Annotated in this window: 52 protein-coding genes and 2 pseudogenes (1 of these 54 running past the window's edge); 21 read left to right on the top strand and 33 right to left on the bottom strand. The window is 73.8% G+C overall.

The window, feature by feature from the left end; all coding sequences use genetic code 11:
• Positions 1-34: 34 nt before the first annotated feature.
• Together IGA62_RS19370 and IGA62_RS30215 are read right to left on the bottom strand one after the other, a co-directional pair.
• Complete coding sequence (locus IGA62_RS19370; RefSeq protein WP_145819446.1) at positions 35-2,494, bottom strand: glycoside hydrolase family 2 protein; 2,460 nt, start codon at positions 2,492-2,494, stop codon at positions 35-37.
• Positions 2,491-2,790, bottom strand: coding sequence for a hypothetical protein (locus tag IGA62_RS30215; RefSeq protein ID WP_232624710.1), 300 nt, complete (start codon positions 2,788-2,790; stop codon positions 2,491-2,493). The genes IGA62_RS19370 and IGA62_RS30215 overlap by 4 nt, the downstream gene beginning before the upstream one ends.
• Before the next feature lie 257 nt (positions 2,791-3,047).
• On the opposite strand from IGA62_RS30215, the gene IGA62_RS19360 reads away from it, so the two are divergent.
• On the top strand, positions 3,048-4,067 hold the full coding sequence (locus tag IGA62_RS19360) for a LacI family DNA-binding transcriptional regulator (RefSeq protein WP_145819447.1): 1,020 nt from the start codon (positions 3,048-3,050) through the stop codon (positions 4,065-4,067).
• A 61-nt stretch (positions 4,068-4,128) separates the two neighbouring features.
• Here IGA62_RS19360 and IGA62_RS19355 read toward each other — a convergent pair whose 3' ends face one another.
• Positions 4,129-6,231 (bottom strand): putative bifunctional diguanylate cyclase/phosphodiesterase, encoded by a 2,103-nt coding sequence (locus tag IGA62_RS19355; protein WP_232624709.1) that lies wholly within the window; start codon positions 6,229-6,231, stop codon positions 4,129-4,131.
• A gap of 179 nt (positions 6,232-6,410) precedes the next feature.
• Here IGA62_RS19355 and IGA62_RS19350 point away from each other — a divergent pair, with 179 nt between their 5' ends.
• Positions 6,411-6,791: a PH domain-containing protein gene (locus tag IGA62_RS19350; RefSeq protein ID WP_091458169.1), complete on the top strand. Its 381-nt coding sequence runs from the start codon at positions 6,411-6,413 to the stop codon at positions 6,789-6,791.
• Positions 6,792-6,866: 75 nt separating this feature from the next.
• Here IGA62_RS19350 and IGA62_RS19345 read toward each other — a convergent pair whose 3' ends face one another.
• Positions 6,867-7,790, bottom strand: coding sequence for a 2-hydroxyacid dehydrogenase (locus IGA62_RS19345; protein WP_145819448.1), 924 nt, complete (start codon positions 7,788-7,790; stop codon positions 6,867-6,869).
• 18 nt (positions 7,791-7,808) lie between these two features.
• Positions 7,809-9,449: a hypothetical protein gene (locus IGA62_RS19340; RefSeq protein ID WP_232624708.1), complete on the bottom strand. Its 1,641-nt coding sequence runs from the start codon at positions 9,447-9,449 to the stop codon at positions 7,809-7,811.
• 124 nt (positions 9,450-9,573) lie between these two features.
• On the opposite strand from IGA62_RS19340, the gene IGA62_RS19335 reads away from it, so the two are divergent.
• On the top strand, positions 9,574-10,746 hold the full coding sequence (locus IGA62_RS19335) for a PQQ-dependent sugar dehydrogenase (protein ID WP_145819449.1): 1,173 nt from the start codon (positions 9,574-9,576) through the stop codon (positions 10,744-10,746).
• An 82-nt stretch (positions 10,747-10,828) separates the two neighbouring features.
• Positions 10,829-12,361 (top strand): metallophosphoesterase, encoded by a 1,533-nt coding sequence (locus IGA62_RS19330; RefSeq protein ID WP_145819450.1) that lies wholly within the window; start codon positions 10,829-10,831, stop codon positions 12,359-12,361.
• A 76-nt stretch (positions 12,362-12,437) separates the two neighbouring features.
• Here the strand turns inward: IGA62_RS19330 and IGA62_RS19325 are convergent, their stop codons facing one another.
• The 6 genes from IGA62_RS19325 to ligA all read right to left on the bottom strand — a co-directional run bounded on the left by IGA62_RS19325 (position 12,438) and on the right by ligA (position 23,288).
• Complete coding sequence (locus IGA62_RS19325) at positions 12,438-14,813, bottom strand: transketolase-like TK C-terminal-containing protein (RefSeq protein WP_232624707.1); 2,376 nt, start codon at positions 14,811-14,813, stop codon at positions 12,438-12,440.
• Positions 14,814-14,931: 118 nt separating this feature from the next.
• Entirely contained in the window at positions 14,932-16,425 is a 1,494-nt protein-coding gene (gatB, locus tag IGA62_RS19320) for an Asp-tRNA(Asn)/Glu-tRNA(Gln) amidotransferase subunit GatB (RefSeq protein ID WP_145819451.1), read from the bottom strand.
• 14 nt (positions 16,426-16,439) lie between these two features.
• Positions 16,440-17,915 carry an Asp-tRNA(Asn)/Glu-tRNA(Gln) amidotransferase subunit GatA gene (gatA, locus tag IGA62_RS19315; protein ID WP_145819452.1) on the bottom strand — a complete coding sequence of 492 codons (1,476 nt, stop codon included), beginning with the start codon at positions 17,913-17,915 and terminating at the stop codon, positions 16,440-16,442.
• Positions 17,916-17,982: 67 nt separating this feature from the next.
• Complete coding sequence (gatC, locus tag IGA62_RS19310) at positions 17,983-18,288, bottom strand: Asp-tRNA(Asn)/Glu-tRNA(Gln) amidotransferase subunit GatC (RefSeq protein WP_088980289.1); 306 nt, start codon at positions 18,286-18,288, stop codon at positions 17,983-17,985.
• A 159-nt stretch (positions 18,289-18,447) separates the two neighbouring features.
• Positions 18,448-20,976, bottom strand: coding sequence for a putative bifunctional diguanylate cyclase/phosphodiesterase (locus IGA62_RS19305; RefSeq protein WP_145819453.1), 2,529 nt, complete (start codon positions 20,974-20,976; stop codon positions 18,448-18,450).
• Between the two features lie 176 nt (positions 20,977-21,152).
• Positions 21,153-23,288 carry an NAD-dependent DNA ligase LigA gene (gene ligA / locus IGA62_RS19300; protein ID WP_145819454.1) on the bottom strand — a complete coding sequence of 712 codons (2,136 nt, stop codon included), beginning with the start codon at positions 23,286-23,288 and terminating at the stop codon, positions 21,153-21,155.
• A gap of 138 nt (positions 23,289-23,426) precedes the next feature.
• On the opposite strand from ligA, the gene IGA62_RS19295 reads away from it, so the two are divergent.
• Complete coding sequence (locus IGA62_RS19295; RefSeq protein ID WP_091458150.1) at positions 23,427-23,915, top strand: type II toxin-antitoxin system PemK/MazF family toxin; 489 nt, start codon at positions 23,427-23,429, stop codon at positions 23,913-23,915.
• A gap of 121 nt (positions 23,916-24,036) precedes the next feature.
• Positions 24,037-24,849 (top strand): hypothetical protein, encoded by an 813-nt coding sequence (locus IGA62_RS19290; protein WP_145819455.1) that lies wholly within the window; start codon positions 24,037-24,039, stop codon positions 24,847-24,849.
• A gap of 166 nt (positions 24,850-25,015) precedes the next feature.
• Here IGA62_RS19290 and IGA62_RS19285 read toward each other — a convergent pair whose 3' ends face one another.
• The 5 genes from IGA62_RS19285 to IGA62_RS19265 all read right to left on the bottom strand — a co-directional run bounded on the left by IGA62_RS19285 (position 25,016) and on the right by IGA62_RS19265 (position 30,243).
• Positions 25,016-26,017 carry an ADP-ribosylglycohydrolase family protein gene (locus IGA62_RS19285; protein WP_145819456.1) on the bottom strand — a complete coding sequence of 334 codons (1,002 nt, stop codon included), beginning with the start codon at positions 26,015-26,017 and terminating at the stop codon, positions 25,016-25,018.
• Between the two features lie 158 nt (positions 26,018-26,175).
• A complete protein-coding gene (locus IGA62_RS19280) occupies positions 26,176-26,541 on the bottom strand; it encodes a VOC family protein (protein ID WP_145819457.1) in 366 nt (121 codons plus the stop codon).
• 144 nt (positions 26,542-26,685) lie between these two features.
• Positions 26,686-27,690 carry a uroporphyrinogen decarboxylase/cobalamine-independent methonine synthase family protein gene (locus IGA62_RS19275; RefSeq protein WP_145819458.1) on the bottom strand — a complete coding sequence of 335 codons (1,005 nt, stop codon included), beginning with the start codon at positions 27,688-27,690 and terminating at the stop codon, positions 26,686-26,688.
• A 245-nt stretch (positions 27,691-27,935) separates the two neighbouring features.
• On the bottom strand, positions 27,936-29,009 hold the full coding sequence (mnmA, locus tag IGA62_RS19270; protein WP_145819459.1) for a tRNA 2-thiouridine(34) synthase MnmA: 1,074 nt from the start codon (positions 29,007-29,009) through the stop codon (positions 27,936-27,938).
• Positions 29,010-29,070: 61 nt separating this feature from the next.
• Entirely contained in the window at positions 29,071-30,243 is a 1,173-nt protein-coding gene (locus IGA62_RS19265) for a cysteine desulfurase family protein (RefSeq protein ID WP_145819460.1), read from the bottom strand.
• 95 nt (positions 30,244-30,338) lie between these two features.
• Here IGA62_RS19265 and IGA62_RS19260 point away from each other — a divergent pair.
• Positions 30,339-30,494 (top strand): annotated as a pseudogene (locus IGA62_RS19260) (anti-sigma factor); the annotation flags it as partial.
• Between the two features lie 101 nt (positions 30,495-30,595).
• On the opposite strand, the gene IGA62_RS19255 reads toward IGA62_RS19260, so the two are convergent.
• Positions 30,596-31,555: an electron transfer flavoprotein subunit alpha/FixB family protein gene (locus IGA62_RS19255; RefSeq protein ID WP_145819461.1), complete on the bottom strand. Its 960-nt coding sequence runs from the start codon at positions 31,553-31,555 to the stop codon at positions 30,596-30,598.
• 9 nt (positions 31,556-31,564) lie between these two features.
• Positions 31,565-32,344, bottom strand: coding sequence for an electron transfer flavoprotein subunit beta/FixA family protein (locus IGA62_RS19250; protein WP_145819462.1), 780 nt, complete (start codon positions 32,342-32,344; stop codon positions 31,565-31,567).
• Positions 32,345-32,562: 218 nt separating this feature from the next.
• Between IGA62_RS19250 and IGA62_RS19245 the strand changes: the two genes are divergently transcribed.
• The gene (locus tag IGA62_RS19245) at positions 32,563-32,754 is read left to right on the top strand and encodes a hypothetical protein (RefSeq protein WP_145819463.1); all 192 of its coding nucleotides are present in this window, start codon (positions 32,563-32,565) and stop codon (positions 32,752-32,754) included.
• Between the two features lie 37 nt (positions 32,755-32,791).
• Here the strand turns inward: IGA62_RS19245 and IGA62_RS19240 are convergent, their stop codons facing one another.
• Both IGA62_RS19240 and IGA62_RS19235 read right to left on the bottom strand, forming a co-directional pair.
• Entirely contained in the window at positions 32,792-33,205 is a 414-nt protein-coding gene (locus tag IGA62_RS19240; RefSeq protein ID WP_145819464.1) for a hypothetical protein, read from the bottom strand.
• Complete coding sequence (locus tag IGA62_RS19235) at positions 33,202-33,999, bottom strand: GNAT family N-acetyltransferase (RefSeq protein ID WP_091458129.1); 798 nt, start codon at positions 33,997-33,999, stop codon at positions 33,202-33,204. Before IGA62_RS19235 ends, IGA62_RS19240 begins: the two co-directional genes overlap by 4 nt.
• Before the next feature lie 79 nt (positions 34,000-34,078).
• Between IGA62_RS19235 and IGA62_RS19230 the strand changes: the two genes are divergently transcribed.
• The 3 genes and pseudogenes from IGA62_RS19230 to IGA62_RS19220 form a co-directional block, all read left to right on the top strand.
• Positions 34,079-34,432 (top strand): YidH family protein, encoded by a 354-nt coding sequence (locus tag IGA62_RS19230; protein WP_377464269.1) that lies wholly within the window; start codon positions 34,079-34,081, stop codon positions 34,430-34,432.
• Positions 34,429-34,728 (top strand): DUF202 domain-containing protein, encoded by a 300-nt coding sequence (locus IGA62_RS19225; RefSeq protein WP_091458125.1) that lies wholly within the window; start codon positions 34,429-34,431, stop codon positions 34,726-34,728. The genes IGA62_RS19230 and IGA62_RS19225 overlap by 4 nt, the downstream gene beginning before the upstream one ends.
• Positions 34,729-34,756: 28 nt before the next feature.
• Positions 34,757-35,104 (top strand): annotated as a pseudogene (locus IGA62_RS19220) (PLDc N-terminal domain-containing protein); the annotation flags it as partial.
• 227 nt (positions 35,105-35,331) lie between these two features.
• Here the strand turns inward: IGA62_RS19220 and IGA62_RS19215 are convergent.
• From IGA62_RS19215 to IGA62_RS19200, 4 genes are all read right to left on the bottom strand, one after another.
• Positions 35,332-36,132, bottom strand: coding sequence for an ABC transporter permease (locus IGA62_RS19215; RefSeq protein ID WP_145819467.1), 801 nt, complete (start codon positions 36,130-36,132; stop codon positions 35,332-35,334).
• On the bottom strand, positions 36,129-37,103 hold the full coding sequence (locus IGA62_RS19210; protein ID WP_145819468.1) for an ATP-binding cassette domain-containing protein: 975 nt from the start codon (positions 37,101-37,103) through the stop codon (positions 36,129-36,131). The genes IGA62_RS19215 and IGA62_RS19210 overlap by 4 nt, the downstream gene beginning before the upstream one ends.
• A 123-nt stretch (positions 37,104-37,226) precedes the next feature.
• Positions 37,227-38,849 carry an acetolactate synthase gene (locus tag IGA62_RS19205; RefSeq protein ID WP_145819469.1) on the bottom strand — a complete coding sequence of 541 codons (1,623 nt, stop codon included), beginning with the start codon at positions 38,847-38,849 and terminating at the stop codon, positions 37,227-37,229.
• Between the two features lie 78 nt (positions 38,850-38,927).
• The gene (locus tag IGA62_RS19200; protein ID WP_145819470.1) at positions 38,928-39,701 is read right to left on the bottom strand and encodes an enoyl-CoA hydratase/isomerase family protein; all 774 of its coding nucleotides are present in this window, start codon (positions 39,699-39,701) and stop codon (positions 38,928-38,930) included.
• A 97-nt stretch (positions 39,702-39,798) separates the two neighbouring features.
• Here IGA62_RS19200 and IGA62_RS19195 point away from each other — a divergent pair, with 97 nt between their 5' ends.
• From IGA62_RS19195 to IGA62_RS19185, 3 genes are all read left to right on the top strand, one after another.
• Entirely contained in the window at positions 39,799-40,269 is a 471-nt protein-coding gene (locus IGA62_RS19195; protein WP_145819471.1) for a DUF6232 family protein, read from the top strand.
• 85 nt (positions 40,270-40,354) lie between these two features.
• Positions 40,355-40,834 (top strand): DUF6232 family protein, encoded by a 480-nt coding sequence (locus IGA62_RS19190; RefSeq protein ID WP_145819472.1) that lies wholly within the window; start codon positions 40,355-40,357, stop codon positions 40,832-40,834.
• A gap of 73 nt (positions 40,835-40,907) precedes the next feature.
• Positions 40,908-41,753, top strand: a complete 846-nt coding sequence (locus IGA62_RS19185; RefSeq protein ID WP_145819473.1) for a hypothetical protein — start codon at positions 40,908-40,910, stop codon at positions 41,751-41,753.
• A gap of 125 nt (positions 41,754-41,878) precedes the next feature.
• Here the strand turns inward: IGA62_RS19185 and IGA62_RS19180 are convergent, their stop codons facing one another.
• From IGA62_RS19180 to IGA62_RS19165, 4 genes are all read right to left on the bottom strand, one after another.
• The gene (locus tag IGA62_RS19180; protein ID WP_145819474.1) at positions 41,879-42,370 is read right to left on the bottom strand and encodes a GNAT family N-acetyltransferase; all 492 of its coding nucleotides are present in this window, start codon (positions 42,368-42,370) and stop codon (positions 41,879-41,881) included.
• Between the two features lie 89 nt (positions 42,371-42,459).
• Positions 42,460-43,353 carry a ribokinase gene (locus IGA62_RS19175; protein WP_145819475.1) on the bottom strand — a complete coding sequence of 298 codons (894 nt, stop codon included), beginning with the start codon at positions 43,351-43,353 and terminating at the stop codon, positions 42,460-42,462.
• Positions 43,354-43,369: 16 nt separating this feature from the next.
• The gene (locus tag IGA62_RS19170) at positions 43,370-44,212 is read right to left on the bottom strand and encodes an ABC transporter ATP-binding protein (RefSeq protein ID WP_145819476.1); all 843 of its coding nucleotides are present in this window, start codon (positions 44,210-44,212) and stop codon (positions 43,370-43,372) included.
• A gap of 130 nt (positions 44,213-44,342) precedes the next feature.
• Positions 44,343-45,521 carry an ROK family transcriptional regulator gene (locus tag IGA62_RS19165; RefSeq protein ID WP_145819477.1) on the bottom strand — a complete coding sequence of 393 codons (1,179 nt, stop codon included), beginning with the start codon at positions 45,519-45,521 and terminating at the stop codon, positions 44,343-44,345.
• Between the two features lie 158 nt (positions 45,522-45,679).
• Here IGA62_RS19165 and IGA62_RS19160 point away from each other — a divergent pair, with 158 nt between their 5' ends.
• On the top strand, positions 45,680-47,131 hold the full coding sequence (locus IGA62_RS19160; RefSeq protein ID WP_145819478.1) for a glycoside hydrolase family 3 N-terminal domain-containing protein: 1,452 nt from the start codon (positions 45,680-45,682) through the stop codon (positions 47,129-47,131).
• Between the two features lie 36 nt (positions 47,132-47,167).
• Here the strand turns inward: IGA62_RS19160 and IGA62_RS19155 are convergent, their stop codons facing one another.
• Positions 47,168-47,518, bottom strand: a complete 351-nt coding sequence (locus tag IGA62_RS19155; RefSeq protein ID WP_145819479.1) for an STAS domain-containing protein — start codon at positions 47,516-47,518, stop codon at positions 47,168-47,170.
• 367 nt (positions 47,519-47,885) lie between these two features.
• Positions 47,886-48,551 carry a GNAT family N-acetyltransferase gene (locus IGA62_RS19150; RefSeq protein ID WP_145819480.1) on the bottom strand — a complete coding sequence of 222 codons (666 nt, stop codon included), beginning with the start codon at positions 48,549-48,551 and terminating at the stop codon, positions 47,886-47,888.
• A 236-nt stretch (positions 48,552-48,787) separates the two neighbouring features.
• Here IGA62_RS19150 and IGA62_RS19145 point away from each other — a divergent pair, with 236 nt between their 5' ends.
• The 6 genes from IGA62_RS19145 to IGA62_RS19120 all read left to right on the top strand — a co-directional run bounded on the left by IGA62_RS19145 (position 48,788) and on the right by IGA62_RS19120 (position 52,938).
• Positions 48,788-48,982: a hypothetical protein gene (locus tag IGA62_RS19145; RefSeq protein WP_145819481.1), complete on the top strand. Its 195-nt coding sequence runs from the start codon at positions 48,788-48,790 to the stop codon at positions 48,980-48,982.
• A gap of 160 nt (positions 48,983-49,142) precedes the next feature.
• Positions 49,143-49,661, top strand: coding sequence for a hypothetical protein (locus IGA62_RS19140; RefSeq protein ID WP_145819482.1), 519 nt, complete (start codon positions 49,143-49,145; stop codon positions 49,659-49,661).
• Between the two features lie 43 nt (positions 49,662-49,704).
• Positions 49,705-50,214 carry an NUDIX domain-containing protein gene (locus IGA62_RS19135; RefSeq protein ID WP_145819483.1) on the top strand — a complete coding sequence of 170 codons (510 nt, stop codon included), beginning with the start codon at positions 49,705-49,707 and terminating at the stop codon, positions 50,212-50,214.
• 131 nt (positions 50,215-50,345) lie between these two features.
• A complete protein-coding gene (locus IGA62_RS19130; RefSeq protein WP_145819484.1) occupies positions 50,346-51,326 on the top strand; it encodes a dipeptide epimerase in 981 nt (326 codons plus the stop codon).
• Between the two features lie 93 nt (positions 51,327-51,419).
• On the top strand, positions 51,420-51,995 hold the full coding sequence (locus IGA62_RS19125) for an NADAR family protein (RefSeq protein WP_145819485.1): 576 nt from the start codon (positions 51,420-51,422) through the stop codon (positions 51,993-51,995).
• 115 nt (positions 51,996-52,110) lie between these two features.
• Positions 52,111-52,938: a DUF72 domain-containing protein gene (locus tag IGA62_RS19120; RefSeq protein WP_198501084.1), complete on the top strand. Its 828-nt coding sequence runs from the start codon at positions 52,111-52,113 to the stop codon at positions 52,936-52,938.
• An 87-nt stretch (positions 52,939-53,025) separates the two neighbouring features.
• On the opposite strand, the gene IGA62_RS19115 is transcribed toward IGA62_RS19120, so the two are convergent.
• The 3 genes from IGA62_RS19115 to IGA62_RS19105 form a co-directional block, all read right to left on the bottom strand.
• Positions 53,026-53,778, bottom strand: coding sequence for an SH3 domain-containing protein (locus IGA62_RS19115; RefSeq protein WP_145822130.1), 753 nt, complete (start codon positions 53,776-53,778; stop codon positions 53,026-53,028).
• 143 nt (positions 53,779-53,921) lie between these two features.
• The gene (locus tag IGA62_RS19110; protein WP_145819487.1) at positions 53,922-54,560 is read right to left on the bottom strand and encodes a hypothetical protein; all 639 of its coding nucleotides are present in this window, start codon (positions 54,558-54,560) and stop codon (positions 53,922-53,924) included.
• A 23-nt stretch (positions 54,561-54,583) separates the two neighbouring features.
• On the bottom strand, positions 54,584-55,157 hold the 3' portion of the coding sequence (locus tag IGA62_RS19105) for a hypothetical protein (protein WP_145819488.1). 152 nt of this gene lie beyond the right edge of the window; the window shows 574 of its 726 coding nt (coding positions 153-726); its start codon lies off the right edge, out of view — the gene reads right to left on this strand; it ends in the stop codon at positions 54,584-54,586.

Raw genomic sequence — 55,157 nt, 5'->3', positions numbered from 1 at the left:
AACGCCGCCCGCCCCCTCGCGGGGGCGGGCGGCGTCAGTTCACCGTGCGCAGGACCGGGCGGGTGGTCAGGGCGCGCGGGTCCAGCGGCGCGGGGGCGCGCACCGTGAGCGTGGCCGTCTCCCCCGGCAGAAGGGTGACCAGGGCCTGGTCCACCTCGGCGGAGGGGTCGAGGCGGTCCGCCGCCAGCACCAGGTCGCGCAGGACGGTGCGGGCGGTGACCTGGACGCGTACGCCGCCGTCGGTCGGGGTGACGGTGGCGGCGTAGGTCGCGGCCGGCCAGGGGATGTCCCTGTCCTCGGCGAAGAACCACAGGGCCCGCTCGGCGGTCGCGCCGGCCTCGGCCACCAGCAACTCCCGGGTGGCCTCCTCGGGTCGGGCCAGGTCCGCCGGCAGGGGCAGCGTGACCGCCGCGCCGGCTGGCACGTCCAGGTCGTACGACGTCCTGGCCCGTGGCTCGCCGGTCAGGGTGAGCCGGGTGACGGTGGCCGTGGCCCGCCAGGGCGTACCGCTGTCGTTGACCGCGACCAGGGCCAGCCCGCCCTCGCGGGGCTGGACGGTGAGCAGTCGGTCGGCGTACGCGTGGCGCAGCGCGTACCACAGCGGCTTGCGGCGGCCGTCGCCGTCCACCGCCGACCAGGAGGTGACCGGCCAGCAGTCGTTGAGCTGCCAGAGGATGGTGCCCATGCAGACGCCCCGGTGCGACCGGAAGTGCTCCACCCCGAGCGCGATGGCCCGGGCCTGGTTGACCTGGGTCAGGTAGTGCCACTCGTCGAAGTCGGCCGGGGCGGGCAGGTGGGCGTCCAGCCCGCGCTGGAGCTTCCGGTCGCCATCGATGGCCTTCTGGTGGTGGGCCATGCCGGGTGAGTCCGCCGCGAGCGGGTCGTCGGTCAGGGCCCGGCGCAGCGTCGCGTACGCGGGCGGGGCCTGGTAGCCGAACTCGGCCACGAACCGTGGCACGTACTCGCGGTACTTCGTGTAGTCGTCGGTGTTCCAGACGTCCCAGATATGCATGGTGCCGTGTGCCGGATCGTTCGGGTGGACGTCGTCCGAGCCCGACCACGGGCTACCCGGCCAGTACGGCCGGGTCGGGTCCAACTCGGCAACGACCCGGGGCAGCAGGTCGAGGTAGAAGCCCCGTCCCCAGGTGCGCCCGGCGAGCGGCTCCTGCCAGTCCCAGTCGTACCAGCCCCAGATGTTCTCGTTGTTGCCGGTCCACAGCACCAGGGACGGGTGACCGGCCAGCCGGGTGACCTGCTCGCGCGCCTCGGCCTCGACCTCGGTGGCGAACGGTTCCTCCTCTGGGTATGCCGCGCAGGCGAAGAGGAAGTCCTGCTGGACCAGGAATCCCCGCTCGTCGGCGAGGTCGTAGAAGTCGTCCGACTCGTACCGGCCGCCGCCCCAGACGCGCAGCAGGTTGACGTTGGCGTCGGCGGCCTGGTCGAAGCGGTGCGCCAGCCGGCTCCGGGTGACCCGGTGGGGGAAGACGTCGTCGGGGATCCAGTTGACGCCCCGGACGAAGACCGGCACGTCGTTGACGACCAGGGCGAAGGCGCTGCCGTGCCGGTCCGGGGTGGTGTCGAGGCGGACCGAGCGGAAGCCGATCCGCCGGGTCCAGGTGTCGAGTGCCCGGTCGTCGGGGCCGTGCAGGGTCACCGTCAGGTCGTAGCGGTGCTGGTCGCCGTACCCCCGGGGCCACCACAGCTCGGGGTCGCGGACGGTGAGGTCGAGCACGGCCGTGCGCTCACCCACCGGGACCACCGTCTCGACGGCCGCCCCGGCGACCGTGGCGCGGACGACGAGCGGGACAGCGGCGGCGCGTTCGACCACGACGTGCACCGCGACGGTGCCCACGCCGTCGGCGACGGTCACCACCGGACGGACCTCCGCGAGCCGGGCAACCGACCAGGTGTGCAGGCCGATGTCCTGCCAGATCCCGGCGGTGACCAGGGTCGGCCCCCAGTCCCAGCCGAAGTTGCAGGCCATCTTCCGGATGAAGGGGAACGGCTCGGGGTAGGCGTTCGGCCGGTCACCGAGCCGGTCCCGGTGCGCCTCGGCGTACCGGTACGCGGAGTCGAACCGGACGGCGAGGGTGTTGTCCCGGTCGCGCAGCAGAGAGGCCACGTCGAACCGGTGGCTGCGGTGCATGTTCTCGGTCCGGCCGATCCCGACGCCGTTGAGGGTGAGCGTGGCGACGGTGTCGAGGCCGGCGCAGACCAGGTCGATCCGGTCCGCGTCGCCCGCCGGCCGGTCGAAGGTCGTCTCGTACACCCAGTCGGTCCGGCCGATCCAGCCGACCGCCTTCTCGTTGTCGTCGAGGTAGGGGTCGGGGATCAGCCCGGCGGCGAGCAGGTCGGTGTGCACGCAGCCGGGCACGGTCGCGGGCACCGTCGTCCCGGCGATCCCGGCGGGGACGTGTGGGCCGGGCACCGCCCGCAGGGTCCAACCGTCGTGCAGGGCGTGCCGCGCCGAACCGCCCCCGCGCGCCTCGTTCAAGACTTCACCGCACCTTCCATGATTCCGCGGACGATCTGCCGGCCGCCGACGACCAGCATCACCAGCAGTGGCAGGGTGGCGACCAGGGCACCGGCCAGCACCCGCCGGTACCGGACGTAGTTGCCGCTGGCCAGGTCGGAGAGGGCGACCACGCCGAGATGGTTCGGCACGGTCATGGTGAGGATCACCATCACCATCAACGCGAGGAAGCTGTTGCCGCTGCACGCCGCGACCAGGACCAGGCTGACCACACCCGCCGAGGCCAGCCGAGCCCATCGGGACCAGGACCGTGCCATGTCACCCCTCCGCGGGGGAACGCTCCCGAGATCGAGAGACGTCGACTGAACCGGATAAGTTACGTCACCGTACGAGCCGGTTGCCGGCATGTCAACGGGGCAACTTAACCGGGCAAGTTCAGTCGTCGACGTCTCCGGAGTCGCCGGGGCGGTAGCGTGGGTGCTCCGGGGGCTCCGGCGTCGATCCGGCATGATCAGCCCGAGGGCCTGACGGGAAACCGCCCGTGCGGGCGCCCGGGAAGTGGAGGGACGCGCCGGTGAAGCGGCCGACCATCGCCGACGTCGCCCGACGGGCCGGGGTCTCCAAGGGAGCGGTGTCGTACGCGCTCAACGGGCAGCCCGGCGTCTCCGAGGCCACCCGGCGACGCATCCTCGCCATCGCCGAGGAGATCGGCTTCAGCCCGAGCAGCGCCGCCCGGGCCCTCTCCGGGGCCACCGCCGCGGCGGTCGGGCTGGCCCTGTGCCGTCCGGCCCGGATCCTCGGCATCGAACCGTTCTTCATGGAACTGATCAGCGGCGTCGAGGCCGAGCTCTCCGCCCGGTCGTACGCGCTGACCCTCCAGGTCGTCGCCGACCAGGACGCGGAGATCGCGGTCTACCGGCGCTGGTGGGGGGAACGACGGGTCGACGGGGTGCTCATCTGCGACCTGCGGGTGGACGACCGCCGGGTGCCGGTGCTGGAGGAACTGCGCCTGCCGGCGGTGGTGATCGGCGGCCCGGGACACACCGGCACGCTGCCCAGCGTCTGGTGCGACGACGCCGCCGCGCTGGTCGAGGCGGTGGAGTACCTGGTCGCCCTCGGACACCGGCGGATCGCCCGGGTCGGTGGTCTGCCCGACCTGCTGCACACCCGGACCCGCACCGAGGCGTTCGAGCGGGTCTGCCGGGAACTCGGCCTGGTCGACGCGGTGACCGTCCCCTCCGACTACACCGGGGAGGAGGGCTCCCGGGCGACCCGGCGTCTGCTCAGCTCCCCGGGCCGGCCGACCGCGGTCATCTACGACAACGACGTGATGGCCGTCGCCGGGCTCGCGGTCGCCCAGGAGATGGGACTCGCCGTCCCCGGCGACCTCTCCATCGTGGCGTGGGACGACTCCCCGCTCTGCCGGCTGGTCCACCCGCCGCTGACCGCGCTCGGCCGGGACATCCCCGCCTACGGCGCGCACGCCACCCGGCACCTGCTGGCGGCGATCGCCGGGGAGACGGTCGGCGCGTTCCAGGACGAGACGGCGCACCTGAGCCCGCGCGGCAGCACCGCACCACCCCGGGTGCGGTGAGCGCCCGGTCGACGCGGTGCGGCGGAGTGCCCGCGCGATCCGTCCCGGGGGACCGCCCCGGTCAGGCGAACGCGCCGGGTGACGGGTGCTCCTCCAGGAACGCCTCCACCCGCTCCGCGGTCGCCGGGCGGGAGAGCGCGAAGCCCTGCCCGTACCGGCAGCCGGCCCGGTACGCCCGGTCGACCTGACCGGTCGACTCCAGTTCCTCCACCACGACCTCCAGCCCGAGCCGCCGGGCCAGGTTCGCCACCACGTCGACCAGGGGCTGCTCCGGCTCCCCGCCATCGACCGCGCGCGGATCGACCTTGACCAGGTCGATCGGCAGCTCCCGCAGCCGCCGCAGCGAGGCACGGCCGGCGTGGAAGTCGTCCAGCGCGGTCCGGACGCCGAGGGAGCGCAGCCCGGCCAGCCGGGCCACCACGGTCGGCAGGTCGACGTCGAGCCCGGCCTCGCCGACCTCGACCACCAGCCGGTCGGCCGGCACCCCGTACCGGGCGAGGGTGTCCGCCACCCGGGTGACGAAGTCCGCGGCGGTCAGCTCCTCCGGCGTCACGTTGACCGCCATCCAGAGCAACGGGTGCACCGCCGACCAGGCGGCGAGCTGCCGGCAGGCCCGGTCCAGCACCCACTGCCCCACCTCGCCGAGCAGGCCGAGGTCGGCCGCGACCGGGATCAGCTCGGCCGGAAGCACGGTGCCGAGCAGAGGGCTGCGCCAGCGCAGCAGCGCCTCGGTGCCCACCGGCACCCGGTCGGCCAGCCCGTGCACCGGCTGGTAGACCAGGTCCAGCTCACCCCGGGCCACCGCACCGGCCAGTTCCCGCTCCAGGTCCAGCCGGCGGACCAGCTGCTCCTCGAGGAAGACGTCGTACCACTCGATCCGGTCCCGGCCGAGCTGGCTGGCCCGCCGCCGGGCGAGGTCCGCCTGCCGCAGCACGTCGTCGGTGCTGCCGGCGGCGGTGTCGGCCAGCCCGATGCTCACCTCCAGGCGCACCTGCACGCCGGGCAGCCGGTACGGCTCGGTGAGCGCGTCGAGCAGCCGGAGGGCGAGCCCGTACGCGGGCACCGACCCGCTCTCGACGACCACCGCGAACTGGTCCCCGGCCAGGCGGGCGACCAGGTCGTCCGGACCGGCGGTGGCGCGCAGTCGCCGGGCCGCCTCGACGCGCACCCGGTCGCCCACGGTCGGCCCGCTGCCGTCGTCGACGTCGCAGAGGCCGTGCAGGTCCAGCACGAGCAGCGTGGCGGGTTCCCCCGTCCCGGCCCACCGACCGGTCAGCGCCCGACGCAGCTCCCGCCGGTCGACCAGTCCGGTGCGGTGATCGGTGCCGGCGAGATCCGGCACCGTCTCCGACCCGCGTCGCTCGTCGGCCCCCCGGGCCTCCCGCTGGCGTCGCTCGTCGACGTCCCGGGTCTCCCGCCCACCGAGGCGACGGGTGTCCGCGACGGTCAGCAGCTCGCGGACGACCATCGGCGGGATCACCGCCAGGCCGAGCACGACCTCGGTGCGGTCGAACTCCCCGGCCCGGACGAGGTGGTAGCCGGCGGCCAGGGCCGCGATCGCGGCCGGGGCGGTGATCCGGGGCCAGAGCCGTGCCGGACCGGCGCGGTGCGGCGGGGCCGCGCGGGCCAGTCGGCGGGCACCGGCCACGGTCAGCAGCGCCCCCGCTGCCGTCAGGAGCGCCACCGGCAGCGTCGCCTCCTGCGGGGCCCGGTAGGCGTGGAGCAGCACCAGCCCGGCCAGGCCGAGTTGGCCCGTCACGGCACCCGCCCGCCAGACGACCGCCCCGACCGGGGACGGGCCACCGGTCGGGGCGGTGACCAGGACCGCCGAGATGCCGACGGCGGCGACCAGCAGGGCCGCCCGGACGGGCACCGGCGCGGCCCCGGCGGGCAGCAGCATCCAACTGGCGAAGGCCAGGCCGAGACCGAGGCCGACCGCCTCCGTCGCCTCCCGCAGGCGGACGCCGGCCGGTCGGGGCGCGCGTCCCGGCAGCGGAAGCAGCCCGAGGGTGTGCAGCAGGGCGACGGCGGACAGCCCACCGGCGGCGATCACGGCCCGGCAGGCGGGGGTGCCCAGGCCGGCGACGACGAACAGCAGCACGACCGCGACGACGGCGAGCTCCGGCACCGGTACGGGGGCACGGGGTGGCGGTGCGAGGGACACGTCGGTCACCTCCAGGGGCAGGGTCGGGTGAGGTGGATGTGAAACGGATACACCTCTGCTCCCGAAACGACCCCGACCGCGTGCCGGTTACGCGTCCCCGACCGTGACCCCGGTCACCGTCGTCCGGTGCGGCACCGCCCGACGCCGGGGCGCGTCCCGGGAGGTGGGATCATCGAGGGGTGAGTCGCACCGACACTCTCCGTTTCCGGCACAGCCAGGCCCTCCTGGTCGCGGCGGTGGTCGCCGTCATCGGCGCGCTGCCGATCGCCGACGCCCGGTGGTATTTCCTCCCGGTGCTGCTCGTCCCGCTGGTGATCGCCATCTGGGCGTGGCGGGCCGGCACCGACGCCGACCCCCGGGAGGTCCGGGTCCGCGCACTGTTCGGGCAGCGTCGGCTGCCCTGGGCACGGATCGTCGAGCTGGCCGCCGACCCGAGGGGACGGGCGGTCGCCCGGCTCGACGACGGCGAACGGGTGGCCCTGCCGGCGGTACGCGGTGCCGACCTGCCCCGGCTCGTCGCGGTCACCGGTCAGACCCTCCCGGACCGCGCGGACGACTGACCCGCCGGCCCCGGCCGCCAGCGGGGAACCGACCCGCCACCGACCGTCGAGCCCGGATCCGGTCGCGACTCGGGCTCAGTAGCCGTCGGTGACCACGTTCGCCAGCGGCCGACCCGCCGCCAGCCGGCGCAGCTGCTCGGCCACCAGCCGGTAGGCCCGGGGCAGCAGGCCCCGCACCGAGCCGGCGACGTGCGGGGTGATCAGCACGTTGGGCAGCCCCCAGAGCGGGTGGTCGGCCGGCAGCGGCTCCGGGTCGGTGACGTCGAGGGCGGCGGCGATCCGGCCGGTGGTCAGCTCGGCCACCAGTGCCGGGGTGTGGACGACCGGCCCCCGGGCCGCGTTGACCAGCATGGCCCCGTCGGCCATCGCGGCGAGGAAGGCCGCGTCGACCAGGCCCCGGGTCGCGTCGGTCAACGGCACCAGCAGCACCACCACGTCCGCCTCCGGCAGCAGCGCGGGCAGTTCGTCGACGCCGTGCACGCCCTCGTCGGGACGGGCGGTCCGGGCGACCAGGGTGAAGCTCACCTCGAAGGGCGCCAGCCGGGCCCGGAGCGCCGCGCCGATCGACCCCGCGCCGACGATCAGCACCCGCTTGCCGGCCAGTTCGTCGGTCGGGGCCACGTCACCGTAGGCCCACTCGCGCCGGCCCTGCGACCGGGCGAGGGTGTCGAAGCGGCGCAGCCGGGACAGGATCGCGGTGACCACCCACTCGGCGGTGCCGGAGTCGTGCACGCCCCGGGCGTCGCACAGGGTCACCCCGGCGGGCAGCCGACCGACCCAGGCGTCCGCCCCGGCGCTGAGCAGCTGCACCACCTCCAGGTCGGGCAGGCTGCCGGCCAGCTCGACCACCTTCCCGGTGGAGAGGAACGGCGGCACCCAGAACCGCACCCCGGCCGGGTCGCCGGGGAGCCGGTCCGGGCTCTCGGCCACCTCGACGGTGACGCCGGGCAGCTGGTCGACCAGGGCCCGGCCCTGCTCGTGCGGGATCCATACCTTCACGCCCGCCGACCCTAGCCGTCAGCGCAGCGGCAGGCCCACCGGGGCGGCGGGCAGGTGGATGTCGTACCCGGGCACGGTCGTCCGGGCCACCGGCGTGCCGGAGACGGCCAGCCAGTCGGCGACCGCCCGGCTCAGTGCCGTGCCGGCGGGCAGCACGTACGCCGCCCGGTCGGCCCGGGCCACCCGGGCCGGGTACGCCGGATGGCGGTCCCAGCCGGCGCGCAGGTCGTCCCGGATCACCCCGCAGGCCAGCCGTTCCCGGGTGGCGAAGACGACCGGGTAGCAGGTCCAGTAGTCGGTGTAGAAGTGCCGGATGCCGAGCCGGTCGAGGACGGCGACCAGGTCATGCCGCCGGTCGTCGGCCCGGGTGAGGCCGCCCGCCTCGGTGACCAGCGTCCCGGTGGCCAGCAGCGCGCTCCCGGCCACCGCGGCCAGCCCGGCCCGCCCGAGGCGCCGCAGCCCGGCGGGGAGCCGGCCGGGGTGCGCACGGGCCGCCGACCAGAGCGGCCAGAGCAACGCCGGCAGGGAGACGAGCAGGCAGGACAGGTAGCGGGAGCTTTCCACCGGGGTGGTGCCGGCGGCGGCGCTGCCGGCGTACGCGGCGAGACTCACCGCCGCCGCCCCGACCAGGGCCAGCCGCCCGCCCTGCCGGATCCGCGCCGTCCGGATCGCGTCGTCGCCGGGTGGGGCCGGGCGCAGTCCCCACAGTGCCCGGAGGGCGAGCAGTCCGGCCAGGACCAGCAGCAGCGGGGCGACCGCTCCCCACCAGAGCTGCCAGTCCGCGCACCGGCTCGGCGCGCAGAACCCGGTGCCCATCGGCAGCCCGAACAGCACACCGCCGTGCAGCCGGTCGGCCCAGTCGCCGGGCGTACCGCCGCCGAGCTGTCGGTAGGCGGCGAGCGAGCGGTGTTCCGGCGCGGCGGTGAGGTTGTGCGCCACGATCGGCAGCAGCCCGACGGCGAGCCCGGCGGCCAGCGCGGCGCCACCGCGTCCGGCCAGGTCCCGACCGGCTCCGGCGAGCAGGAGCAGCCCGGCGGCGGCCACGTACGGCAGGACCAGCCAGTCGTCCCAGAGGGTGAGGCCGGCGACCAGGCCGAAGGCGGCGAGGGCCGGCGCGCGGCGGCGTACCGCGCCGAGGCCGAGCAGCACCGCGAGCAGGACGAGCAGCGCTCCGGCCGGGTTCATCTCCGGGTAGCCGCCCCCGGCGATGAGCTGGTTCTTGAGGATCCGGTCGGAGCCGAGCGCGAGCAGGCCGACCACGGCGGTGGCGAACCACGGGTGGTAGAGCCGGCGGGTGAGCTGCCACATCAGGACGAGGAAGAGGGCGTAGAGCACCAGGTTCGGCAGCCGCAGCGCGACCAGGCCCGGACCGGCGAGCGCGAACAGCGGAGCGGCGAGGTACGCCTCCAGCGCCCCCATGTAGTGCTGGCCGTAGAAGAAGAGCGGGAACTCCCGGGCCTGCGCGACGTGCGTGGCGACCAGGCCGGTGACCGCCTCGTCGCTGTTGGTCGGGGGCACACCGGCCAGGAGAGCCACCGCCCGGTAGGCGACGCCGAGCGCCCCGAGCACCAGGGCCGTCCGGCCGGCGGACACCATCCGCCGCCGGTCCGGCACCCCGGCCGGTACGGGGTCCCGCGCCGGCTGGTCGGTGATCACCACGGCTGCCAGTGTCGCAAGATGCACGGTCGCCAGCTGACATATCCGTCTTTGTCAGCGTGTTTCCGGGTGGAGCCCCCGGATCGCGTACCGGAGCCCCGTCCGGTGAGCGGCTAGTCTGGTCCGGGTGAGCGCCCGTCTCCCGTACCCCCGCATCGGCCGCCTGCGCGCGACGGCGGCGGCGTCCTGCGCGGCGCTGCTGATGGTCACCGCCGGGTGCAGTCTCGGCGAACCGGAACCGGACCCGGCCGGCGAGCCGCCGAACCTCCCCACCCCCTCCGCGACCGCCAACGAGCAGGGCGGGCAGGAGGTGGTGGCCACGGTGTTGGCCAAGGGACTGCGCGTCCCGTGGGCCATCGCCTTCCTACCGGACGGCGGGGCCCTGGTCACCGAGCGCGACAACGGACGGATCCTCCAGGTCGGACCGGAGTCCGGGCCGGACGGCCTGAAGGTCACCCCGGTGCAGACCATCGCCGACGTCGAGGCGTCCGGTGAGGGTGGCCTGCTGGGCATCGCCGTCTCCCCCGGCTACGCCACCGACAGGACGGTCTTCGCCTACCACTCCACCGCGCGGGACAACCGGATCGTCAAGTTCACCCTCGGCGGGACACCGACGCCGATCCTCACCGGCATCCCGGTCGCCGGTATCCACAACGGCGGCGGCCTGGCCTTCGGACCGGACGGCTTCCTCTACGCCAGCACCGGCGACGGCGGCGACCGTCCGCTCTCGCAGGACGTCAAGAGCCTCGGCGGCAAGATCCTCCGGATCACCCCGGACGGGAAGCCGGCCCCCGGCAACCCGTACCCGAACTCGCCGGTCTGGTCACTCGGGCACCGCAACGTCCAGGGCATCACCTGGGACGCCGGCAAGCGGATGTACGCCGTGGAGTTCGGGCAGAACACCTGGGACGAGGTCAACCTGGTCACCAAGGGTGGCAACTACGGCTGGCCCCAGGTCGAGGGGAAGGCCGGCGACCGCCGCTACCGCGACCCGCTCGTGCAGTGGCGCACGGCGGACGCGTCCTGCTCCGGCGCGGCGGTGGTGGAGCGCCTGCTGGCCGCCGCCTGCCTGCGCGGGGAACGGCTCTGGCTCGTCGAGCTGACCGACACCGGCACCGTGCTCGGCCAGCCCCGGGAACTGCTCACCGGCCGGTACGGCCGGCTGCGGGCGGTCGCCGCCGCTCCCGACGGCTCGCTCTGGGTGAGCACCTCCAACCACGACGGCCGGGGCGACCCGGAACCGGAGGACGACCGCCTGCTCCGGCTGGTCTTCGCCGGTGGCGGAGCCGGTCGCAGCTGAGCTGGGCAGACGTCGACGAGCCACGGCGGCTCGGCAACCGGGGTTTGCCAAGATCCCCCTTTGGGCAGGTCAGAATCTCATCATGGACGGGCAGGACGAAGACACGCGGCAGCGCCCCGGGGGCGGTCGTCCCCCCGGGCGGAGGTGGGTCGGCACGCTGCGTCGGCTCGGGGTGGGGCTGGCGGTCCTGGCGATCAGCCTGACCGGTGCCCTGCTCGGCGTCCTCGCCGGCGGTCAGGTCGACACCGACATCGGGCCGTTCCGGGCCCGGATGGCGCTCACCCCGAACCTCGACGGGGGCACCACGATCGACATCCCGCCGCTGGGCGCCCTCCTGCTGGACAGCCACGACGGTCCAGCCCACCTCGACGTCGAGCTGGGGGCGCTCGACCAGGGGCGGGTCGAGGCGCTGATCGACGACCCGGCGAGCATCAACCGGGCCAGCCAGTCCGCCGTGGCGGACGTCCGGCACGGCGTGCTCCGCCTCGGCCTGCGTACCGTCGGTGCCGCCGTCGGAGTCACGCTGATCCTGGCCGGGCTGGCCTTCCGGGACACCCGCCGCACGGCCTGGGCCGGTGGGCTGGCACTGGTGGTCACCGCGGGCAGTCTCGGCATCGCCGCGTCCACCCTCCGTCCGCAGTCGATCGAGGAACCCCGGTACGAGGGGCTGCTCGTCAACGCCCCCGCCATCGTCGGTGACGCCCGACGGATCGCCGACGACTACACCAAGTACGCCGAGCAGCTCCAGCGGCTGGTCGGCAACGTCAGCCAGCTCTACACCACCGTCTCGGCGCTTCCGGTGTACGAGCCGGCCCCGAACACCACGCGGGTGCTGCACGTCTCCGACATGCACCTGAACCCGACCGGTTGGCAGCTCATCCGGACCGTGGTGGAGCAGTTCGACATCGACGTGGTGATCGACACCGGCGACATCACCGACTGGGGCAGCGAGCCGGAGGCGAACTACGTCGCCTCGATCGGGCTGCTCAAGAAGCCGTACGTCTACATCCGGGGCAACCACGACTCCGGCCGGACGGCCGCCGCCGTGGCCCGCCAGCCGAACGCGATCGTGCTGGACAACGCGACGACGACGGTCGCCGGGCTGACCATCGCCGGCATCGGCGACCCGCGCTTCACCCCGGACAAGAGCACCGCCCCCGCCGCCGGCGGCCTCGACCGGCCCACCGCCGACCAGGTGATCACCGTGGGCGAGAAGCTGGCCACGACCGTGCGGGAATCACCGACGCCGGTGAACATCGCCCTGGTGCACGACCCGGCCTCGGCCGGGCCGCTCTCCGGCACCTGCCCGCTGGTGCTCTCCGGGCACACCCACGACCGGCAGGTCTCCAAGCTCCCCCCGCAGGAGGGGAAGACGCCCACCCAGCTCATGGTGCAGGGCTCCACCGGCGGGGCCGGGCTGCGCGGGCTGGAGAGCGACGAGCCGACGCCGCTGTCGATGAGCGTGCTCTACTTCGACGAGAACAAGCTGCTCCAGGCGTACGACGACATCACCGTCGGCGGCACCGGCCAGGCGCAGGTCAACCTGGAACGGCGGGTGGTCCGGGACCCGAAGGCCGGCGCGGACGTGCCGGTCACCCCCACCCCGACCCGCTGATCCCGGTCGGCCCCCGCCCAGTCGCGCCCGCTGGTCCCGCTGGTCCCGGCTCCCCCGGTCGGCACCCGGGCCGTGGTCAGCGCAGGGAGAGCGCGGCCAGGGCGGCGTTGACGATGCTGCCGGGCAGCAGGTCGTGCAGCTCGTACAGCTCGTGAACGGTGCCGGACTGGCCGAACTCGTCCACCCCGAGCGGCACCGCCGGCACCCCGAGCGCCGAGCCGATCCAGGCCATCGCGTGCGAGGCCGCGTCGTGCACGGTCACCACCGGGGCCCGCTCGCCGAACGCCGCCCGCAACACGCCGGGCACGCTCGGCACGGTAGCCGTCCGTACCCCCTGCCGCAGGGTGCGCTGCCAGGCCCGGTAGAGCCGGTCCAGCGAGGTCACGTCGACCACGTGCGCGGCCACGCCCTCCTCGGCCAGCTCCGCCGCCGCGGCGAGCACCTCCGGCAGCACCGCCCCGGAGGCGGCCAGGTGCACCACCGGCGCGTCCGCCAGCTCCGGGTGCGCCTGGTGCGCGTCGACCAGCCGGTACGCCCCGGCGACCGCCTGCCGGCGCAGCACCGCGTCGCCGATCCGGGCCCGGGCCGCCTCGAAGGGGGCCTGGTCGATCGGGCGGGTGCTCAGCCGGAAGTAGTACGCGCCGTCCTCGGTGGGCGCGGCGGTGGTGGTCGGCGCGCCACCCCGGGCGATCTGGCCGAACGCGTCGCAGAGCAGCCAGTCCAGCGTGGTGGCGTACGCCGGCTCGACGAAGGTGACCCCGGGCAGTTCCAGCCCGACCGAGGCGGTGATGGTCGACTGGTGCGCCCCGCCCTCCGGGGCGAGGGTGATCCCGGACGGGGTGCCGGCCACCACGAACCGGGAGCCGGAGTAGGTGCCGTAGAGGAAGGCGTCCAGCCCGCGCAGCACGAACGGGTCGTAGACCGTGCCGACCGGCAGCAGCGGCTGGCCGGAGAGGTCCCAGGCCAGCCCGAGCTGGCCGAGCAGCAGGAACAGGTTCATCTCGGAGATGCCCAGCTCGATGTGCTGCCCGTCGGGGTGCTGCTCCCAGCGCAGCATCCGGTCCTCCGACCAGGAACGCTGCTTCGTCGGGGCGAACACCCCGGTCTTGTTGATGAAGCCGGCGAGGTTGGTCGAGGTGGCCACGTCCGGAGCGGTGGTGACCAGGTAGCGGCCCACCTCCTCGTGCCGGGCCAGGTCGACCAGGACGCGACCGAAGACCTCCTGGGTGGAGATCGGCTTGTTCGCGCGTACCCGGGTGGTCTCCGGGACGGTGACCGGCAGCGCCCGCTCGCGGGGCGCGCGGGACAGCGCCTCCCGGCGGGCGTTGGCCCAGATCCCGGCCGGTGACGTCGGGTCGAGGCGATCCCACTCGGTGGCGGCGTCCAGCCCGTGCGCGGTGCGCAGGGCGTCGACCTGCTCGGTGCTGAGCAGCGCGGAGTGGTTGCGCGGGTTGCCGGCGATCGGCAGGCCCCAGCCCTTCACCGTGTACGCGAAGACCACGCTGGGCCGGTCGGTCACCGCGTCGCACTGGGCGTACGCGTCGAGCATGGCGGCGAGGTCGTGCCCGCCGAGGTCGGTGACGAGCGGCCCGAGGTCGTCGTCGGACACGTCGGCGATGAACGCCTCGATGCCGTCGGGAGCGCCGTCGAGGAAGCGGGTGCGCAGGGCGTCCCCGGTCAGCCCGAACAGCGACTGGTACTGCTCGTTCGGCATCGCGTCGATCCAGTCGCGCAGCGCCCCGCCGCCGGGCCGGGCGTACGCCTCGGCGAGCCGCCGGCCGTACTTGACCTCGACGACGTGCCACCCGGCCGCCTCGAACTGGCCCCGCCACTGGTTGATCCGCACCCCGGGGACCACCCGGTCCAGCGACTGCCGGTTGAAGTCCACCAGCCACATCACGTTGCCCAGGCCGGTGGTGGCCGGGTCGGCGACCGCCTCCCAGATGTTCCCCTCGTCCAGCTCGGCGTCGCCGATCAGCGCGACGAACCGGGAGCGGGGCCGCTCGCCGAAGTGCGCGTCGACGTACCGCCGGGTGACCGCGGCGAACAGCGGGGCCGCCGCGCCGAGACCGACCGAGCCGGTGGAGAAGTCCACCTCGTCCGGGTCCTTGGTACGCGACGGGTACGACTGGAGCCCGCCCCGGGCCCGCAGCTTCGGCAGGTACGACCGGTCCAGGTTGCCCAGCAGGTACTGGACGGCGTGGAACACCGGCGAGGCGTGCGGCTTCACCGCGACCCGGTCGGCGGCGTCCAGGTGGGCGAACCAGAGCGCGGTCATCGCGGTGACCAGGGAGGCGCTGGACGCCTGGTGCCCGCCCACCTTCACCCCGTCCCCGGTGCGGCGGTCGTGGTTGGCCGCGTCGACGATCCGGGTGGCGAGCCAGAGCACCCGCCGCTGGATCTCGTCGAGCACGTCGAGGTCGACGTCGGGACGCAAGGGGTGGACGTTCACCGCTGAACTCCTACCGAGGGGGTGGTGGTGGGGGTGCGTGTGAGCAGGGGCCCCCTGTTACCGCTTTTTGTCGAACAAGGGGCCCCTGCAGGCACGAAACGAGGGCGACCAGCGCCGGCTAGGAGACGCCGAGGCGGGCCAGGACCAGTTCGCGGACGGTCTTGGCGTCGGCCTGGCCGCGGGTGGTCTTCATGACCGCACCGACCAGTGCGCCCGCCGCGGCGACCTTGCCGCTGCGGACCTTCTCCGCGATGTCCGGGTTGGCGGCGATGGCCTCGTCGACGGCCGTGGTGAGCGCGCCGGTGTCGGAGACGACCTCCAGGTTGCGGTTGGTCATGATCTCGGTCGGGGTGCCCTCGCCGGCCACCACGCCCTCCAGGACCACCCGGGCCAGCTTGTCGTTGAGCTTGCCCGCGTCGACCAGCCCCTGGAGTTCGGCGACCTGGGTCGGGGTGACCCCGACGTCGGCCAGTTCCCCACCGGACTCGTTGGCCCGCCGGGACAGCTCGCCCAGCCACCACTTCCGCGCGGCGGCCGGGGTGGCCCCGGCAGCCACCGTGGCCTCGATCAGCTCGACCGCGCCCGCGTTGAGCACCGACTGCATGTCGTGGTCGGAGAGCCCCCACTCCTGCTGGAGCCGGCGGCGGTGCAGGCGGGGCAGCTCCGGCAGGGCGGCCTTCAGCTCGGCCACCCACGCCGCGTCCGGGGCGAGCGGGACGAGGTCCGGCTCCGGGAAGTAGCGGTAGTCGGTCGCGGTCTCCTTCGACCGGCCCGGGGTGGTGTCACCGGTGTCCTCGTGGAAGTGCCGGGTCTCCTGGACGATCCGGCCACCCGAGTCGAGCACCATCGCCTGGCGCAGCATCTCGGAGCGGACCGCCCGCTCCACCGAGCGCAGCGAGTTGACGTTCTTGGTCTCGGTGCGGGTGCCCCACTCTGCACCGGGCAGGTTGAGCGAGGTGTTGACGTCGCAGCGCAGCGAGCCCTCCTCCATCCGGACGTCGGAGACGCCGAGGGAGCGGATCACGTCGCGCAGCTCGGTGACGTACGCCCGGGCCACCTCCGGGGCGAGCGCCCCGATGCCGGCGACCGGCTTGGTGACGATCTCCACCAGCGGGATGCCGGCCCGGTTGTAGTCGACCAGCGACTCGGTGGCGCCGTGGATCCGGCCGGAGCCACCCACGTGCAGCGTCTTGCCGGTGTCCTCCTCCAGGTGCACCCGCTCGATGCCGATCCGGACCAGTTCGCCGTTCACCTCGACGTCCAGGTAACCGTCGACGCAGAGCGGCTCGTCGTACTGGCTGATCTGGAAGTTCTTCGGCATGTCCGGGTAGAAGTAGTTCTTCCGGGCGAACCGGCACCAGGAGGCGATGGAGCAGTTCAACGCGAGGCCGATCCGGATGGTCGCCTCGATCGCCGCGGAGTTGGCGACCGGCAACGAGCCGGGCAGGCCCAGGCAGACCGGGCAGACCCGGGTGTTCGGGTCACCGCCGAAGTCGGTCGGGCAGGCGCAGAACATCTTGGTGTTCGTGCCCAGCTCGACGTGGGTCTCCAGGCCGATCACCGGTTCGTAACGCGCGACGACGTCGTCGTACGCGGGCAGGGTCGTGGTCATCTGACGCTCCTGACTCACAGTGCCGGTGGGGTGAACGTGCCGACGGTCGACTCCAGCGCGGCGGCGACCCGGTACATCCGGTCGTCGGCCATGGTCGGGGCCATCACCTGGAGCCCCACCGGCAGCCCCTCCGAGAGCCCGCAGGGCACCGAGATGCCCGGGCCGCCGTAGAGGTTGGACGGGATGGTGAACAGGTCCGCCAGGTACATCTGGTACGGGTCCGAGGTCCGCGAGCCCATCGGGAACGCCACGAACGGCGTGGTCGGCGAGATCAGCGCGTCGACCTGCTCGAAGGCGGCGGTGAAGTCCCGGGTGATCAGCGTCCGGACCTTCTGCGCCTGCCCGTAGTAGGCGTCGTAGTAGCCGGACGAGAGGGCGTACGTGCCGAGCATGATCCGACGCTTGACCTCGGGACCGAAGCCGGCGTCCCGGGTCAGCGACATGACCTCCTCCAGCGACCGGTTGCCGTCGTCGCCGACCCGCAGGCCGAACCGGACCCCGTCGAAGCGGGCCAGGTTGGACGAGCACTCACTCGGCGCGATCAGGTAGTACGCCGGCAGCGCGTACTGGAAGTGCGGGCACGAGACCTCGACGATCTCCGCGCCGAGCTTGGTCAGCGCCTCGACCGAGTCACGGAACGCGGCGAGCACACCCGGCTCGGCCCCGTCGCCGGAGAACTCGGTGACCACGCCCAGCTTCACGCCGGTCAGGTCTCCGGTCGCGCCGCGCTTCGCGGCGGCCACCACGTCCGGCACCGGCTGCGGGATGGAGGTGGAGTCGCGCGGGTCGTGCCCGCCGATCACCGCGTGCAGCAGCGCCGCGTCGAGCACGGTACGGGCACACGGGCCGGGGGTGTCCAGCGAGGAGGAGAAGGCGACCAGGCCGTACCGGGAGGTGCCGCCGTAGGTGGGCTTCGCGCCGACGGTGCCGGTGACCGCACCCGGCTGGCGGATCGAGCCGCCGGTGTCCGAGCCGATGGACAGCGGAGCCTCGTACGCGGCGAGCGCGGCGGCGCTGCCGCCACCGGAGCCGCCCGGGATCCGCTCCAGATCCCACGGGTTGCGGGTCGGGCCGTACGCGGAGTATTCGGTGGAGGAGCCCATCGCGAACTCGTCCATGTTGGTCTTGCCGAGCATCACCGTCCCGGCGGCGCGGAGCCGCTCGACGATGGTCGAGTCGTACGGCGGACGCCAGCCCTCGAGGATCTTCGAGCCGACGGTGGTCGGCACACCCTTCGTGGTGAGCACGTCCTTGACCGCGACCGGCACGCCGGCCAGCGGGCCGAGTTCCTCGCCGGCGGCGCGGCGCTCGTCGACGGCGCGGGCGGCGGCCAGCGCGCCCTCGGTGTCGACGTGCAGGAAGGCGTGGACCCGGTCGTCGACGGCGGCGATCCGGTCCAGGTGCGCCCGGGTCACCTCGACGGCGGAGGTCTCCCCCGAGGCCACCAGCGCGGCCAGCTCGGCGGCGGTGAGCCTGGTCAAGTCACTCATGCCGCCGCCTCGCTCCGCTCGCCGGCGCCCTGAGCGCCCCGCACACCAGTGCTGCTGATTCGCTCGCTCATGAAGCCACATCCTCGTCCAGGATCCGCGGAACGCGGAACCGCTGTTCCTCGGCGTCGGGCGCACCCGACAGCGCCTCGTCGGGGGTCAGGCCGGGCCGGACGACGTCCTCGCGCAGGACGTTCGTCAGTGGCACCGAGTGGGAGGTCGGCGGGATGTCCGCGGCGGCGACCTCGCCGACCTGGGCGACGGCCTGGAGGATCACGTCGAGCTGGCCGGCGAAGGTGTCCAGCTCCTCCTCCGTGACGGCGAGCCGCGACAGGCGCGCGAGGTGCGCGACCTCCTCGCGGGAGATGGCGGCCATCGGTGCCCCCTTCGTGATGGTGCTGCTGATTCGGGCGGTACGCCGACCGCGGGGTCGACTGCCCGCGCGGTGACCGGAGCGAGTCTATTGGCTGGCACGTCAGCCGCGCCCCCGACTCCCCCGCGTGCCGGTCGGCGGCACCGACGGCGGCGGGGCCGGTCAGCCGGTCGGCCGGGAGCGACCGCCGGCGACCCCGGCCGGCCGGACCGGTCGGTACCGGGCCAGCCACGCGGTCAACTTGTCGGCCGGCATCGGGCGGGCGAAGAACCAGCCCTGCGCCAGGTCGCAGCCGGCCGCGTGGAGCAACCGCCAGGTCCGCTCGTCCTCCACGCCCTCCGCGACCACCCGCAGGTTGAGCGCCCCGGCCAGTTCGATCATCGAGCGGACGATCGCGGCATCGTCGGGGTCGTCGGCCATGCCGAGGACGAACGAGCGGTCCACCTTCACCTCGGACAGCGGCAGCCGCCGCAGGTGCTGGAGGGAGGAGTAGCCGGTGCCGAAGTCGTCCAGCGCGATGGCCACCCCGATCCGGTGCAGCCGGGAGACCGTGTCGAGCACCCGCCGGGGGTCGGCCATCAACGCGCCCTCGGTGATCTCCAGTTGCAGCCGGTCCGGGCGGATCGCGTAGCGGGCGAGCAGGTCACCGATCTGGTCGGCGATCTCGCCGGTGTGCAGGTCCCGGACACTGACGTTGAGCGCGGCCCGCAGGGTGCTGCCCGCCGCCGACCAGCGGGCCAACTGTCCCACCACGTCGTCGACGACCCGGCGGGTCAGCAGCCGCATCACCGCGCTCTGCTCGGCGACCCGGATCAGCTCCCCCGGGTCGACCATGCCCCGCACGGGGTGCCGCCAGCGCAGCAGCGCCTCCACGCCGACCACCTCGCCGGTGGCGATCCGGACCTGGGGCTGGTAGTACATCGTGATCCCGGCCGGTTCGTCCACCTCGACGCGGGGCTCGGCACCGGCCGGGCCCGCCCCGACCAGTTCGGCAGCGACCCCGGGCAGGCCCGCCGACGGCGCGGTCGTCGCGGCCGAGCTCCCGGCGGGCAGCGGTCGCGTCCCGGCCGGTCCGTCCTCGGCGGTGGCGTTTCCGACCGGTCCCGACGGCGGTGGCGCCCACTCCCCACCGGAGCGGACCGGCTCCGACGGCCGGGGGGCCGGACCGTCGCCGGTCCGCCCGGCACGGCGACGGACCGGGTCGGCGCCGGTGATGATCTGGTTGATCAGTTCGTCGGGGTGCGCGGTGGCCCGGTCGCGCCGCCGACCACCCCACCGCCGGGAGCCCTGGCGGACGTGCGTGCCGTCGTCCCCGGTGGGCAGGGCGGCCCCGTCGCCGCCCCGGGCAGCGGCCTCCGGCGCGGTGGACGCCGCCGGATCGGTCGGCCCGGACTCCAACACCCGGCGCAGGTCGGCCAGGAGTCCGAGCCGCTCGGCGGAGTTGTGGTCCGACTCGGCGGCGTACACGGCGACGGTGTCGTTGCGGTGCTTGGCGTCGTACATCGCCACGTCGGCGTGGCGCATCAGGGTGGCGAAGTCCTCACCGTGTTCGGGGAAGAGCGCGATGCCGATCGACCCTCCGACGTCCAGCGGCAGCCCGTCCAGCGGAACCGGCTCGGCGAGGGCGCGGACCACCCGGTCGGCGACCCGGCGGGCGTCGTCCACCCCGGCCAGCCCGCCCGTGACGACGGCGAATTCGTCGCCGCCGAGCCGGGCCACCATGTCCCGGGAGCCGAGGGCCGAGGTGAGCCGGTCGCTCACCGCCACCAGCAGCCGGTCGCCGACCGCGTGGCCGAGCGCGTCGTTGACGCCTCTGAAGCGGTCCAGGTCGATCAGGAGCAGCGCGAGGTGCGCGTCGGGCATCCCCTGGGCACCCCGTTCGGCGTGCCGGCGGATCTGCTCGGCGACCTCGGTGAGCAGCGCCTTGCGGTTGGGCAGCCCGGTCAGCGGGTCGAGCGCGGCGAGATGCTCCTGGTCGGCGGAGAGGCGGGCCATCCGGTAGACGGCGTAGAGCGGCACCAGCACCAGCGGGATCAGTGCCGCGCTGGCCCGGGCCGCGGCCACCAGCACCGGGGCGAGCAGCAGCAACGAACCGGTGGCGAGCAGCTCGAAGCCGAGCCCACGGCGGACGGTCGGCCACCACGGGTCGCCGAAGCGCAGCCGTACCGCCGTGCTGACCAGGCCGTAGCTCACCACGAACCAGGCCACCGCCGCTCCGGCCAGCGCCACCGCCCCGGTCCAGTGCAGGCGGTCGTCGGCGAAGGCCGCGTCGGGGCCGAGCCGGATCACCTCGTCCGCGGCGGCCAGCGCGCAGGCGTACTGGGCGGCGTTGAACGCGGTCCGCCAGGCGACGTGCCGCAACCGCCAGCCGGAGACGACCACGGCGGCGGTCTGCACCGCCACCGCCGCGCCCGGTCCCCAGGCGACCAGGATCGCGAAGGTGAAGCAGATCGACGGGAAGACCGCCGAGGTGTGCCGCTGGCCGGGCGGTACGAAGGGCCGGGCGTCGCAGACGACGGCGAGCGCTGCCATGATCCAGAAGGCGCCGGGCAGCGTGGCGAGGTCGGCGGGAAGCGCGACCAGCGGACCGGCGGTGAGCCCGACGGCCAGCACGACGGTCGCGCCGACGAACCCGAAGAACGGCCCCACCCGGGCAGGCGGTACGGCGTTCCGCAGGTCGGCGGCTTCCATCGCACCTCCCGAGGCGTGCGGTCCGGATCGCACGGCGTGACCTTGTGCCACGCCGTGCTCCCCATCAAACGCCCCCGGCGGGATATTTCACGGTAGGACAGCCGCGAATCGGTCGTAGTCGTAATTAAGTTGGTATACGCGGCCAGTTGCCCGTAAGCCGCATCGCCCGCCCCGGCTCACTCCTCGCGGCGCGCGACCTCCCGCGCGGCGTCCGGGCCGGATTCGAGCAGCACGCGGAAGCCATCCTCGTCGAGGATCGGCAGCTTGAGTGCGGTGGCCTTCTCCGCCTTGGAGCCGGGGTTCTCCCCCACCACCACGAAGCCGGTCTTCTTGGAGACCGATCCGCTGACCTTGCCGCCCCGGGACTGGATCGCCTCGGCGGCCTGGTCCCGGGAGAACCCGGCGAGGGTGCCGGTGACCACGACGGTGAGCCCTTCCAGCGGGCGCGGCCCCTCGTCGACGGCCTCCTCCGCCATGCGGACCCCGGCGGCGGCCCACTTGTCGACCACCGCGCGGTGCCAGTCGACGGTGAACCACTCGGTCAGGCTCGCCGCGATGGTCGGCCCCACCCCCTCCACCGAGGACAGTTCCTCCTCGGTGGCCGCCCGGATCTTCTCCACCGAGCCGAAGTGGCGGGCCAGGGCCTGGGCCGCGGTCGGACCGACGTGCCGGATCGACAGCGCCACCAGCATCCGCCAGAGCGGACGCTGTCGCGCCTCGTCCAGGCTGGCCAGGAAGCGGGTCGCGTTGCTGCCCAGGCTGCCGTCCTTGTTGACGAAGAACGGCACCCCGGTCAGCCGGTCCGGGTCGAGGGAGAACAGGTCGCCCTCGTCGGTCAGCACGCCCGAGTCGAGCAGCGCCGCCGCCGCCTTCTCGCCGAGCACCTCGATGTCGAGCGCGCCCCGGCCGGCGAGGTGGGTCAGCCGTTCCCGCAGCTGCGCGGGGCAGGTGCGGGAGTTGGGGCAGCGGATGTCGACGTCGCTCTCCTTGGCGGGAGCGAGCGGGGAGCCGCAGGCCGGGCAGTGGGTGGGCATCACGAAGGCGTGGGCGTCCGGCGGCCGGAGGTCGACCACCGGGCCGAGCACCTCGGGGATCACGTCACCGGCCTTGCGCAGCACCACCGTGTCGCCGATCAGCACCCCCTTGCGTTCCACCTCGCGCGCGTTGTGCAGGGTGGCCAGCGCCACCGTCGAGCCGGCCACCCGGACCGGTTCGAGCACCGCGAACGGGGTGACCCGGCCGGTCCGCCCGACGTTGACCTGGATGTCGAGGAGCTTGGTGTTGACCTCCTCCGGCGGGTACTTGAAGGCGATCGCCCAGCGGGGCGCCCGGCTGGTCGATCCCAGGCGGCCCTGGATGGAGACCGGGTCGACCTTCACCACCACACCGTCGATCTCGTGCTCGACGTCGTGCCGGTGGGCGGCGTAGTGGGCGACGTACTCGGCGACACCGGCCAGGTCGGGCACCACCCGCCAGCGGTCGCTGGTCGGCAGCCCCCACGCCTTCAGCGCCGCGTACGCCTCGGACTGGGCGGTGGGCTGGAAGCCGCGCCGGGCGCCGATGCCGTGCACCACCAGCCGCAGCGGCCGGGACGCGGTGATCCGCGGATCCTTCTGCCGCAGGCTGCCGGCGGCGGCGTTGCGCGGGTTGGCGAAGGGCGGCTTGCCCTGCTCGACCAGGCCGGCGTTCAGGTCGGCGAAGGCGGCGACCGGGAAGTAGACCTCGCCCCGCACCTCCAGCAGCTCCGGCGGCGGGCCGAACTCCGCGGAGCTGGTCAACTCGGCCGGCACGCCCCGGATGCTGCGGACGTTGGCGGTGACGTCCTCACCGGTGCGGCCGTCGCCCCGGGTGGCGGCCCGGACCAGCCGGCCGCGCTCGTACGTGAGGTTGATCGCCAGCCCGTCGACCTTCAGCTCGCAGAGGTACGGCACCTCGCCGCCCGCGTCGCGGACCACCCGTTCGGCCCAGGCGGCGAGTTCCTCGTCGGCGAAGGCGTTGTCCAGCGAGAGCATCCGCTCGGCGTGGGTCACCGGGGCGAAGTCGGTGGAGAACGTGCCGCCGACCCGCTGGGTGGGCGAGTCCGGGGTGCGCAGCGCCGGGTACTCCGCCTCCAACGCCTCCAGCTCGCGCAGCAGCGTGTCGAATTCGGCGTCGCTGACGACCGGGGCGTCCAGCACGTAGTAGCGGTACTGGTGGTCGGTCAGCTCCTGACTCAGGGTGGCGTGCCGGTCCTTGACCCCGGGCGGTGGCTCCGCCCCGGCTGCCGCTGCCTGTGCCGGGCTGACCTGCTGGGGGATGGCTTCCTCGGACACGTGCGACCCTCCACGCCCTGAGATCCCGGACACCCCGCGACCTCGCTGATCACGCTACCTGAGGCACCGTATCGGGCGGGTGGGACAATCGGCTGTTCGCCCGGCACGGGTCCGGGCCGACAGAGAAGCGGGGTACGCATGCCGGAGTGGCTGCCCTGGACGGTGGCGGTCCTGCTGGCGGTCGCCGCCGGCTGGGCGTGGAGCAGTTGGCGGCACCGGCCCGCCCCACCGTCGCGCCCGGCGGGTCGGACCCGGCCGCCGCGCCGTACCGGCCGGTCGACCGCGCCGCCGCGTCCGCGCGACCGGCGGACCACCACGCGTACGCCCCGACCAGGTGAGATCTGGTGGGCGGACGTGCCGTACGCCGACGGCACCGGCTCGAAGGTACGGCCCTGCCTGGTGCTGCGCGCCGACCGCCGGGGCGCGGACGTGCTCAAGATCACCAGCCAGGACAAGAGCGACCGCGACGACCACGTACGCATCCCCACCCGCAGCTGGGACGCCGACGCCGACCACGACAGCTTCCTCGACCTCGGTACGACGCTCCGGGTCGACGCCGGTGCCTTCCGCGACCGCGCCGGCACCTGCGACCCCGCGCTCTGGCGCCGCCTCCAACCCCACCTCTGAGGGGTCCCGACCGGTCCCCAGCTTCCTGGATCACCCCTGGCGTCCTGGGACATCCTCCCCGTGCCGCCATTTCTGTTATGCCAATTGACACAACACTATCCACGCCCCTACGGTTCCCGGCATGGACGAGGTGCGACGCCCCGGACGGCCCCGCAAGACGCCCGGTCAGCTGGCTCGGTGGACTCCACCGGAGGGCTGGTCGCGGCTGGTCGCCTGGATCTCGCCGGAGGAGAAGAAGGCGCTCAAGCACGTCGCCGTCGAGGCCGATGTGGCCGTGGCCGATCTGGTGCGGGCGTTGGCCAGTGGCCTGGCCGGCGGGCTCATCACCGCCGAAGAGCTGATCGGGCACGTCAGGAAGGGAATGCAGGTCATGGAGAAGATCCCCACCCTGTTCGAACGCGACGACCACTTCCAGGTCGTCGACCGCCCGCGGCCTGAGTGCGCCTGGGTGTTCAACGGCGAGGGAACTCCCACCGAGAAGCTCGACGGCACCAACGTGCGGCTCACCGTCCGCTCCGGACATCTCGTGCGGGTGGAGAAGCGTCGCAACCCCAGCAGGGCGCAGAAGCAGCAGGGCATCGTCGACGGGTGGTACGTCGACACCGACGACCACAGCCCGGAGGACAAGTGGATCCTGGTCGCCGCCCGCAACACCGACGTGTCGGACTGGCCCGACGGCGAGCACCCCTGCGAGACGCTCGGCCCCCGCGTTCAGGGCAACCCGCTGGGGCTGGCGGAGCACACCTGCGTGCCGTTCAACCTGCACGCGCCCGCCCTGCCGGACGCGCCGCGCAGCTACACCGGGCTGCGGGAGTACCTGGCCGGGTTGGAGAGCCGGTTCGCCCCCGGTCACCTCGCTGAGGGCATCGTGTTCCACCACCCGGACGGCCGCCGCGCCAAGATCAAGCGTAAGGACTTCCCGCGCAGCGCGTGATCCCCTCCCGCCCTTCCGTGTGGCGCCCTGCGCGCCGACGCTGAGGCGGACCTCTCGATCAACGCGCTGGGCGGGCCGTGGGAGGAGAGCTGGGCGGGCCGTGGGATGAGGGCTGGGCGGGCCGTGGGATGAGGGCTCGGCGGGCCGTGGGGATGAGGTGGGAGGGTCAGTCGAGCGGGGCGGAGAGGGCGCGGAGCTGGTCGGCGTACTCGATGCGGAAGGCCCAGTCGGCGGGCCAGGCGGCCATGCCGTGGGCGGCACCGACGAACGCGCCGGCCAGCGCGGCGATCGAGTCCGAGTCACCGGCGGTGGTCGCGCCACGGGCCAGCGCACCGACCGGGTCGTCGGCGTGCCGGACGGCGCAGAGCAGGGCGGTGGCCAGGGCCTCCTCGGCCACCCAACCCTCCCCGGTCTCCCGGCACGGGTCGCCGCCGTCGTCGGGGCGGGCCAGCGCCGCGGTCAGCCGCGCGAGCACGGCCAGGCACTCGTCCCAGCCCCGGGCGATGAAGTCGACCGGGTCGCTGACGCCGGGCTGCTGCCAGAGGTCGCCCAGCCACCCGTGCCGGTAGACCCGGCGTTGCCGCCGGGCGTGCCCGACGAGCAGGCCGGGTAGTTCGGGCAGGGTCACCCCGTCACGCAGCACCCGGACGGCGTACGCGGTCAGCTCGCTGGCGGCCAGACCGGTCGGGTGGCCGTGGGTCAGGCCGGCCTGGAGCTGGGCCAGTCCGGCGAGGGTGTCCAGGTCGACGTCGAGCAGACCGACCGGGGTGACCCGCATGTTCGCCCCGCACCCCTTCGAGCCGGCCTGGGTCGCCGCCTGCCAGCGCACTCCCCGGGCCAGTTCCCCACAGGCGCGCAGGCAGGTCATGCCGGGGGCGCGGTTGTTCTCCGGGCTCACCGACCAGGCGACGAAGCGCTGCCGGAGCAGCGGCTCGACCGCCTCCGGCGTCAGCGCCGGGGCCTCCCGCAGCGCCCAGGCGACCGCCAGGGCCATCTGGGTGTCGTCGGTGACCGGGGCGGGGTCACCGACGAGTTCCCGGGGACCGCCCTGGCCGTACCGGCGGACGATCTCGTCGACGGTCAGGAACTCGGTCGGTGCGCCCAGGGCGTCCCCGTACGCGAGGCCGAAGAACGAACCGGAGGAACGCCGTACCGAAGACTGGATCATGGCTCCTATCCTGCCCGCCTCCCGCAACCACGCCCAGCCGCCCGCCCACGGCGCCCTCTCGGGCGGGCGGCTGGGCGCTCGCGCCTGGTTGCGCCGGGTGGTTGCAGGGGTCCCCTGCTACACAAAAAGCGGTAACAGGGGACCCCTGCTACCACGCATCACTCGAAGACGAGACAGAACGGGTGGCCGGCCGGATCGGCGTAGACCCGGAAACCGTCGCCCTCCCCGGGCAGCCGTCGCGCCCCGAGTGCGAGCACCCGCTGCTCGGCCGCGTCCACATCGTCCACCTGCACGTCCAGATGGAACTGCTGGGGGCGCTCCGGGTCGGGCCAGTTCGGCGGACGCAGGTCGGGGGCCATCTGGAAGGCGATCCGAGGATGCTGCCCGGGTGGGCCGCCGAGCACCACCCAGTCGTCGTCGGTCTCCTCCTCGGCGATCGACAGGCCCAGCAGTTCGCCGTAGAAGGCCGCCAGGGCACGCGGGTCGGGGCAGTCGATCACCACGGAACGTAGCTGTCCAATCATGGCCTCTTGCTGCCCACCGGGTACGACGGGAAACCTGTCATCCGGCGATCCGCCGCCCGGCACCGCGACCCGGAGGCCGGTCACCTGCTCCGTCCACGAGCCGGCACCGGTCACCTGCCCGTCCGCGACTCCGGCGACCGGCGCTCACTCCTCGGCGAGTCGCCGGCCGGCGTCGCGGCAGGCGGTGAGCACCTCCCGCACGTACCGGGGAGTTGCCCCGGCCAGGCCGCAGGCCGGGGTGACCACCACCTGCTCGGGCAGCCGGGCACGGGGGAAGCCGAGCCGGTCCCAGAGCTGGCGTACCTGGTCGGCCACCTGGGCGGAGGTCGGCGCGCGACCGGCCGGCGGCGGCAGCGCCGGGGCGGCCCCGGCCAGCAGCCCCAACCCGGCGTCGATCGCCTCGCCCAGCGGGTCGAGGTCGATGACCTGGGCGAGATCCAACGCCACGGCGACCGCGCCGGTGGAGCGGAGCAGTTCCAGCGGCACGTCCGGTGCGCAGCAGTGCACGATGGTGGGCACCCCGGCCGCTTCGACCACGGTACGCAGCGCGGTCCGGGCGACCTCGGTCTCCATGGCGCGGTACGCGCCGAGCCCGCTCTCGGTGGGGATCCGACCGGCCAGTACGGCTGGTAGCGACGGCTCGTCGACCTGGAGCAGCACCGTCGCCCGGGGCACCCGGCGGGCGACCGCCTCGACGTGCCCGCGCAGCCCCTCGGCGAGCGAGCCGGTGAGGTCCCGGACCGCGCCCGGGTCACGCAGCATGCGACCGCCGATCGGCAGTTCCAGCCCGGCGGCCAGGGTGAGCGGGCCGGCCACCTGCACCTTGACCGGGCCGGTGTACTCCTCGGCCTGCTCGGCGAGCTGGTCGAGGTCGCGTTCCATCAGGTCGCGGGCGCGACGCACGTCCCGACCGGGGCGTGGGGCGATCCGCCAGCGGGCCGCGTACAGCTCGACCGGCAGTTCGACCAGGAGTCCGGCGCTACGGCCGATCAGGTCGGCGCCGGGGCCACGGGCGGGCAACTCGGGCAGGTGGGGCAGGGCCGGCAGCTCGCCGAGGACGATGCGCTGCGCCTCGGCCACGTCCGTTCCCGGTAGGGAACCGACGCCGGTCGCCGCGCCACGGGGCCAGGGCCACACCTGATCAGTCACGGTCGACAGGTTAACCGGCCGGCACGCCGGCTGCCCCGCCGACGGGCGGGAAGCGGCGCGGCGGTGGTTGCCCGCCGACGGGCGGGAAGCGGCGCGGCGGTGGTTGCAGGGGGCCCTTGCTCGACAAAAAGCGGTAACAGGGGACCCCTGCTACCACCTCACCCGGGCGGCGACGCCCTTCCGCCGCCGCAGCGGGAGGTGGTCGCGCTTGTCGGCTCAGCCGGAGGTGGTCGTGCTGGCCGGGCTCAGCTGGTGATGGTCGCGGAGCCGAGCACCACGTCGCCGGCCGGGTCGGGCCGGTACGCCACGATCGCCTGACCGGCGGCGACCCCGCGTACCGGGCGGCGCAGCGCGGCACGCAGGCCGTGGGCGTCGACGGTGACGGTGGCCGGCACCACGTCACCGTGGGCGCGCAGCTGCACCTCGCACTCGACCGGGTGGTCGGGGCGGGGTCCACCGGTCCAGACCGGACGCTCGGCGCGGACGTCGGTGACCTCCAGGGCCTCGCCCGGCCCGACGGTGACGGTGTTGGTCTTCGGGGTGATGGAGAGCACGTACCGGGGGCGGCCGTCCGGGGCGGGGCGGTCCAGGTGCAGCCCCCGCCGCTGCCCCACGGTGTACGCGTACGCGCCGGTGTGGCTGCCCACGACCGCGCCGGTGAGCGCGTCGACCACGTCGCCGGGGGTCTCGCCCAGCCGCTCGGCCAGGAACCCCCGGGTGTCACCGTCGGCGATGAAGCAGATGTCGTGCGAGTCCGGCTTGTCGGCCACGGCCAGCCCGCGTCGGGCGGCCTCCGCCCGCACCTGCGCCTTGGTCGAGTCGCCGAGCGGGAACAGCGACCGGTCGAGCTGCTCGCGGGTGAGCACGGCCAGCACGTACGACTGGTCCTTGGCGACGTCGACGCTGCGGCGCAGCAGGCCGTCCGGGCCGAGCCGGGCGTGGTGGCCGGTGACCACGGCCTCGAAGCCGAGGGCGACGGCCCGGTCCAGCACCGCGGCGAACTTGATCTTCTCGTTGCAGCGCAGGCACGGATTCGGGGTACGCCCCGCCGCGTACTCGGCGACGAAGTCGTCGACGACGTCGGCGTGGAACCGGTCGGCCATGTCCCAGACGTAGAACGGGATGCCGAGCACGTCGGCGGCACGCCGGGCGTCGCGGGAGTCCTCCAGGGTGCAGCAGCCACGCGCCCCGGTCCGATAGGTCTGCGGGTTGCGGGCCAGCGCCAGGTGCACGCCGGTGACGTCGTGTCCCGCCTCCACCGCCCGCGCGGCGGCGACCGCCGAGTCGACCCCGCCGGACATCGCTGCCAAGACCCTCACCGGCACACTCCCTTCATCCCGTCGAGGGTAGCCCCCGCCCGGGGTCGACCCGCACCGCGATTCAGGAGCGGGCGGAGCGGATGGCCCCGGCCCGGCGGGCCCGTTCCACGGCGGCGGGGAGCGCGGCGATCAGGGCGTCCACGTCGGCACTGGTGGAGGTGTGGCCGAGCGAGAAACGCAACGAGGAGCGGGCCCGGTCGTTGTCGGCGCCCATGGCCAGCAGCACGTGCGAGGGCTGGGCCACCCCCGCCGAGCACGCCGACCCGGTGGAGCAGGCGATGCCCTGGGCGTCCAGGAGCAGCAGCAGCGCGTCCCCCTCGCAGCCGGGGAAGGAGAAGTGCGCGTTGCCCGGGAGCCGGTCGGTCGGGTCGCCGTTGTAGACCACCTCGGGCACCGCGTGTCGGACCCGCTCGACCAGGTCGTCGCGGAGCGCGGCAACCCGCGCGGCGTACGCCTGCTGGTTCTTCACCGCGCTCTCGACCGCGACGGCGAAGGCGGCGATCCCGGCGGTGTCCAGCGTGCCGGAGCGGACGTCGCGCTCCTGGCCGCCGCCGTGCAGCAGCGGGGTGGCCACGACGTCCCGGCCGAGCAGCAGCGCGCCCACCCCGGTCGGGCCGCCGAGCTTGTGCCCGGTGACGGTCAGCGCGGCGACGCCGCTGGCGGCGAAGTCGACCGGGACCTGCCCGACGGCCTGGACGGCGTCGGTGTGGAACGGCACCCCGTGCTCGGCGGCGACCGCGGCCAGTTCGGCGATCGGTTGGACGGTGCCGACCTCGTTGTTGGCCCACATCGCCGTCACCAGGGCCACCCGGTCGCCGTGCGCGGCCAGTTCGGTGCCCAGGCCGTCCGGGCTGAGCCGACCGGCCTCGTCCACCGCCAGCCAGCCCACCCCGGCGCCCTCGTGTGCGCAGAGCCAGTCCACCGCGTCGAGCACGGCGTGGTGCTCGACCGCGCTGGAGACGACCCGGTCCCGTCCGGCGCCCCGCCGGGACCAGAAGATCCCCTTGACCGCGAGGTTGTCGCTCTCGGTGCCCCCACCGGTGAAGATCACTTCGGACGGACGGGCGCCCAGGGCGGCGGCCACCCGCTCCCGGGACTCCTCCACCCGGCGACGGGCACGTCGCCCGGCCGCGTGCAGTGACGACGCGTTGCCGACGTCGCGAGCGGTCGCGACGTACGCCTCCAGTGCCTCGTCGAGCATCGGGGTCGTCGCCGCGTGATCCAGGTATGTCATCGCGGTTCAGCCTATCCGCCGCCCCGCCCCCACCCCGGCGCGGAGGGATGTCACCGGCTCCGGCCGATCGATCCGGGAATCGTGGGACCCTCCCGGTCGGCGTGCTCGGCGAGGGCACCGACGCGCTGCTACCGTTGCCCCCTGACGTCGACCTTGACCGGTACTCCGTGGTCGACGTCTCCGCCGAGCGGTACGACAACAACACCGCCCACTCCGGCGACAGCCTGTTGAGGGGCTCCTTGACGAGCTGATCGGCGGGCCGGCTCAGCTCCCCGGCCCGCCGATCAGCTCCCGTACGACAGCCGGCCGCGGAACCTGTCAGGTTCCGCGGCCGGGGTGCGTGACGGTCGGGTCACTTGCGCTTGCGGATCTCCTCGGCGGCCTGCGGGACGATCTTGAACAGGTCGCCCACCACACCGAAGTCGGCCAGCTCGAAGATCGGCGCCTCGGCGTCCTTGTTCACCGCGACGATGGTCTTCGAGGTCTGCATGCCGGCCCGGTGCTGGATCGCGCCGGAGATGCCGAGCGCGACGTAGAGCTGCGGGGAGACGGTCTTGCCGGTCTGCCCGACCTGGAACTGGTGCGGGTAGTAGCCGGAGTCGACCGCTGCCCGGGACGCGCCGACCGCGCCGCCCAGCAGGTCGGCCAGCTCCTCGACCAGCTTGAAGTTGTCGGCGTTGCCGACCCCGCGACCGCCGGAGACGACGACCGAGGCCTCGGTCAGCTCGGGGCGGGAGCCCTTCTGCTCGGCGACCCGGTCGACCACCTTCGCCAGTCGGTCGGTGTCGCCCACGGTGACGGTGAGCTGCTCGACCGTCGGGGTGGCCGGGGCCGGGGCGGGGTTGACCGAGTTCGGCCGGAGGGTGACCAGCGGCAGGCCCTTGGTGACCTTGGACTTGACGATGGTGGAGCCGGCGAAGGCGACCTGGGTGGCGGTGCCGTCGGCGGCGAGGCCCACCACGTCGGTCAGGATGCCGTTGTCCAGCTTGACCGCGAGGCGGGCGGCGATCTCCTTGCCCTCCTGGGCCGAGGCGAGCAGCACGGCCGCGGGCTGGACCCGGGTGACCAGCTCGGCCAGGACAGTGGCCTTCGGAGCCACCAGGTAGCCGTCGATCTCCTCGCTCTCGGCGGCGTAGATCTTCTCCGCGCCGTACTCGCCCAGCTTGGCGCCGAGCGCCTCGGCCGCGCCGGGGCCACCGAGCACCACCGCGGCGGGGGTACCGAGCTCGCGGGCGAGGGTGAGCATCTCGAGGGTGACCTTCTTGACGCCGAACTCACGGGTGGCTTCGACGACGACGAGAACCTCAGACATCCTGACCCCTCACACGAACTTCTCGGTGGCGAGGAACTCGACCAGCTGCACGCCGCCGGAGCCCTCGTCGATGACCTTCTCACCGCCGGAGCGCGGCGGGCGCTTGCTGTGCTCCAGCACGGCGCTGGTCGCGCCGTCGAAGCCGACCTCGCTCGGCGCGACGCCCAGGTCGGCCAGGGAGAGCGTCTGCACGGGCTTCTTCTTCGCCGCCATGATGCCCTTGAAGGACGGGTAGCGCGGCTCGTTGATGGTGTCCCAGACGGAGACCACGGCCGGGGTCGAGGCGGTGACCACCTCGTAGCCCTCCTCGGTCTGCCGCTCGACGGTGAGCGTCTGGCCGTCGACGGTCAGCTTCCGCGCCCCGGTCAGCGCGGCGACGCCGAGCCGCTCGGCGAGCATGTGCGGCAGCACCTGGACCCGCCCGTCGGTCGACTCGGCCCCGCAGATGACCAGGTCGGCGTTGAGCGTGCCGAGGGCTGCGGCGAGGACCTTCGAGGTGGCCACCGCGCAGGAGCCGTGCAGCGCGTCGTCCACCACGTGGACGGCCTTGTCGGGGCCCATGGAGAGCGCCTTGCGGATCGACTCGGTCGCCCGGTCCGGACCCATGGTCAGGATGGTGACCTCGCCACCGTGCGCCTCCTTGATCTTCAGCGCCTCCTCGATGGCGTACTCGTCCATCTCGTTGATCACGTTGTTCGCCGAACCACGGTCGACGGTGTTGTCGTCACTGCGCAGGTTGCGGTCCGCGCCCGAATCGGGCACCTGCTTGACGAGTACGACGATGTTCATCGCGCTTCGACGACCCTCCTGTGTGATGGCTTTGCTCGCCCTGTCCCGGGCGCAGCCTCGCGCTTTTCGTTGACGCCGGTCAACCGCGGGCTGCTGTGCAGTTACCCACGCCGGCAATGTTACCTGCCAGTAGCATCACGCTTTGGCGGACTCAGCGTGACACAGCTCACCGAAAGCCGACCAACCCGCTAGAGTCGTGAATCGGGAGGTATCACGACATGTCAGGGCAGGAGGGTACGGTGTCGCCGCAGGTCAGGCCGGTCGATCCGGGCACGCCACCCGACCGGCCGTGCCGCCGCGTTCCCCCGACGTCCTACCGGTGCGCCTGCGGCCGCCTGCGGGAACGCTGCGTACGGCTCGCCGTCCGGGCGCTCTGGGCGCCGATCCGGCTCGCTCCCGCCCGCGCCTGACCGGTCCCGGCCGGGGCCGACCAGGCCCGTCGGCCGTTCAGTCCGCCTCGTCCAGCACCGCCCTGATCCGACCGATCGCCACCTGCTCGGCCGGGTCGACCCCCCGGTGTGCCCGAGCGGCCCGGTCCGCGGCGGTCAGCACCACCGAGCGGTACGCGGCCACCTCGCCCGGCACCTTCTCCCGCAGGATCGTCATCGCCCGCCCCAGGGCTGCCAGCGCGGCCTGCTCCACCTGCCCGGACGACCCCTCGGGCAGCCGCGGCAGCGGGCCGGAGGTGAGGGCGTCCCGCACCGTCCCGCTGGCACCGGCGATCACCCCCGACGCGGCGAAGCTCTCCCGGACCAGGGCGAGCAACCCCGGGTCGGCGTTCGACACCAGGAGGACGGCGCCGAACGCGCCGGTCTTCAGCGTCAGTTTCTCCTCGGCCGTCAGCGACTGGTCCATGATCACGGAGTGTAGACGTACGGGGTCGTCGTGGTGACCGGGACGAAGCCGAGCCGCTCCAGGATCGGCCGGCTCTCCGGCGAGGCGTCCACCTGGAGCAGCGTGCGGTCGCGCTGGGCCGCCAGCCGGGCCCGATGGGTCACCAGCGCCCGGTAGACGCCGCGCCGACGCCACGCCGGCAGGGTCGAGCCGCCCCAGAGGGTGGCGAACCCGGTGCCCGCGACGTAGCGGACCCAGCCGGCACTGACCACCGTCCCCTCCGCCTCGGCCACCACCACGGTGATCGACTGCGGGTCTGTGGCGATCTCCCGGGCCAGCCCGTCGACCAGGTGGCCGCGGTCGTCACCCCAGACCTGCTCCTCCATCGCGGCGATCCGCTCCAGGTCGGCCCGGTCGGTGACCTCGCGCAGGCGGACGTCCCCGGGAAGCACCGGGACCGCCGCCGCGAGCGGCGCGACCGGGCCGACCACCACGGTCTCCGGCTCCTCCGGGACGAACCCGGCCGCGCGCAGCCGGTCGGCCAGGTCCGCCGGCTCGTCGTGGCCGTACAGCTTCCACTCGACCGCCTCACCCCGCTGGCGGAACAGCTCCCGCTGCCGGACGATCAGCGCGTCCAGGTCCGCCCCGGTCAGCCCGCCCAGGTCCCGGTACGTCAGGAAGCCCCGGTGGTCCAGGCCGAGGATCCGCACGAGCGGACCGTCCCGCTCCACGGTCACCCCGTCCGGCACCGGGTCCGGGACGTCCGGCCGCAACTGCCGGTCGTACGCCGTCCGCAGGATCGTCGCGTCAAGATCGCTCATCGGTCCAGGCTACGTGCGGGGTCGAACCGATAATGGCGATGTGTGGCAGGCGATCAGGCGGTGGTTCGACCCGCAGGAGATGCGGACGGTCGGCACCCGCCCGGACTACCGCTTCTCCCTGGCCAACGAACGCACCTTCCTGGCCTGGCTGCGGACCGGGCTGGCGCTGATCGCCGGTGGGCTCGCCGCCGCCCAGTTCCTGCCCCCGCTGCCCCTCGCCCACCTGCGCGAGGTGATCGCGATCGCGCTGCTGCTGCTCGGCGGCACGGTGGCCATCCGGGCGGTGGACCACTGGGCGCGTACCGAACGGGCGATCCGGCTCGGCGAGGACCTGCCCGCCTCCCGGTTCCCGGCCGTGCTCGCGCTGGTGGTCGGGCTCGGCGCGGCCCTGCTGGTGGTGGCCGTCCTGGCTCGGGCGGTCGGCAACGGATGACCGTCGACCCGGGGCTGCAACCCGAGCGGACCCGTCTCGCCTGGCGGCGGACCGCGCTGGCGGTCACCGTGGTCACCGTGCTCGCCGTCCGGCTGGCCGTGGACGGCGGCGTGGCCGGCACGCTGGCCGCCGCGCTCGCGCTGCTCACCTGGGGCGCCGCGCTGGTGCTGTGCTGGCGGCGGGGCTCCGGCACCGGCCCGGCACCCACCGGCGGGCCCCCCGTCCCGCTGGCCGCCCTGGCCGCCACCGGGTACGCGCTGCTCGGCGCCCTGCTCGTGCTGCGGACGCTGTGGTGACCTGCGGAGAGTGCGTCATGATTGGTGAATGGTCCGGGTCTTCCTCCTCCTCGTCGCGGCTCAGGTGGTCCTCGCCGCGCTCGCCCTGATCGACTGCCTCTCCGCCGAGAAGCACCAGGTCCGCGCGATGCCCCGCGTCGTCTGGGTGCCGGTGCTCCTGCTCGTGCCCCTGCTCGGCCCGGTCGCCTGGTTCCTCGCCGGCCGACCCGCGCCCACCCGCGCCGGGCCACGTCCCGCGCCCCGGCGGGCCCCGGCGGCTCCGGACGACGACCCCGACTTCCTCAGGTCGATCGCGGACCCGACGCGGCGACAGGACGAGGAGCTGTTCCGCCGCTGGGAGGACGACCTCCAGCGCCGCGAGCGGGACCTGCGCCGCGAGCGCGACCCCGGGCCCGCCGCGGACCGGCCCGAGCCGCGCACGCCCGGGCCCGCCGCGAACCAGCCCGAGCCGCGCACGCCCGGTCCTGCCGGCGACCCGCGCAACCCCCGTACGCCCGGTCCTGCCGGCGACCCGCGCAGCCCCGACCGGGCGGACACCCCGGACCGGCACACCGATCCGGACCAGACCATCTGACCGCCCCCGGTCGGGTCCGGGCGGTGGCCTCAGACGCGGCGGCGGAGCGCCCGGACGGCGAGCGGAGCGAAGACCGCCGCGATGGCGACCCCCCAGATCACCGACTGCACCACCGGCGCGAGTACCGGTCCGGACACCAGCAGCCCACGCAGCGCGTCGGCGAGCACGGTGACCGGGTTGACCTCCACCCAGGCCTGCAACCAGCCGGGCATGGTCTCCGTCGGCACGAACGCGTTGCTGGTGAAGGTCAACGGGAAGATCACCATGAAGCCGAAGACCTGTACCTTGTCCGGTTCGCTGACCAGCACTCCGACCAGCACCGACACCCACGCGGCGGCCAGGGAGAAGGCCAGCAGCAGGGCGAGCGCCCCGATCAGGCCGAGGACGCCGTTCTGGAGCCGGAAGCCGAGGATCGCGCCGACTGCGATCAGCAGCGAGACCGACCAGGCCTGCTTGACCGTGTCGGCGAGGATCCGTCCGGCCAACGGTGCCCAGCGGGCGATCGGCAGCGACCGGAGCCGGTCGAAGACACCCTTGGTGAGATCGTGGTTGAGCCCGAAACCGGTGGTCATGGTGGCGAAGAAGGCGTTCTGCACGATGATCCCGGGAAGCGCGAAGGTGAGGTACTCACCCGGGGAGCCGGAGATCGCCCCGCCGAAGACGTAGGTGAAGAGCAGCACGAACATCACCGGCTGGATGCTCAGGTCGGCCAGCTCCAGCGGGTTGTGCTTGATCTGCACCAGGCTCCGCCAGGCCAGGGTGAACGTGTGCGACAGTCCGGCGAGCGGGCTCAGCCGGCGGGCCGGGGCGGGTACGGTGACGGCGGTCATACCAGCGCGCCCTTCAGCTCGGCTTCTTCGGTCCGCCCCGGTTCGGCCCGCTGACCGGTCAGGGTGAGGAAGACCTCGTCGAGGGTGGAACCGCGCAGCGCCAGCTCGGCGACGGCGATCCCGGCCTCGTCGAGGCGGCGCACCACGGCCGGCAGGACCGAGTCGTCGTTCACCGCAACGGTGACCGTGCTCTGGGCCACCTCGGGGGTGAGCCCGGTGACCTGGCCGGCCACCGCGAGCACGGTCGGCAGGTCGGCCGCCCGCTCCGGACGGACGGCCAGGGTCTGTCCGCCGGTCCTGGTCTTCAGTTCCTCCGGGGTGCCCTGGGCGATCACCCGGCCGTGGTCGACCACGGCGATCTCGCTGGCCAACTGGTCGGCCTCTTCGAGGTACTGCGTGGTGAGCAGCACGGTCACCCCGTCGGCGACCAGGCCGCGGACGATGTCCCACAGCTCGTTGCGGCTGCGCGGGTCGAGCCCGGTGGTCGGCTCGTCGAGGAAGAGCACCTGCGGCCGGCCGACCAAACTGGCGGCCAGGTCGAGGCGGCGACGCATACCGCCGGAGTAGGTCTTGGCGGGTCGGTCGGCCGCGTCGGTCAGGTGGAAGTCGGCGAGCAGTTCCCGGGCGCGGGCCCGCGCGTCGGGGCGGCGCAACCCGAGCAGCCGGCCGATCAACACCAGGTTCTCCACCCCGGTCAGGGTCTCGTCGACCGAGGCGTACTGCCCGGTGAGGCCGATGAGCTGCCGGACCCGGTGGGCGTCGCGGACGACGTCGTACCCGCCGACGGTGGCGTGCCCCTCGTCGGCCCGGAGCAGGGTGGCGAGCACCCGGACCGTGGTGGTCTTACCGGCCCCGTTGGGCCCGAGCAGGCCGAAGACCGTCCCGCTCGGGACCTCGAGGTCGACTCCGGCCAGGGCCGTGGTGGCACCGAAGCGCCGCACCAGCCCCTCCGCCCGGATCGCGTGGGTCATGGATGAACTCCCCGTGTCGTACGTCGTGGTCCGAACACCCTGGACGACGGGTGTGACAGTTCCGGACAGCCCGTGGTGGCGACCCTACGACGACGGGCGGGGAATTTCCCGTGGTTTTCCTGGTCAGGCGAGGGTGGACGAGCGGGGGTACGAGTCGGCCGGGTCGGTGATCACGTTGACCAGGTACGGCACACCGGCGTCGAAGGCCCGCTCCAGGGCGGCACCCAGGTCGGCGGCCTTGGTGACCGTCTCGCCGGCTCCGCCCATCGCCGCGACCACCTGGTCGTAGCGGAGTTCGGGCTGGAGGTCGGCGGCGATGTCGTAGCCGTACATGGCGCGCATCGGGTGCTTCTCCAGGCCCCAGATGCCGTTGTTGCCGACCACCATCACCACCGGAAGCTTCTGCCGGACCAGGGACTCCACGTCCATCAGCGAGAAGCCCGCCGCGCCGTCGCCCATCAGCACGCAGACCTGCCGGTCCGGGTGGGTGATCCGGGCCCCCATCGCGTAGCCCATGCCGGTGCCGAGACAGCCGTACGGCCCGGGGTCGAGCCAGGTGCCGGGCTGGGCCGGCTCCAGGTAGCGGCCGGCGTACGAGACGAAGTCGCCGCCGTCGCCGATGGTGATGGCGTCCCGGGCGAGCACCCGGCGCAGTTCGCCGTAGATCCGCGCCGGACGGATCGGGTCGGTCTCGGCGGCCATCTCCTCGGCGTCGCGCGCCTTCGCCGCGTCCTCCTTGACGCGCAGCTGCGCGATCCAGTCGGTGTGGTCGACCCGGTCGCCGACGTGGTCGGCCAACGCGGTGAGGATCAGCCGCAGGTCACCGGCGGGCGAAGCGGCCGTCTCGACATGCCCTGCGCGCTGGCTCGGCGCGTCGACGACGTGCACCACCTTCGCGTCGCCGAAGTCGCCGAAGCTGAGCCGGAAGTCCAGCGGGGTGCCGACCACCACGACCACGTCGGCCCCGGAGAGCGCGGCCCTGCGGGCCTTGGCGAACGCGAGGGGGTGCTCCGGCGGGAGCGCGCCGCGCCCCATGCCGTTGGTGAAGACCGGCACGCCGAGCGCCTCGGCCGCCGCCCGCAGCGCGTCGACCGCGTCGCCGGACCAGACGTCCGACCCCGCGACGATCACCGGCCGCTCGGCCTGCGCGACCAGCTCGGCGGCGCGGGCCACCTCGTCCGGATCGGCCTCCAGCGGGGCGGGCGCCGCTCCCGTCGGCTGGTCGGCCTCCCCGACCGAGAAGACCACCTCCAGCGGGAAATCGAGGAAGACCGGCCCGCGGTGCGGGGTGAGCGCGGCGTCCAGCGCGGCGGCGACCGCCCGAGGGATGTCCTCGGTGCTGAAGACCGTCTCGGCGTGCTTGGTGACCGGGCGGACCAGCGGGAGGTGGTCCATCTCCTGGAGGCTGCCGGAGCCCCAGCGGAAGGCCGGGGCCCGGCCGCCGAGCACCAGCACCGGCGAGGCGTTGAAGAACGCGCTCGTCAGGCCGGAGATGCCGTTGGTGACGCCGGGGCCGGCGGTGAGCACGGCGAGGCCGGGGCGGCGCTGGAGCTTGGTCACCGCCTCGGCCGCGAAGACCGCCGTCTGCTCGTGCCGCACGTCGTAGACCGGGAAGTCGGTCCGATGCGCGGCGTCGTAGAGCGGGAACACGTGCCCGCCGGAGAGGGTGAACATCTCGCGTACGCCGTACGCGCGCAGCGCCGCAAGCGCCAACTCCCCGCCGTGACCCTCGATCCGCTCCGTCATCGCCGCTCCCCTCGTCGCGTGGCCGGTCCGAGGTTACCGGTCGGTCACCTGAACGTGAAGAAGCTTCGGCGCGGCGTGTCAGCGCCCGGTGAACCTCGGCTTGCGCTTCTCCACGAACGCGGTCATGCCCTCGCGCCGGTCGTCGGTGGCGAACAGCCCGGCGAAGAGCTGGCTCTCCCAGGCGAGACCGGAGTTGAGGTCCATGTCGAGGCCGGCGTCGACGGCGAGCTTCGCCGCCCGCAGCGCCTGCACCGGACCGGTGAGGTACGGCTGGACCAGCTCGACGGCGGCGAGGTAGACGTCGGCGGCCGGGACGACCCGGTCGGCCAGCCCGATCCGCAGCGCCTCCTGGGCGTCGACCATCCGGCCGGACATGATCAGATCCTTGGCGCGGGCCGGGCCGACCAGCCGGGCCAGCCGCTGGGTGCCACCGGCGCCGGGGATGATGCCCAGCTTGATCTCCGGCTGGCCGAGCTTGGCGTCCTCGGCGACCACCCGCCAGTCGCAGGCCAGCGCCAGCTCGCAGCCCCCGCCGAGGGCGTAACCGGTGATCGCGGCGACCACCGGCTTGGGGATACGGGTGAAGGCGGTGAGCGCGCTGGAGAGGCGGGCGGAGCGCTCGCTCATGTCCACGTAGGACATGTCGGCCATCTCCTTGATGTCCGCCCCGGCGGCGAAGACCTTCTCCCCGCCGTACACGATGACGGCGCGGACCTCGGGGTCGTCGGCGGCGGCCGTCGCGGCCTCGCGCAGCTCCTCCTGGACCTGGACGTTGAGCGCGTTCATCGGCGGCCGGTCCAGCCGGATGGTGCCGATGCCGTCCTTGGTCTCCAGCCGAACGAACTCGCCCATTGCTGCCCTCACTTCCTCGTCGAAGTCGCGTGCCAACCTTACGGCGCGGGTCGTTGGGGTAGATAGTCTGGTGTCAGCTCCGTCACCGGGAGTCGCGATGGTCATGTTCTACGACGACAGGTCGGTGCAGGTCACGTCGACCGCCGTCCGGGTCGACGGGCAGCGCTTCCCGCTCGCCGAGATCACCGAGGTCTGGCACCAGCGCGGCAGCCGGTCCTGGCGGGTGCTCGCCGGCCGGGGTGTGATCGGCGCGGCGATGGCCGGGCCGCTGGTGGCCGCCGTCCTCGGCATCGCCCTGGCCATCTGGCTGCACCGGTCCTGGACCGTCACCATCGCGATCGTCGGCGCGTCGGTGCTGGTCGGGCTGGCCGTCGGCCCGGTCGCCGACGTGCTGTTCGAACAACTCGACCGCTCGTACGCCCGGGGCAGCCGGCAGTGGGAGATCTGGATCCGCTGGCAGGGCCGGCCGGTCCGGCTGGTCCGCACCGCCGACGCACTCCGCTTCGGGCAGATCTACCGGGCCCTGCAACGGGCGATGGAACGCGGCCAGCCGGTCCGCCCGCGTTGACCCGGGTCCACGCCCGGGTCCACAACGGACACCCCGCCGTGGTGTCGGGGCTGCCGAACCCGTCCGCACCGGGTTCACTGAAGAGATGACGCTCTATTACCAGGACGACACGGTGCAGGTGACCTCCGAGTCGATCCGGGTGGACGGGCACACACTGCGGCTGCCCGAGATCACGTACGTCTGGCACGCCCGGGGACGGAGCACCCTCGGGCAGCACTCCCGGAAGCTGGGCCGGGGCGTCCTGGTCCTGCTCCTCTCCCTGCCCCCGCTGGTGGCGCTGCTCTGCGTCATCTCGCTGGCCTGGTCGGCGCAGGACCGGGGGAACTGGACGCTGGCGCTGATCGTCCTGGCCGCCTTCGTCGTCGGCGCGCTGGTGCTCGCCCCCTTCCTGGAACTGCCGCTGGGCTGGCTGGACCGCTCGTACGAACGCGGCGACCGGACGCACGAACTCTGGGTGCAGCACCGGGGGCACGACATCCTGCTGCTGAGCAGCCCGGACGCGCTCCGGTTCGGGCAGATCTACCGGGCCGTCCAGCGCGCCGTCGAACAGCAGGCCGACGGCTGACGCAGGGTGCCCCGGCAAACGCCTCAGCCCCGGCGGGCGGCGGTTCTGGCGGTCGCGCCGCACACTTGGACGCATGGTGATTCCCCTCCCCCGCCCGTCCGCCGTCCTCGGGATGACCAGTGACGCCGCCTCCCGGGCCGCCGGGCTGACCCGAGCCGCGGTCGACCAGGCTCTCGGCTCGGCGGTGTCGTTCGCGGCGGTGCCGACGCGCGCCTTCGCGGTGCTCGACGCCGTAGAAGCGTTGGTGACCAGGATCAACGGGGTGGTGGACCGGATCGAGCAGACCCTGGACCGGACGGATCAGGTGCTCACCGACGCCGAGGCGGCCGTCCGGCAGGTGGCAGTGATCAGCGCCGCCGCGACCACCGCGATCGACAACGCCACCGAGGTCGCCGCGAAGGCAGCCGTGGTGGTCGCCGAGGCCGAGCAGGTCTCCGCCGTGGCGGGCCGGGTGGTGGCCGAGGCCGAGCGGGTCTCGGCGAGCGCAGCCGTGGTGGTCGCCGGAGCCGAGCAGGTGGCGGGGGCGGCGGCCACGGTGGTGGCCGAGGCGGAGGTGGTCGCCGGGCGGGCGGCCGGCACGGTGGAGACGGCGGGGGTGGCCGCCGCCACCGCCGGGGAACTCCTGGCCGCGTACGAGCCGGTGCTGCGCCGGGCCGCGCCGATGGCCGCGCGGTTCGTGGAGCAGCTCAGCCACGAGGAGGTCACCGCCGCCATCCGTCTCGTCGACGAGCTACCCAAGCTCAAGGAGCACCTGACCGCCGACATCCTGCCGATCCTGGCCACCCTGGACCGGGTCGGACCGGACCTGCACGACCTGCTCGACGTGACCCGGGACCTGAAACTCGCCGTGGCCGGCATCCCGGGCCTGGGCATGCTCCGCCGCCGGGGCGAACGCCGCGCCGACGACCAGGCTGACTAGGTCTCGCGCATCCTGCGCATCGACCACCCGGGGCGCCGGCCCTACCGATCCGCAGCGCGTTCCCATGCCCGGCCAGGCGGGGATACCGGCGCGCCGACCGCCCGTCCCGCCGGTTGGTCCGGGTGTCAGGCGTCGGCGGTCAGGTCCCGGACGTGACGCAGTGCGGGACGACCGTCGACCGTGATCTCGCCGACCGGGGTGAACCCGGTGCGCCGGAGAACCGCGAGCGAGCCGACGTTCCGCAGGTCAGCCGAGGCGACCAGCCGACGCAACCCGTAGCGGTCGCGGGCCAGTGCGCAGACGGCCCGGACCCCGTCGCTCGCCACACCCCGTCCCGTCGCCCGTTCCGCCACCCGGAAGCCCAACTCGGCGCTGCCGTCGGCGATGTCCACCAGGTTGAACCGGGCCAGCACGGTGCCGTCGTCGTCGACCAGGACGTGGAAGCGGCATCCGCCGTCGGCCTGCTCCGCCAGCAGCTCCGCGTGCCGGACGGTGAATCCGGCGAAGTAGTCGTCGCCCCGGTCCGGCACGAACCGCGCGAAGTACGCCCGGTTCTCCCGCTCGAAGCGGAGCAGGGCGGGGGCGTGGCGCAGGTCGAGCTGCTGGAGTTCGGACACCGCGCCACCGTACCGGCCCGACCGGCCGGGATCCCGAAAGCGGAACGCCCCGGGGCCGGGGCGGTCGCCGGGCCGCCGGCGACCGGGGCTCAGCGCGCGTGCAGCTCGTCGATCTCGGCGCGGTGCGGCAGCGCCACCGACGCGCCGAGCCGGCGGGTGCAGGCCGCGCCGGCCGCCGCCGCCCACCGGACCGCGTCGAGCAGGTCGCGCCCCTCGCCCCAGGCCACGGCGAGGGCGGCGGTGAACGCGTCGCCCGCCGCGGTGGAGTCGACCACCTCGACCTCGAACGCCGGGACGTGCGCGACGGTGCCGTCGCGGTCGACGTACCAGGCGCCGTCGGCACCGAGGGTGAGCACCGCCCGGGGCACCAGGTCCAGCAGCGCCTCCGGCGCCGCACGCCCCCGCCCGGTGAGCGCCGCGGCCTCCACCTCGTTGACCACCAGCATGTCGACCAGGTCCAGCAGCTCCGCCGGGACCTGCCGGGCCGGTGCCGCGTTGAGGACGACCCGGGTGCCGGCCGACCGCGCGGCCACGGCCGCCTCGGTCACCGTCTCCACCGGGATCTCCAACTGCGCCACCATGACGTCGGCGCCCCGCACCGCGGCCAGTTCGGCGTCGGTGAGCCCGACGAGGGAGGCGTTCGCGCCGGGCGTGACCAGGATCAGGTTCTCGCCCTCCGCGTCCACCATGACCAGCGCCACGCCGGACGGGCCGTAGGTCACCCGGAGCTGGCCGGTGTCCACTCCGGCGGCGGTGATCCGGGCCCGCAGGGTGACCCCGAAGGAATCCGATCCGATCGCACCGAGGAAGACGACCGAAGCGCCGGCGCGGGCGGCGGCGATCGCCTGGTTGGCGCCCTTGCCGCCGGGCACCATCACGAAGTCGGTGCCCAGCACGGTCTCCCGGGCCCGGGGCAGCGCGGGAGCCGTCCCGACCAGGTCCATGTTCGCGCTGCCCACCACCACGACCCGGGTCTGCGGCACGGGAGGTCTCCGCGGGTCAGGCGGCGCGGGCGGTGAAGCGTTCGCCGGAACGCTCGACCACCAACGGCAGCCCGAAGGTCTTGGAGAGGTTGTCGCTGGTCAGGGTGGCACCGAGCAGTCCCTGGGCGACGACGCCCCCGTCGCGGAGCAGCAGCGCGTGGGTGAAGCCGGGCGGGATCTCCTCGACGTGGTGGGTGACCAGCACCAGCGCGGGCGCGTCCGGGTCGTACGCCAGCTCGGCCAGCCGGGCGACCAGGTCCTCCCGGCCCCCGAGGTCGAGCCCGGCGGCCGGCTCGTCGAGGAGCAGCAGCTCCGGGTCGGTCATCAGGGCGCGGGCGATCTGGACCCGCTTGCGCTCCCCCTCGGAGAGGGTGCCGTAGCCGCGGTCGGCGAGGTGGCCGACACCGAGCTGGCCGAGGAGGGCACGGGCGCGGCCCTCGTCGGTGCGGTCGTAGCTCTCCCGCCACCGGCCGACCACCGACCAGGCGGCGGTGACCACCACGTCGGTGACCTTCTCCTCGGTCGGGATCCGTTCGGCCAGGGCCGCGGTGGAGAGCCCGATCCGGGTACGCAGCTCGGTGAGGTCGGTCCGCCCGATCCGCTCGCCGAGCACGTGGGCGGTGCCGGTGGTCGGGTGTAGCCGTCCCGCCGCCAGGTTGAGCAGGGTGGTCTTGCCGGCACCGTTGGGGCCGAGCACCACCCAGCGCTCGTCCAACTCGACCTGCCAGTCGACGTCGTGCAGCAGCGCGGTGCCGGACCTGCGCACGCCCACCCCGTCGAGATCGACCACCAGATCCTCGTCCACGGCTGACGATGCGGGTGCGGCGCCATCCGCGCCAGGGATCAGCTCAGCAGTCACCCATCCATCCAACCACGTGCCCGTTCCCGTGCACCCCGACGGGCGACGCGCGTCACTGGCAAGACCTTGCAGGTCAGATGTATGTGGTGAAGAATTCCTTCACATGGGGAGTGGGGTCCGGCCCGACGGGTCAGCCGACCGTGGAACCGAAGACCTCGTCTCGGACGGCGTCCAGGGCGGTCCGCAGCGCGCCCCGCAGGATCGGCTCCTCGCGCAGCCCGGTGGGCACCACCCTCGGCCGGACCAGCGTGATCGCGGCCACCTCGTGCTGCACCCGCTCGGCGAGCGCCCCGCCACCGGCCCGGCCGATCTCACCGGCCAGCACCACCAGCGGCGGGTCCAGCACCACGCAGGTGCTCGCCACCCCGAGCGCCAGACGCCGGGCCAGCTCGTCGAGCATCGGGCCGCCGGCCGTACCGGCCGCGATCGCCGCACGGACGGCATCGGCGGCGGTGACGTCGGCCGGGAAGCCGTACTCCTGGGCCACCGCGCGGACCGCCTCCGCCCCGGCCAGCTGCTGGAACGCGGGCTTCGCCCGGCGGGAGACGTCCCGGGGGATCGGCGCCCCCGGCACCGGCAGGTAGCCGATCTCACCGGCCGCGCCGCTGCTGCCGTGGTGCAGCCGCCCGTTCAGCATGATCGCCAGCCCCACCCCGGCGTCCACCCAGACCAGCACGAAGTCCGTCATCCCCTGGGCCGCGCCGGACTGCGCCTCGGCGACCGCGGCCAGGTTGACGTCGTTCTCGAAGACCACCGGGGTGGCCAGGTCGTCGCGGAGCGCGGCGAGCAGGCCGCGGTGCCACCGGGGCAGGTTGAACGCGAAGGTGATGTCCCCGGTGGCCGGGTCGACCAGACCGGGGGTGCCGAGCACGACCCGGCGGACGCTCGCCATCGGCGCGTCCGCGTTCCCTGCGGCCTGCACCACCGCGTTGTGCACCACGCCCACCGGGTCGTCGGTGTCCCGGGTGGACTGCTCCGCCCGACCGATCACCGCGCCGGTGATGTCGGCGCAGGCCGCCACCACCCGGTCCGCGCCGACGTCGACCCCGATCACGTGCGCGCTGCCCGGCCGGACGGCGTAGAGCTGGGCGTTCGGGCCACGCCCGCCGGCCTGCTCACCGACCCGGGTGACCAGACCGCGTTCCTCGAGCCGCTCGACGAGCTGCGAGGCGGTGACCTTGGACAGGCCGGTCAGCTCGCCGAGTCGGGCCCGGGTGAGCGGCCCCCGTTCGAGGAGCAGTTCCAGTGCCGCGCGGTCGTTGAGCGCCCGCAACAGGCGCGGGGTGCCGGGCAGCCGCGTCGAACTCATGCCACGTCCTCTGGTTTTGGTAAACCTTGTTGATCGAATCGATCCGGGGTGACCGTAGCGTAACGGCCGGCCCCGACACGGGTCAGCGGCCGGACGACCGGCCCGGGGTCGTCGATCAGCAGGCCGGAGGACCCGGCCGACTGCGAAAAGGAGATCACGTGGGGCTGGATCCAGGACTCCGCCGCCTTGCCCTCGGCACGCTGCTCGCGGCGTACCCCGGGCCGACCCCGCCGGACTGGGCGCTGGACCTCGTCGGCGCGGGGCTGGCCGGCTTCACCCTGTTCGGGACCAACGTCGAGACCCCGGCCCAGGTCGCCGCGGCGACCGCCGCGCTGCGCGACGCCCGCACCGACGTACTGGTCGCCATCGACGAGGAGGGCGGCGACGTCACCCGGCTGGCGCACGCCACCGGCAGCCCGTACCCGGGCAACGCCGCGCTCGGGGCGGTCGGGGACGTGGCGCTCACCCGCCGGGTCTACGCCGCGATCGGGGCGGAGCTGGCCGCGTTGGGCGTCACCGTCGACCTCGCTCCGACGGTGGACGTCAACAGCGCCGACGAGAACCCGGTGATCGGCACCCGGTCCTTCGGCGACGATCCGCTCCGGGTCGCCGCGCACTCGGCCGCCGCGGTCGACGGGTTGCAGGGTGCCGGGGTGGCGGCCTGTGCCAAGCACTTCCCCGGGCACGGCGCGACCGTCGCCGACTCGCACCTGGAGCTGCCCACGGTGGACGTGCCGCTGTCCGTGCTGCGCGAGCGCGACCTGCCGCCCTTCGCGGCGACCGTGGCCGCCGGCACCCGGGCGGTCATGACCGCGCACATCCGGGTCCCGGTGCTGACCGGGGACCGGCCGGCCACCTTCAGTCGGGCCGTCCTGGTCGACCTGCTCCGCCGGGAGCTGGGCTTCACCGGCACCGTCATCACCGACGCGCTGGAGATGAAGGGTGCCACGGTGGCCGCCGGCGGGATCGGTCCGGCCGCCGTGGCCGCCCTCGCGGCCGGCGCGGACCTGCTCTGCGTCGGGGCGAAGGTCGACGCCGCGCTGGTCGAACACGTGGTGACCGAGATCGTCGTCGCGCTCGGCGACGGGCGGCTGGCCCGCGACCGGGTCGAGGAGGCGGCCGCCCGCACCGCCGAGCTGGCCGCCTGGACCCGGCCCGTCGGCGCGCCCGCGCCCGGCCCCGGTGACCTCGGGTACGCCGCCGCCCGCCGGGCGGTACGCGTCGAGGGAATCGTCGCCGGGCTGGACCGGCCGCTGGTGGTGCAGGTGCACGCCACCGCCTCCATGGCCGAGGGCCGGGTGCCGTGGGGGCTCGGCCCGCACCTGGCGGGAACCGAGGAGGTCCGGGTGGTGGCGGGCGAGACCGACCCGGCCGCCCTGCGGGCGCTCGCCGGGGACCGGCCGGTCGTGCTGGTCGGCCGGCACCTGCACCGGTTGCCGGGCGGGGCGGAACTGGTCGAGGGGCTGGCCGCCGTCCATCCGGTGACGGTGGTGGAGATGGGCTGGCCGGGACGGTGGCGGCCGGCCGGAGTGCGCGCGTTCGTCGCCACCTACGGGGCCAGCCACGCCAACGGTCGCGCGGCGGCGGAGGTGCTCGGCCTGGCCGGCTGACCGGCGGTACCGCCCGCCGGAGGGTTCCGGGGCGGCTCAGCCCAGCCAGCGGGCGTCGGGCGGCAGTGGGGTGGCGACGTCCGGCAGCCCCAGCAGCGGGCCGACCGAGGTGATCCGCAGAACCCGCTCGACCACCGGCTGCGGATTGGCGACCCGTAGCGACCGGCCCCGCTCCTGCGCCAGGCTGAACCCCTCGATCAGCACCCGCAGGCCGGTCGAGTCGAGGAAGGTGACCTCGGCCAGGTCGACCAGGCACTCCCGCAGGTCGGGCCGGTTCAGCGCGGCGGTCAGCGCGGTCTCCAGCACGCCGACGGTGGACATGTCGATCTCACCCGCCGGACTCAGCACGACGTCGCCCCGGCCGGTGTCCCGCACCCGCACCTCCATGACCGCTCACCGCCTCCATACCACTGCCGCGTCCGGCCCGCTCGTCGCGACCCTATCCACCGGCCCGCCGCCGGGCCATGGAACACCGGCGACTCGTACCGTGCGTCACCGGCGACCCGCACCACCAGGACCTCAGATAATCCCAGGTCAAGTCCATTTCTGGACAGCTCTACGCGCCTTTCGGGGGCTTGCCGGGGACCACCTCGACACATAGCGTTACCTCACCGGGATGTCCGGTCGCCAGACGCCTCCTCGGACCTGGGGGGAAGAGGCCGCGGACCGTGGATCCGGCCCGGGATCCACGGTCCGCGCCAGCGCGCGGTGGCCCACCCGGGCCGGCGGCCAGGCCGGGGTCCGGTCCCGGAAGTCAGTCGGGATGGACGATGTGGGAGCGCCAACCCCGGTCGGGAAAGCCGGCCGCCGCGGCGACCCGGGCCGAGGCGGTGTTGTCGGGGTCGTGCAGGTACGTCGGCACCGCCCCCTCGTCGAGCACCCGACGGGCCGCCTGCGCGACCAGCCGGCGGGCCAGTCCCCGGCCCCGCGCGCCCGGCACGGTCCCGACGGCCAGTTCGTGGCCGTACCGGTCGTGCCGCTTGACGCCGACCCCCGCCAGGTAGTGCCCGTCGGCGTCCCGCACCACCAGGACCTCCCGGTCGAACAGGTGCAGCCAGGAGGGGAACCCGGGATCGGTCGGGTCGACCCACTCCCCCACGTCGGGGAGCGGGTGGGGAGCGGTGCACCAGCGGAACACTCCCTCGCGCAGGGGCAGGTCGGGGTGACCGACCGCGCCCGGCAGCGCCGACCACAGCCGTGGGGTCGGCCCGTCCGCCGCCAGCGCCCGGACCGCCGCGACGCGCTCCGTCGGCACGGAGAGCACCGCGCTGCCGGGGGCGGCCACCGCGACCGCCGGCCGGAGCCGGCGGTCCCAGGCCGGGCGCGAGCGGCGCCAGGAGCCGACCACGTGGAGTCCCGGCCCGGCCGGCCACTGGCCGAGCCAGGTCGCCAGATGCAGGTGGAGTCGCCTGTCGAGCATCGGATCACGGTACGCGTCACGGCCGCCGCCGGCCGTGCGATCGCCCACCCGTACGTCGCCCCGGCGCCCACGCCGCCGGACGGGATCTGACCGTCGTGGTTGAAGCGCCCGAGCCCGGGTACAGCAGACAGAGAACATCACCGATGATTGCCGACCGTGTTCCGGGAACCGGACGCACCGGCCACGCGTCACACCTATTTCCATAGATGGACAACTTTCTCTGGGATGGTACGGCCATGCCGAAACAGCTGATCGATCAGGACAAACGCGACACGGGACGGCTCTGGCCGACCCTCCGGGACGACGTGCCCCCGCCAACACAGTCGCGGTACGACGGCTGCCGGGACCCGCATGCCGGTGACCGGTCGTGGGCGGAGCTGAACCGGCTCCCGGCCAACGTCTCCACCCGCCGCCACCTCGGCACCCGCTGAACGGCGGTCACCCCGGAAGCCCGGCACGGGCACCGGGGACCGCCGACACGGAACCCGGGGGCGCGACACACCCGGGCCCCCGCGCGACGGAGGTCTTAGCACACCTGTCGGGTAGGTTCGTTGCGTTCCGGCACGGCCACCGACAGGAGAAGCTCCATCCATGGGCAAGAAGACCATCCACGTCTCCGACTTCAGCGGCACGGTCCTGGAGACCGACGACCAGGTGTTCCGCGTCGTCGTCCTGGAGCACCCCGACCTGGTGACCGGGCCCGTGCAGTTGGAGATCAGCCCGACCGAGGTGGAGGGCATCGACGACGCCGCCCTCGACGTCGCCGTGGTGGAGATCCACGACCCGCAGGGTGACGGGGAGCCCCGCCGGGTGGTGCTGACCGCCAGCGAGTTCGACGCGATGTCGACCGAGACGCCGATGGCGCAGCTCCTGCGCACCGCCGAGCGGGTCCGCCCGCCGAAGGCCCGCAAGGCGGCCGAGAAGATCGACTACGGCACCATCGAGCACGCCGGCAAGCCGCACCGGGGCCGCGTCACCGACGAGGAGGCCACCCTGGTGCGTGAGCGGCTCGACGAGGTCAACAAGCGGCTCGCGGACGCCGGGCTCCGCCAGATCGACCCCGCCGACCCCGAGCACGCCGCCCGGTACGGCTTCCCCACGCCGGCCTGAGACCGGCGCGACGGGTTGGCGGCGACCGCGTATCGTGCTGCGGGTGAGCGGCATACCCCACTCCCACTGCTCCGGCTGCGGCACCGCCTACCCCGACGGGGCGGACTGGCCCCGGATCTGTCCGGCCTGCGGCCACACCACCTGGCGTAACCCCCTTCCGGTGGCGGTGGCCGTCCAGCCGGTGCTCACCCCCACCGGGCTCGGCGTGGTGGTCCAGCGCCGCGACATCGAGCCCGCCCGGGGCCTGCTCGCGCTACCGGGCGGCTTCATCGAGTACGGCGAGGAGTGGCGGGACGCGCTCGTCCGCGAGCTGTGGGAGGAGACCGGCCTGACCGGCGAGGCGGCCGGCGTACGGCTCGTCGCCGTGCACAGCGCGCCGAGCGGCGGGACGATCATGATCTTCGGGGCGCTGCCGACCCGGCGGCTGGAGGACCTGCCCCCGTCCGCTCCCACGGCGGAGTCGACCGAGTGGCTCGTCCTCACCGAGCCGACCGAACTCGCCTTCTCCACCCACAGTCAGGTGCTCGCCGAGTTCCTGGCCGCCCACCGCTGATCCGCCGACAGGTCGGCCAGCCCGGCGGCGGTGCGGCCGCGAGGAAACAACTTGGTCGGTCGAGAGCGACCCATCGTCACATACATCGCATAGCATCGATTTCTCGTGCCGTCGGACGGAATGAGGACTCGATGGAGCTGAGCCACGCCTTTCTCGACATCCCCTTCTCGTTGCCGTACCACTTCGCGAGAGCGAGTCTGCTCGCCACCCGGCTGGTCCGGGTGGAGCTGCGCGACGGCGACGTCCGGGGCCGGGGGGAGGCGACCCTGTTCGAGAGCCCGTTCCCCGACCCGAAGGCCGCCACCGCCGAGCAGGTGGAGCAGGCGCGGGTCGCGATCGGCCAGGGGGCCGGCCGGGAGGACCTGCTCACCCTGCTGCCGGCCGGCGCGGCGCGCAACGCCGTCGACGCCGCCCTCTGGGACCTGGAGGCCAAGCGCAGCGGACGCCGGGTGTGGCAGACGATCGGCCTGCCCGAGCCCACCCCGGTCGAGGACATGCTCACCGTCTCGCTCGCCGAGGAGACCCAGTTCGTCCAGGAACTGAAGGACAGCCAGGGCCGCCGGGCCCTGAAGCTGAAGCTCGGCTCGGAGGAGGACGTCGAACGGCTGGAACTGACCCGGGCCCACCGGCCCGACGCCGAGCTGGTGGTGGACGTCAACTGCGGCTGGACGCCGGAGCGGCTGGTGGCGATGCTGCCGGTGCTCGCCCGGCACGACGTCCGGATGGTGGAGCAACCGGTCCGGCCCGAGCACGAGGAGGCACTGCGAGGGCTGCCCCGGCAGGTGCCCCTGATCGCGGACGAGTCGTTCTACGCCGAGGAGGACCTGCCCCGGATCGCCGAACTCTACGACGGGGTGAACATCAAACTCGACAAGTGCGGCGGCCTCACCGCCGCGCTGCGGATCGTCGCCCAGGCCCGGCAACGTGACCTGCGCATCATGGTCGGGTGCTTCGCGGCCACCTCGCTCGCCTCCGCCGCGGCCTTCCAGGTCGCGCACTTCGCCGAGTTCCGGGACATCGCCGGGCACCTGATCCTCACCGAGGACGTGCAGCCGTCGATGCCGTGCGTCGACGGCTGGCTCAGTCCGCCCACGCCGGAGCTGTGGGGCTGAGCGTTCGTCCACGCCGGGGCCATGGGCTGACCGGCACCGGACCGGCCGGTAAACCGGAGGCGGCGGCACGCGCCGTACGCCACACTGGCCGGCATGTCCGCAGAGGTGTGCAGCGTCGCCGAGCTGACCGACGCGGTACGCGCCGGCCGTACCGCGAAGTTCCTGTTCTTCTGGGGACACCGGGCCCGACCGGACGGTACCGCCGGACCCGGCTGCCTGAGCCAGTGGTGGCCGGCGCCGTTCACCGTCGACGGGGTGGAGTTCGCCACCGCCGAGCACCACATGATGTGGGCCAAGGCGATGCTCTTCGACGACCGGGTGACCGCCGGGCAGGTGCTCACTGTCGCGCACCCCAACGAGGCCAAGACCCTCGGCCGCCGGGTCACCGGCTTCGACGAGCGGACCTGGCAGGAGCACCGGTACGGGATCGTGGTGGCCGGCAACCTGGCCAAGTTCGGCCAGCACCCCGACCTGCGGGCGTTCCTGCTCGGCACCGGGGAGCGGGTGCTGGTCGAGGCGAGCCCGCTGGACCGGGTGTGGGGCATCGGCCTGGCCGCCGACGACCCGGCCGCCGCCGACCCCGCCCGGTGGCGCGGGCTGAACCTGCTCGGCTTCGCGCTGATGCGGGTCCGGACCGCGCTGCGGGGACAGGAACACCCCGCCGGGTAGCGTGGCCCGACCGCGAGCTGCCGGGACGCGGCCGGGTGGCCCAGGGGACGCCGAGGTGGCCCGGGCGAACCGACGTGGCAGGGTGGGAGTCATGCGTCTTCATGTCGGGTGCGCGATGTGGACTCACAAGTCGTGGCAGGGACGGCTGCTGGCGCATCCACTCCCGGCCCACGAGCGGCTACGGCACTACGCCGGCTGGTGCAACGCGGTCGAGGGGAACACCACGTTCTATGCGACCCCGGCCCGGGAGACCGTCGCCTCCTGGGCGCAGCAGACCGATCCCGACTTCCGGTTCGTGGTCAAGCTGCCCAGGGTCGTCACGCACGACCGCCGGCTCACCGACGTCGACGAGCCGCTCCGCGACTTCCTGGACGCGATCGCCCCACTCGGTCCCCGGACCGACGCCCTCTGGGTCCAGCTACCCGGATCGTTCGCCCCCACCGACGTCCCCGTACTCGCCCGCTTCCTGCGCCGGCTCCCGGCCTCCCACCGGTACGCCGTGGAGGTCCGTCACCCCGCGTTCTTCGACGACCCCCGTGCGACGCGGCTCCTCGAAGGGGTGCTCGCCGACGCGGCCGCCGAGTGGATCCCCTTCGACACCACCGCGTTCTTCCGGAGCCCGCCGACCAGCGACGCGGAACGGGACGCCTGGACGAAGAAGCCGCGTATGCCGCTCCGGTCGGCTGCGCTGACCGACCGTCCGATCGTCCGCTACCTCGGCCGCGACGACACCGCCCGGACGGTCGAGGGCTGGCGGCACTGGGTCGACGTCGTCGCCGGGTGGCTGCGTGCGGGGCGCTCCCCCACGGTGTTCGTCCACACCCCGGACAACGCCGACGCACCCGTGCTCGCCCGCCGGTTCCACGACGAGGTACGGGCGCGGGTGCCCGGACTGGAACCACTTCCCGAGCCGGTCCCGGTCGAGCCGCTCACCCTCTTCTGACCACGACTCTGCCCGGGGTCGCCACCCCGGGCACGGAACACGACTCCGTGCCCGGCGGCGTCGCCCCGGGCACGGAGACCGCGACGGTCAGCAGCTCGGCGCGACGACGCCCGACGAGCCGGTGTGGACGAAGCCGTCGGAGACGTACCGGCCGTCACCGATCTTGTCCCAGATGTCGGTCCAGTACTGGTAGACGTCGCTCCAGACCCGGGTCCCCCGGGTCTGGCAGACGATCTGCACCGTCGTGCCGTGGGCCACCGTGCCGACCGTGGCGTAGGAGGTCCCCGGGCCGGCCCGGACGTTCAACGGGTCACCGCCGGTGTTCACCGTGCCGGTGACCCCGCCGCCGGGGTTGTTCACCCCATCGCGGGCCTCGGTCAGGTAGTTCCGGTAGGAGCCGTTGGTGTAGGTCGCCCACGCGGCCCAGCCCGACCAGCCCCAGATGTCGTGGGCGGCACGGGCGTTGCAGTACAGCTCGTAGGCGCAGGCATCGGTGACCCAGGTGTGGTAGCAGTTGTTGATCTGCCAGGCACCCCGGTCGATCGAGCCGTTCGGGCAGCCGGACGTGGGGCCGTTGTAGCCCTTCGCGCCGACGACGCACTGCGACTCGGCCAGCGACACGGCGACCGAGATGACCAGGTTCTCGCCGGTCCAGCCGGCGGCGCGGGCGGCGTTGGCGCAGCGGACCGACCGCTCGGTCGCCTGGATGCCCACCGCGTCGTCGCTCGCGGCAGCCCCGACCGCCGGGGCCTGCGCGTCGCGCGGCGCCGCCGAGGCGGGGCCGGTCGCGGTCAGGGCGATGCCGAGTACGGCCAGCAGCACGGCCAGCCCACGGATCATCCGACCCACGGGTATCACCTCCTGAGGTAGTCGAACGTGGTGCACGGTTGGGGTGGTTGCGGTTCCGGAGGTGGTTGCAGGGGGCCCTTCCTCGACAGAAAAGGTGAGCAGGGGACCCCTGCAACCACCCCACCAGGCGACGATCACGCGCTCCCGCCCGGTTCCGCCCTGATCAGGCCCAACGCGGTCCGCAGGCTCCGCCCCACGGTGGCCGGGTCACCCAACCGGCTCTGCCGGATCAGCAGCGCCGTGGAGACCGGCCAGAGGCTCTGCCCCTCCCGCATGAGTTCGGCGGTCGCGACGTCGGCCGGCTGGCCGACGCCGAGGATCCGGTCGGCGGTCGGTTCGTCGAGGACGTAGACCCAGACGCGGTACGCGCTCGGGTCGTCGGTGATGCCGGGCCCGGCGAGCGCCGTACGGTCGATCCGGTCCGGCAGGCGGGCGGCCGGGCAGCCGAAGTCCAGCGCGGTCTCCGGGGTGAGGCGGACCCTGCCGTAGCTGGCGGCCCAGTTGGGGTGCTCGCGGGCCCGGTCCAGGCCCGCGAGCAGGTCGGCCCGGATGGCATCCTGCCCGGTGCCGGTGCCGGCCTCGACGCACATCCGCAGGGCCGACCGGCTGGTGACGAGCAGTCCGCTGGCGGTGTCGAGATGGGCGTGGTCGGCGTGGTCGTGGCCGCCGGAGCGGTCGAGCACGGCCGTCACGATCACTCCGGCGGCCAACGCCGACGCGAGGCAGGCCGTCAGCGTGGTCACCAGGCGGGTACGCACGGAACGTCGTGCCATCTCAGGCCTCCTTCTACGGACCGTCAGGCCATCACGTTGACGACGGACTGGAAGTCGGACGGGCTGGGGTACCAGTAGGGCCAGTTGGTGCAGCTGTAGCCGACGATCGAGCTGTGCATGAGGCTCGGCGGGTTGCAGACGCCGTTGTCGTCGGCGAGGCCGAAGACGTGCCCGAACTCGTGGTTGATGAAGGCCCGCCCCACGTTGTCCAGGCGTCCGCCGGAGCTGAAGACCAGGTAGACGTAGGCCCACTGGCTGTCGTAGTGGCCGTGGGCCGCGTCCCACACCGGGTTGTCGTGTACGACGCAGTTGTAGTAGCCGGTGGGCGCGCCGCAGAAGCGGCTCCAGTCCCAGCCGTAGTGGACCTCGATCTCGATCGTGCTCCGGGTCGAGGCCGGGTACGCGGTGCAGTTGCTGTTGGTCGCCCACAGGTCGATGCGCCAGTTGCCCGTGCCGTCCCAGACCTTCCCGGCGCCCATCTCGGTCAGGGTCTGCTTGACGAAGGTGCGGGCACTGCTGTGGCTCACCTTGGCCGTGTCGGTGGACTCGACGCAGAACTGCTCGTCGTTGGCGCCCGCGGAGGTGCCGGACGAGGCG

This window comes from Micromonospora sagamiensis, from assembly GCF_014680085.1.
In the GTDB taxonomy this organism is placed as follows: domain Bacteria; phylum Actinomycetota; class Actinomycetes; order Mycobacteriales; family Micromonosporaceae; genus Micromonospora; species Micromonospora inyonensis.
The sequence above is the reverse complement of the archived record's forward strand: the minus strand, read 5'-3'. Positions and strand labels throughout refer to the sequence as shown.

Excerpts from the sequence above, each read along its gene's own strand:
- IGA62_RS30215 (WP_232624710.1), bottom strand. The coding sequence starts at position 2,790 with ATGGCACGGTCCTGGTCCCGATGGGCTCGGCTGGCCTCGGCGGGTGTG.
- IGA62_RS19185 (WP_145819473.1), top strand. The coding sequence starts at position 40,908 with ATGGTGATTCCCCTCCCCCGCCCGTCCGCCGTCCTCGGGATGACCAGT.
- IGA62_RS19200 (WP_145819470.1), bottom strand. The coding sequence starts at position 39,701 with ATGGGCGAGTTCGTTCGGCTGGAGACCAAGGACGGCATCGGCACCATC.
- IGA62_RS19330 (WP_145819450.1), top strand. The coding sequence starts at position 10,829 with ATGGACGGGCAGGACGAAGACACGCGGCAGCGCCCCGGGGGCGGTCGT.
- IGA62_RS19290 (WP_145819455.1), top strand. The coding sequence starts at position 24,037 with ATGGACGAGGTGCGACGCCCCGGACGGCCCCGCAAGACGCCCGGTCAG.
- IGA62_RS19305 (WP_145819453.1), bottom strand. The coding sequence starts at position 20,976 with ATGGAAGCCGCCGACCTGCGGAACGCCGTACCGCCTGCCCGGGTGGGG.
- IGA62_RS19195 (WP_145819471.1), top strand. The coding sequence starts at position 39,799 with ATGGTCATGTTCTACGACGACAGGTCGGTGCAGGTCACGTCGACCGCC.
- IGA62_RS19165 (WP_145819477.1), bottom strand. The coding sequence starts at position 45,521 with ATGAGTTCGACGCGGCTGCCCGGCACCCCGCGCCTGTTGCGGGCGCTC.
- IGA62_RS19295 (WP_091458150.1), top strand. The coding sequence starts at position 23,427 with ATGCCGGAGTGGCTGCCCTGGACGGTGGCGGTCCTGCTGGCGGTCGCC.
- IGA62_RS19250 (WP_145819462.1), bottom strand. The coding sequence starts at position 32,344 with ATGAACATCGTCGTACTCGTCAAGCAGGTGCCCGATTCGGGCGCGGAC.
- IGA62_RS19210 (WP_145819468.1), bottom strand. The coding sequence starts at position 37,103 with ATGACCCACGCGATCCGGGCGGAGGGGCTGGTGCGGCGCTTCGGTGCC.
- IGA62_RS19115 (WP_145822130.1), bottom strand. The coding sequence starts at position 53,778 with ATGATCCGTGGGCTGGCCGTGCTGCTGGCCGTACTCGGCATCGCCCTG.
- IGA62_RS19255 (WP_145819461.1), bottom strand. The coding sequence starts at position 31,555 with ATGTCTGAGGTTCTCGTCGTCGTCGAAGCCACCCGTGAGTTCGGCGTC.
- IGA62_RS19125 (WP_145819485.1), top strand. The coding sequence starts at position 51,420 with ATGTCCGCAGAGGTGTGCAGCGTCGCCGAGCTGACCGACGCGGTACGC.
- IGA62_RS19190 (WP_145819472.1), top strand. The coding sequence starts at position 40,355 with ATGACGCTCTATTACCAGGACGACACGGTGCAGGTGACCTCCGAGTCG.
- gatC (WP_088980289.1), bottom strand. The coding sequence starts at position 18,288 with ATGGCCGCCATCTCCCGCGAGGAGGTCGCGCACCTCGCGCGCCTGTCG.
- IGA62_RS19265 (WP_145819460.1), bottom strand. The coding sequence starts at position 30,243 with ATGACATACCTGGATCACGCGGCGACGACCCCGATGCTCGACGAGGCA.
- IGA62_RS19140 (WP_145819482.1), top strand. The coding sequence starts at position 49,143 with ATGGGCAAGAAGACCATCCACGTCTCCGACTTCAGCGGCACGGTCCTG.
- IGA62_RS19145 (WP_145819481.1), top strand. The coding sequence starts at position 48,788 with ATGCCGAAACAGCTGATCGATCAGGACAAACGCGACACGGGACGGCTC.
- IGA62_RS19205 (WP_145819469.1), bottom strand. The coding sequence starts at position 38,849 with ATGACGGAGCGGATCGAGGGTCACGGCGGGGAGTTGGCGCTTGCGGCG.
- IGA62_RS19155 (WP_145819479.1), bottom strand. The coding sequence starts at position 47,518 with ATGGAGGTGCGGGTGCGGGACACCGGCCGGGGCGACGTCGTGCTGAGT.
- IGA62_RS19235 (WP_091458129.1), bottom strand. The coding sequence starts at position 33,999 with ATGAGCGATCTTGACGCGACGATCCTGCGGACGGCGTACGACCGGCAG.
- IGA62_RS19245 (WP_145819463.1), top strand. The coding sequence starts at position 32,563 with ATGTCAGGGCAGGAGGGTACGGTGTCGCCGCAGGTCAGGCCGGTCGAT.
- gatA (WP_145819452.1), bottom strand. The coding sequence starts at position 17,915 with ATGAGTGACTTGACCAGGCTCACCGCCGCCGAGCTGGCCGCGCTGGTG.
- IGA62_RS19130 (WP_145819484.1), top strand. The coding sequence starts at position 50,346 with ATGGAGCTGAGCCACGCCTTTCTCGACATCCCCTTCTCGTTGCCGTAC.
- IGA62_RS19225 (WP_091458125.1), top strand. The coding sequence starts at position 34,429 with ATGACCGTCGACCCGGGGCTGCAACCCGAGCGGACCCGTCTCGCCTGG.
- IGA62_RS19230 (WP_377464269.1), top strand. The coding sequence starts at position 34,079 with ATGCGGACGGTCGGCACCCGCCCGGACTACCGCTTCTCCCTGGCCAAC.
- IGA62_RS19120 (WP_198501084.1), top strand. The coding sequence starts at position 52,111 with ATGTGGACTCACAAGTCGTGGCAGGGACGGCTGCTGGCGCATCCACTC.
- IGA62_RS19110 (WP_145819487.1), bottom strand. The coding sequence starts at position 54,560 with ATGGCACGACGTTCCGTGCGTACCCGCCTGGTGACCACGCTGACGGCC.
- IGA62_RS19150 (WP_145819480.1), bottom strand. The coding sequence starts at position 48,551 with ATGCTCGACAGGCGACTCCACCTGCATCTGGCGACCTGGCTCGGCCAG.
- IGA62_RS19280 (WP_145819457.1), bottom strand. The coding sequence starts at position 26,541 with ATGATTGGACAGCTACGTTCCGTGGTGATCGACTGCCCCGACCCGCGT.
- gatB (WP_145819451.1), bottom strand. The coding sequence starts at position 16,425 with ATGACCACGACCCTGCCCGCGTACGACGACGTCGTCGCGCGTTACGAA.
- IGA62_RS19215 (WP_145819467.1), bottom strand. The coding sequence starts at position 36,132 with ATGACCGCCGTCACCGTACCCGCCCCGGCCCGCCGGCTGAGCCCGCTC.
- IGA62_RS19285 (WP_145819456.1), bottom strand. The coding sequence starts at position 26,017 with ATGATCCAGTCTTCGGTACGGCGTTCCTCCGGTTCGTTCTTCGGCCTC.